47 protein-coding genes and 1 other RNA gene (1 of these 48 only partly in view) are annotated in these 51379 nt (G+C 62.9%); 19 read left to right on the top strand and 29 right to left on the bottom strand.

The features are described 5' to 3' along the window. Positions 1–1318, bottom strand: a 1318-nt coding sequence (locus tag J4D28_RS12715) for a glutamine synthetase family protein (protein ID WP_207246422.1), incomplete at its 3' end; no start/stop codon positions are given. A gap of 30 nt (positions 1319–1348) precedes the next feature. Continuing rightward, positions 1349–2146 carry a gamma-glutamyl-gamma-aminobutyrate hydrolase family protein gene (locus J4D28_RS12710; RefSeq protein WP_016705049.1) on the bottom strand — a complete coding sequence of 266 codons (798 nt, stop codon included), beginning with the start codon at positions 2144–2146 and terminating at the stop codon, positions 1349–1351. Between the two features lie 268 nt (positions 2147–2414). On the opposite strand from J4D28_RS12710, the gene J4D28_RS12705 reads away from it, so the two are divergent. Both J4D28_RS12705 and J4D28_RS12700 read left to right on the top strand, forming a co-directional pair. Next, positions 2415–3791 (top strand): glutamine synthetase family protein, encoded by a 1377-nt coding sequence (locus J4D28_RS12705; protein WP_009051380.1) that lies wholly within the window; start codon positions 2415–2417, stop codon positions 3789–3791. Between the two features lie 211 nt (positions 3792–4002). After that, positions 4003–4647, top strand: coding sequence for a TetR/AcrR family transcriptional regulator (locus J4D28_RS12700; RefSeq protein ID WP_103330872.1), 645 nt, complete (start codon positions 4003–4005; stop codon positions 4645–4647). Positions 4648–4810: 163 nt separating this feature from the next. Here the strand turns inward: J4D28_RS12700 and J4D28_RS12695 are convergent, their stop codons facing one another. From J4D28_RS12695 to argE, 10 genes are all read right to left on the bottom strand, one after another. Beyond that, entirely contained in the window at positions 4811–5026 is a 216-nt protein-coding gene (locus J4D28_RS12695; protein WP_007928303.1) for a molybdopterin-binding protein, read from the bottom strand. A gap of 106 nt (positions 5027–5132) precedes the next feature. Then, positions 5133–5939, bottom strand: a complete 807-nt coding sequence (ssuB, locus tag J4D28_RS12690) for an aliphatic sulfonates ABC transporter ATP-binding protein (protein WP_009051382.1) — start codon at positions 5937–5939, stop codon at positions 5133–5135. Continuing rightward, positions 5936–6724, bottom strand: a complete 789-nt coding sequence (ssuC, locus tag J4D28_RS12685) for an aliphatic sulfonate ABC transporter permease SsuC (protein WP_009051383.1) — start codon at positions 6722–6724, stop codon at positions 5936–5938. The genes ssuB and ssuC overlap by 4 nt, the downstream gene beginning before the upstream one ends. 9 nt (positions 6725–6733) lie before the next feature. Continuing rightward, positions 6734–7882 (bottom strand): FMNH2-dependent alkanesulfonate monooxygenase, encoded by a 1149-nt coding sequence (ssuD, locus tag J4D28_RS12680; RefSeq protein ID WP_009051384.1) that lies wholly within the window; start codon positions 7880–7882, stop codon positions 6734–6736. A 25-nt stretch (positions 7883–7907) separates the two neighbouring features. Continuing rightward, positions 7908–8876 carry a sulfonate ABC transporter substrate-binding protein gene (locus J4D28_RS12675; protein ID WP_096375736.1) on the bottom strand — a complete coding sequence of 323 codons (969 nt, stop codon included), beginning with the start codon at positions 8874–8876 and terminating at the stop codon, positions 7908–7910. Positions 8877–8965: 89 nt separating this feature from the next. Continuing rightward, positions 8966–9559 (bottom strand): NADPH-dependent FMN reductase, encoded by a 594-nt coding sequence (gene ssuE / locus J4D28_RS12670; protein WP_007928287.1) that lies wholly within the window; start codon positions 9557–9559, stop codon positions 8966–8968. A gap of 254 nt (positions 9560–9813) precedes the next feature. Beyond that, a complete protein-coding gene (locus J4D28_RS12665) occupies positions 9814–10452 on the bottom strand; it encodes a peroxiredoxin (RefSeq protein WP_009051386.1) in 639 nt (212 codons plus the stop codon). Between the two features lie 272 nt (positions 10453–10724). Next, positions 10725–12098: an OprD family porin gene (locus tag J4D28_RS12660; protein ID WP_025807108.1), complete on the bottom strand. Its 1374-nt coding sequence runs from the start codon at positions 12096–12098 to the stop codon at positions 10725–10727. A gap of 508 nt (positions 12099–12606) precedes the next feature. Further along, entirely contained in the window at positions 12607–13905 is a 1299-nt protein-coding gene (gene argA, locus J4D28_RS12655; protein WP_009051388.1) for an amino-acid N-acetyltransferase, read from the bottom strand. A 145-nt stretch (positions 13906–14050) separates the two neighbouring features. Next, positions 14051–15199 carry an acetylornithine deacetylase gene (argE, locus tag J4D28_RS12650; RefSeq protein WP_028683694.1) on the bottom strand — a complete coding sequence of 383 codons (1149 nt, stop codon included), beginning with the start codon at positions 15197–15199 and terminating at the stop codon, positions 14051–14053. Between the two features lie 158 nt (positions 15200–15357). Here argE and J4D28_RS12645 point away from each other — a divergent pair, with 158 nt between their 5' ends. Beyond that, positions 15358–16725 carry an inorganic triphosphatase gene (locus tag J4D28_RS12645; RefSeq protein ID WP_009051390.1) on the top strand — a complete coding sequence of 456 codons (1368 nt, stop codon included), beginning with the start codon at positions 15358–15360 and terminating at the stop codon, positions 16723–16725. Positions 16726–16809: 84 nt separating this feature from the next. Here the strand turns inward: J4D28_RS12645 and J4D28_RS12640 are convergent, their stop codons facing one another. Continuing rightward, positions 16810–17280: an Lrp/AsnC family transcriptional regulator gene (locus J4D28_RS12640; protein ID WP_007928270.1), complete on the bottom strand. Its 471-nt coding sequence runs from the start codon at positions 17278–17280 to the stop codon at positions 16810–16812. A gap of 124 nt (positions 17281–17404) precedes the next feature. Between J4D28_RS12640 and J4D28_RS12635 the strand changes: the two genes are divergently transcribed. Continuing rightward, entirely contained in the window at positions 17405–17725 is a 321-nt protein-coding gene (locus J4D28_RS12635; RefSeq protein WP_016703220.1) for a hypothetical protein, read from the top strand. A gap of 126 nt (positions 17726–17851) precedes the next feature. Then, entirely contained in the window at positions 17852–19630 is a 1779-nt protein-coding gene (locus tag J4D28_RS12630; RefSeq protein ID WP_103330871.1) for a GspE/PulE family protein, read from the top strand. Positions 19631–19639: 9 nt separating this feature from the next. Here the strand turns inward: J4D28_RS12630 and J4D28_RS12625 are convergent, their stop codons facing one another. Then, a complete protein-coding gene (locus J4D28_RS12625; protein ID WP_103330870.1) occupies positions 19640–20620 on the bottom strand; it encodes a hypothetical protein in 981 nt (326 codons plus the stop codon). 208 nt (positions 20621–20828) lie between these two features. On the opposite strand from J4D28_RS12625, the gene J4D28_RS12620 reads away from it, so the two are divergent. After that, positions 20829–21146: a DUF2388 domain-containing protein gene (locus tag J4D28_RS12620; RefSeq protein ID WP_009051394.1), complete on the top strand. Its 318-nt coding sequence runs from the start codon at positions 20829–20831 to the stop codon at positions 21144–21146. Positions 21147–21223: 77 nt separating this feature from the next. On the opposite strand, the gene gcvP is transcribed toward J4D28_RS12620, so the two are convergent. Further along, positions 21224–24097 (bottom strand): aminomethyl-transferring glycine dehydrogenase, encoded by a 2874-nt coding sequence (gene gcvP, locus J4D28_RS12615; protein ID WP_028683691.1) that lies wholly within the window; start codon positions 24095–24097, stop codon positions 21224–21226. Positions 24098–24271: 174 nt separating this feature from the next. Between gcvP and J4D28_RS12610 the strand changes: the two genes are divergently transcribed. The 3 genes from J4D28_RS12610 (at position 24272) to J4D28_RS12600 (ending at position 27415) form a co-directional block, all read left to right on the top strand. Then, on the top strand, positions 24272–25414 hold the full coding sequence (locus J4D28_RS12610) for a DegT/DnrJ/EryC1/StrS aminotransferase family protein (protein ID WP_103330869.1): 1143 nt from the start codon (positions 24272–24274) through the stop codon (positions 25412–25414). 390 nt (positions 25415–25804) lie between these two features. Next, positions 25805–26488 (top strand): hypothetical protein, encoded by a 684-nt coding sequence (locus J4D28_RS12605; protein WP_009051397.1) that lies wholly within the window; start codon positions 25805–25807, stop codon positions 26486–26488. Between the two features lie 219 nt (positions 26489–26707). Continuing rightward, positions 26708–27415 carry a hypothetical protein gene (locus tag J4D28_RS12600; RefSeq protein WP_028683689.1) on the top strand — a complete coding sequence of 236 codons (708 nt, stop codon included), beginning with the start codon at positions 26708–26710 and terminating at the stop codon, positions 27413–27415. Between the two features lie 93 nt (positions 27416–27508). On the opposite strand, the gene gcvH is transcribed toward J4D28_RS12600, so the two are convergent. The 8 genes from gcvH to J4D28_RS12560 form a co-directional block, all read right to left on the bottom strand. Beyond that, entirely contained in the window at positions 27509–27892 is a 384-nt protein-coding gene (gene gcvH / locus J4D28_RS12595) for a glycine cleavage system protein GcvH (RefSeq protein WP_009046109.1), read from the bottom strand. Between the two features lie 51 nt (positions 27893–27943). Continuing rightward, positions 27944–29026, bottom strand: coding sequence for a glycine cleavage system aminomethyltransferase GcvT (gcvT, locus tag J4D28_RS12590; protein ID WP_009051399.1), 1083 nt, complete (start codon positions 29024–29026; stop codon positions 27944–27946). Positions 29027–29182: 156 nt separating this feature from the next. Continuing rightward, positions 29183–30799: an iron ABC transporter permease gene (locus J4D28_RS12585; protein WP_009051400.1), complete on the bottom strand. Its 1617-nt coding sequence runs from the start codon at positions 30797–30799 to the stop codon at positions 29183–29185. A gap of 94 nt (positions 30800–30893) precedes the next feature. After that, complete coding sequence (locus J4D28_RS12580; protein ID WP_009051401.1) at positions 30894–31895, bottom strand: extracellular solute-binding protein; 1002 nt, start codon at positions 31893–31895, stop codon at positions 30894–30896. Positions 31896–32103: 208 nt separating this feature from the next. Next, positions 32104–33321, bottom strand: coding sequence for a 2-octaprenyl-3-methyl-6-methoxy-1,4-benzoquinol hydroxylase (locus J4D28_RS12575; protein WP_164485218.1), 1218 nt, complete (start codon positions 33319–33321; stop codon positions 32104–32106). A 121-nt stretch (positions 33322–33442) separates the two neighbouring features. Continuing rightward, positions 33443–34630, bottom strand: coding sequence for a 2-octaprenyl-6-methoxyphenyl hydroxylase (gene ubiH / locus J4D28_RS12570; protein WP_009051404.1), 1188 nt, complete (start codon positions 34628–34630; stop codon positions 33443–33445). Beyond that, positions 34627–35961 (bottom strand): Xaa-Pro aminopeptidase, encoded by a 1335-nt coding sequence (pepP, locus tag J4D28_RS12565; protein WP_009051405.1) that lies wholly within the window; start codon positions 35959–35961, stop codon positions 34627–34629. The genes ubiH and pepP overlap by 4 nt, the downstream gene beginning before the upstream one ends. Before the next feature lie 27 nt (positions 35962–35988). Continuing rightward, on the bottom strand, positions 35989–36546 hold the full coding sequence (locus tag J4D28_RS12560) for a YecA family protein (RefSeq protein WP_009051406.1): 558 nt from the start codon (positions 36544–36546) through the stop codon (positions 35989–35991). Positions 36547–36686: 140 nt separating this feature from the next. Between J4D28_RS12560 and J4D28_RS12555 the strand changes: the two genes are divergently transcribed. The 4 genes from J4D28_RS12555 (at position 36687) to J4D28_RS12540 (ending at position 38146) form a co-directional block, all read left to right on the top strand. Further along, a complete protein-coding gene (locus tag J4D28_RS12555) occupies positions 36687–36896 on the top strand; it encodes a TIGR02449 family protein (RefSeq protein WP_007911197.1) in 210 nt (69 codons plus the stop codon). Further along, complete coding sequence (locus J4D28_RS12550) at positions 36893–37216, top strand: cell division protein ZapA (protein WP_007926742.1); 324 nt, start codon at positions 36893–36895, stop codon at positions 37214–37216. Before J4D28_RS12555 ends, J4D28_RS12550 begins: the two co-directional genes overlap by 4 nt. Before the next feature lie 24 nt (positions 37217–37240). Beyond that, positions 37241–37419, top strand: a non-coding RNA gene (gene ssrS / locus J4D28_RS12545) — 6S RNA. Positions 37420–37540: 121 nt separating this feature from the next. Further along, positions 37541–38146, top strand: a complete 606-nt coding sequence (locus J4D28_RS12540) for a 5-formyltetrahydrofolate cyclo-ligase (protein ID WP_009051407.1) — start codon at positions 37541–37543, stop codon at positions 38144–38146. 34 nt (positions 38147–38180) lie between these two features. Here the strand turns inward: J4D28_RS12540 and J4D28_RS12535 are convergent, their stop codons facing one another. Then, a complete protein-coding gene (locus tag J4D28_RS12535; protein ID WP_007926740.1) occupies positions 38181–38327 on the bottom strand; it encodes a hypothetical protein in 147 nt (48 codons plus the stop codon). 195 nt (positions 38328–38522) lie between these two features. Here J4D28_RS12535 and J4D28_RS12530 point away from each other — a divergent pair, with 195 nt between their 5' ends. The 4 genes from J4D28_RS12530 to J4D28_RS12515 all read left to right on the top strand — a co-directional run bounded on the left by J4D28_RS12530 (position 38523) and on the right by J4D28_RS12515 (position 43904). Next, complete coding sequence (locus J4D28_RS12530; RefSeq protein ID WP_009051408.1) at positions 38523–38972, top strand: EVE domain-containing protein; 450 nt, start codon at positions 38523–38525, stop codon at positions 38970–38972. Between the two features lie 134 nt (positions 38973–39106). After that, positions 39107–40072: an HlyD family secretion protein gene (locus tag J4D28_RS12525; protein ID WP_009051409.1), complete on the top strand. Its 966-nt coding sequence runs from the start codon at positions 39107–39109 to the stop codon at positions 40070–40072. Continuing rightward, a complete protein-coding gene (rbbA, locus tag J4D28_RS12520; RefSeq protein WP_103330868.1) occupies positions 40069–42789 on the top strand; it encodes a ribosome-associated ATPase/putative transporter RbbA in 2721 nt (906 codons plus the stop codon). The genes J4D28_RS12525 and rbbA overlap by 4 nt, the downstream gene beginning before the upstream one ends. Then, the gene (locus J4D28_RS12515; RefSeq protein WP_028683684.1) at positions 42789–43904 is read left to right on the top strand and encodes an ABC transporter permease; all 1116 of its coding nucleotides are present in this window, start codon (positions 42789–42791) and stop codon (positions 43902–43904) included. The genes rbbA and J4D28_RS12515 overlap by 1 nt, the downstream gene beginning before the upstream one ends. 106 nt (positions 43905–44010) lie before the next feature. Here J4D28_RS12515 and J4D28_RS12510 read toward each other — a convergent pair whose 3' ends face one another. Then, the gene (locus J4D28_RS12510; RefSeq protein ID WP_053270160.1) at positions 44011–44418 is read right to left on the bottom strand and encodes a flagellar basal body-associated protein FliL; all 408 of its coding nucleotides are present in this window, start codon (positions 44416–44418) and stop codon (positions 44011–44013) included. A gap of 158 nt (positions 44419–44576) precedes the next feature. Between J4D28_RS12510 and J4D28_RS12505 the strand changes: the two genes are divergently transcribed. Together J4D28_RS12505 and glpT are read left to right on the top strand one after the other, a co-directional pair. After that, positions 44577–45554: an NADPH:quinone oxidoreductase family protein gene (locus J4D28_RS12505; RefSeq protein ID WP_103330867.1), complete on the top strand. Its 978-nt coding sequence runs from the start codon at positions 44577–44579 to the stop codon at positions 45552–45554. A 251-nt stretch (positions 45555–45805) separates the two neighbouring features. Then, positions 45806–47155: a glycerol-3-phosphate transporter gene (gene glpT / locus J4D28_RS12500; RefSeq protein WP_007926732.1), complete on the top strand. Its 1350-nt coding sequence runs from the start codon at positions 45806–45808 to the stop codon at positions 47153–47155. On the opposite strand, the gene J4D28_RS12495 is transcribed toward glpT, so the two are convergent. The 4 genes from J4D28_RS12495 to rho form a co-directional block, all read right to left on the bottom strand. Beyond that, positions 47152–47799 carry a gamma-glutamylcyclotransferase gene (locus J4D28_RS12495; RefSeq protein WP_009051415.1) on the bottom strand — a complete coding sequence of 216 codons (648 nt, stop codon included), beginning with the start codon at positions 47797–47799 and terminating at the stop codon, positions 47152–47154. The genes glpT and J4D28_RS12495 overlap by 4 nt on opposite strands. A gap of 221 nt (positions 47800–48020) precedes the next feature. Further along, a complete protein-coding gene (locus J4D28_RS12490) occupies positions 48021–48989 on the bottom strand; it encodes a CDP-6-deoxy-delta-3,4-glucoseen reductase (RefSeq protein ID WP_016703205.1) in 969 nt (322 codons plus the stop codon). After that, on the bottom strand, positions 48989–50455 hold the full coding sequence (gene ubiD / locus J4D28_RS12485; protein ID WP_009046125.1) for a 4-hydroxy-3-polyprenylbenzoate decarboxylase: 1467 nt from the start codon (positions 50453–50455) through the stop codon (positions 48989–48991). The genes J4D28_RS12490 and ubiD overlap by 1 nt, the downstream gene beginning before the upstream one ends. A gap of 140 nt (positions 50456–50595) precedes the next feature. Then, positions 50596–51379, bottom strand: the 3' portion of a protein-coding gene (rho, locus tag J4D28_RS12480) for a transcription termination factor Rho (RefSeq protein ID WP_007926725.1). It continues 476 nt past the right edge of the window; 784 of the gene's 1260 nt are visible here — the last part of the coding sequence; the start codon falls outside the window, past its right edge — the gene reads right to left on this strand; it ends in the stop codon at positions 50596–50598.

Below are 51379 nucleotides of genomic sequence, written 5' to 3'. Positions count from 1 at the left end.
TGACGCGCTTGAAGTTTTCATGCTCGGCCCGCTTGACCGCGACGTAGCCAGTGATGAATTTCTTGCCCAGGTATTTCTCGATGGTCTTGCTGTTTTCCATGCGCTCCAGAGCGTCCTCGATGGTCAACGGCAGGCGCAGGTTGCGGCGCTCGTAACCGCGGCCGACCACCGGTGCGCTCGGGTTGTGGCCTTCGACCATGCCAATGAAACCGCACAGCAGGCTGGCGGCGATGGCCAGGTAAGGGTTGGCGTCGGCGCCCGGCAGGCGGTTTTCCACCCGACGGTTCTGTGGCCCGGCATCCGGCACACGCAGGCCCACGGTGCGGTTCTCTTCGCCCCACTCCACGTTCACCGGTGCCGAGGTGTCCGGCAGGAAGCGGCGGAACGAGTTGACGTTGGGCGCGAACAGCGGCAGCAGCTCGGGGATGAACTTCTGCAGGCCGCCGATGTGGTTGAGGAACAGCTGGCTCATGGTCCCGTCGTCATTGGAGAAGACGTTCTTGCCGGTCTCGATGTCGATGATGCTCTGGTGCAGGTGCATGGCGCTGCCCGGCTCGCCGGTCATCGGCTTGGCCATGAAGGTGGCGGCCACCTCGTGCTTGAGCGCGGCTTCGCGCATGGTGCGCTTGAACACCAGGATCTGGTCGGCCAGGGACAGAGCGTCGCCGTGACGGAAGTTGATTTCCATCTGCGCCGTGCCGTCTTCGTGGATCAGCGTGTCGAGGTCCAGTTCCTGCAGTTCGCACCAGTCGTAGACGTCCTCGAACAGCGGGTCGAATTCGTTGGCCGCTTCGATGGAGAACGACTGGCGACCGGTTTCCGGGCGACCGGAACGGCCGACCGGTGGCTGCAACGGGTAGTCCGGGTCGTCGCTGCGCTTGGTCAGGTAGAACTCCATCTCCGGCGCCACGATCGGCTGCCAGCCGTGGTCGGCGTAGAGTTTCAGGACCTTCTTGAGCACGTTGCGCGGCGACAGCTCGATCGGGTTGCCCTGCTTGTCGTAGGTGTCGTGGATCACCTGGGCGGTCGGCTCGATAGCCCAGGGCACGAGGAATACCGCGTTCTGGTCCGGGCGGCAGACCATGTCGATGTCGGCCGGGTCCAGCAGTTCGTAATAGATGTCGTCTTCGACATAGTCGCCGGTCACCGTCTGCAGCAGCACGCTCTCGGGCAGGCGCATGCCTTTTTCGGCGATGAACTTGTTGGTTGGCGAGATCTTGCCCCGGGTGATCCCGGTCAGGTCGCCAATCATGCATTCGACTTCTGTGATCTTGTGGTCTTTCAACCAATCGGTGAGCTGGTCGAGGTTGTTACTCATAAATGCCTCTAGGCGTGAGTTTCCTGGCTCTTATAAGCCAGGTTTTTGTGACGCATTGGCGTCGCGTTGCATTACCCGCTTGCGACAGGCATCGCCAAATGCCTGGAAGATGGCGAGGTAGTGAGGGTTAGAGCTTACCTGCCATTCAGGGTGCCATTGCACCCCCAAAGCAAAAGCCTTGCCTCCCTCGATCGGCGCGCCCTCGACGGAGAAGGCTTCGATCAAGCCATCGGGTGCCAGGGCCTCTATCTTCAGGCCCGGCGCCAGACGTTCAACGCCTTGGCCATGAATCGAATTGACTTCAATCTGCGCCGGCAGGCCGAGGCCGGCCAGCACCCCGCCCGGCTGCACATGCAGCGCATGGGCGGGGCCGTATTGCACTTCCACCGGCTGGCTCTCGTCCTCACGGTGGTCCATGAACGGGCCGGCTTCGTGGACCCGCTGGTGCAGGCTGCCGCCGAAGGCCACGTTCATTTCCTGGAAGCCGCGGCAGATCCCCAGTACCGGAACCCCGGCCGCCACCGCGGCGCGGATCAGCGGCAGGGTACTGGCATCACGGGCAGGATCGTGCGCGGTTCCCGGCGCGCTGGCGGGACCTCTATAGTGAAAAGGCTCGATATTGGAGGGTGAACCGGTAAAGAGGATGCCATCCAGACCGTCCAGAATATCGGACGGGCTTAGAATATCGGCCAGGGACGGGAGGATCATGGGCACGCCCTTGGCTGCTACTGCCACTGCGCGGACGTACTTGTCGCCACTGATGTGATAAGCATGCAAACCAATCTGCCTGGAGCAGGCGGTGACGCCGATTAACGGCAGGCGAGACATGAAACACCCCGGTATTATTGCTGTTATGGGTTTAAATCGAGCTTAGCCTTGTTCATTTTTTTACACAACACCCCCGTAAAAAATACAACACGGCCCGCTCAAGGCCGCGGCGGCCAAGCCCTCCGAAGCCAGAAAAGCGCCCCAAAAATGCCCCACAGGCGCTTTTTTAGGGCAAAAAAGGCCTCGCTTGACTTCGGCATGCCGTTCGGGTTGACTGAAACCTGAAAAGATCAATGATTGATATTTTTAACAACAAAGGTGTTGCATCATGTCGGTACCCCCGCGTGCCGTTCAGCTTAACGAAGCGAACGCGTTCCTTAAGGAACATCCTGAGGTTCTGTACGTTGACCTTCTGATTGCGGATATGAATGGTGTGGTGCGCGGCAAGCGCATCGAACGCACCAGCCTCCACAAGGTTTACGAGAAAGGCATCAACCTGCCGGCCTCTTTATTTGCTCTGGATATCAATGGCTCGACGGTGGAAAGCACCGGCCTGGGCCTGGACATCGGCGACGCCGATCGAATCTGCTATCCAATCCCCGATACCCTGTGCAATGAACCCTGGCAGAAGCGCCCCACCGCGCAACTGCTGATGACCATGCACGAACTCGAAGGCGACCCTTTCTTCGCCGACCCGCGCGAAGTGCTGCGTCAAGTCGTGGCCAAGTTCGACGAGCTGGGCCTGACCATCTGCGCCGCGTTTGAACTGGAGTTCTACCTGATCGACCAGGAGAACGTGAATGGCCGGCCACAGCCGCCACGCTCGCCGATCTCCGGCAAGCGCCCGCATTCGACCCAGGTCTACCTGATCGACGACCTCGACGAATACGTCGACTGCCTGCAGGACATTCTCGAAGGCGCGAAAGAACAAGGCATCCCGGCCGACGCCATCGTCAAGGAAAGTGCTCCGGCGCAGTTCGAAGTGAACCTGCACCACGTCGCCGACCCGATCAAGGCCTGCGACTATGCGGTACTGCTCAAGCGTCTGATCAAGAACATCGCCTACGACCATGAGATGGACACCACCTTCATGGCCAAGCCTTACCCAGGCCAGGCGGGTAATGGTCTGCACGTCCACATTTCGGTCCTGGACAAGGACGGCAAGAATATTTTTGCCAGCGAGGATCCCGAGCAGAACGCCGCACTGCGTCACGCGATCGGCGGTGTGCTCGAGACCCTACCGGCGCAGATGGCTTTCCTCTGCCCGAACGTCAACTCCTACCGTCGTTTCGGTGCGCAGTTCTATGTGCCGAACTCGCCGAGCTGGGGCCTGGACAACCGCACCGTCGCCCTGCGCGTACCGACCGGCTCCGCCGACGCGGTCCGCCTGGAGCACCGTGTGGCCGGCGCCGATGCCAACCCGTACCTGCTGATGGCTTCGGTCCTGGCGGGCGTGCACCACGGCCTGGTCAACAAGATCGAACCGGGCGCGCCAACCGAAGGCAACTCCTACGAGCAGAACGAGCAAAGCCTGCCGAACAACCTGCGCGACGCACTGCGCGAGCTGGACGACAGCGAAGTCATGGCCAAGTACATCGACCCGAAATACATCGATATCTTCGTGGCCTGTAAGGAAAGCGAGCTGGAGGAGTTCGAGCACTCGATCTCCGACCTCGAGTACAACTGGTACCTGCACACCGTGTAAGCGGCTGTAGCCCAGAAAAACGCCACCGGCCGAAAGGCCCGTGGCGTTTTTTATGGCCGCCTTGCGGCGGATCGCGGGCAAGCCTCGCTCCTACAGGTTCGAGGTGTATGCCATTTCCATCTTGTAGGAGCGAGGCTTGCCCGCGAAGGCGTCCTGGCAGACAACACCCGACACGCCTCGTACAATGCCCGCTGCCCCGCAGGAGACTCCAATGACACGCGTAGCCACCCCCCGCAAACCCCGCGCACGCAGCCAGGCCCGGATCGACTCGATACTCGATGCCGCCCGCACCCTGCTTGCCGCCGAGGGCGTGGCCAGCCTGTCGATCTACAGCGTGGCCGAGCGCGCGGAGATCCCGCCCTCCTCGGTCTATCACTTCTTCGCCAGCGTTCCCGCCCTGCTTGAAGCCCTGACTGCCGACGTCCACGCCGCGTTCCGCGCCTGCCTGCAAGAGCCTATCGACCACGCGACCCTGAGCAGCTGGCACGACCTGTCGCGGCTGGTCGAACAGCGCATGCTCGCCATCTACAGCGCCGACGCTGCGGCTCGCCAGTTGATCCTGGCCCAGCATGGCCTCACCGAGGTCACCCAGGCCGACCGCCAGCACGACATCGAACTGGGCGACCTGATGCACAAGCTGTTCGACCAGCACTTCCAGCTGCCGGCACTGCCCGCGGACGTCGATGTGTTCGCCCTGGCCATGGAGCTGGGCGACCGCGTCTACGCGCGCTCGGTCCAGCAGCACGGGCAGATCACCGAGCGCATGGCCGAGGAAGGCATGCGGGTGTTCGATGCCTACCTGGGGCTGTACCTGCCGCCTTACCTGCCCAAGCGCGAGATAGCACGGTCGGGCTGATGCCCTATCGCGAGCAAGCTCGCTCCTACAAAGGTTAGCGCCGTCCTTGTAGGAGCGAGCTTGCTCGCGATGACGGCCTTGACCTCTCCACACCGCTCAAGCCCTGCTCCACAAAAAAGCCCCGAAGGGCTCACGCCGTCCGGGGCTGGTTGTCGCGCATCGATCACAACTTGGCGATCGACACCTCGGTGGATTTCACGAACGCGATCACTTCGCTGCCGATCGCCAGTTCCAGCTCCCGCACCGAACGGGTGGTAATCACCGACGTGACGATGCCGGAGGCGGTCTGCACATCGATTTCCGAGAGCACGTCGCCTTCGACGATTTCCTTGATGGTGCCTTTGAACTGGTTGCGAACGTTGATGGCCTTGATAGTCATGGTATTTCTCCTGAGGTCGAAATAAGCCACAAGCTTCAAGCGATAAGCTGCAAGCAAAAGCGCTCGGCTCTTTCTTGCCGCTTGCAGCTGGAAACTTGCTGCTGCTTTAAAGCGCCCAGCGCAATTGCGTGGGCAAGGGTGAAACGGGTTCCGGCTCGGGTGGCGACCCGGGCAGCGACAACACGCGGTTGAGTACTTCGGCTTCCAGCGCTGCCAGCCGATGGGAGCCACGCACCCGTGGGCGCGGCAGCTCCACCAGCAGATCGAGACCGACCTCGCCTTCTTCGATCAGGATCACCCGGTCGGCCACCGCCACCGCTTCGCTGACATCGTGGGTCACCAGCAGGACGGTGAAGCCATGCTGCTGCCACAGGCGCTCGATCAGTTGCTGCATCTCGATCCGGGTCAGGGCATCCAGCGCGCCCAGGGGCTCGTCCAGCAGCAACAGGCGCGGCTGGTGAATCAGCGCCCGGGCCAGGGCCACGCGCTGCTTCTGGCCACCGGACAAGGCGGCCGGCCACTCATTGGCGCGGTCGGCCAGGCCCACCGCCTCCAGGGCTTCCAGGGCCTGGGGGCGCCAGTCGCCCTTGAGGCCCAGGCCGACGTTGTCGATGACTTTCTTCCAGGGCAGCAGGCGCGCCTCCTGGAACATCAGGCGGGTGTCCTCGATGGCCTGGCTCAGCGGCGCGGCACCGGCCAGCAGTTCGCCGCCGGTGGGCTTGTCTAGGCCGGCCAGCAAGCGCAGCAAGGTGCTCTTGCCGCAGCCGCTACGGCCGACCACCGCGACGAATTGCCCGGCCGGAATATGCAGGTCGATCTCGCGCAGCACCTGGCGCGAACCGAAGGTCTTTTGCAGCTTGCGCACCACCAGCGGAATGCCGCGCAGCAGGCGTGGAGGTTGTTGAGCCGTCATTGCGCACCTCCCTTGGCCACTTGATAGGCCGGATGCCAACGCAGCCAGGCACGTTCCAGGCCGCGCGCGGCGAGGTCCGCCAGTTTGCCGAGCACGGCGTACATGACGATGGCCAGCACCACCACGTCGGTCTGCAGGAATTCCCGGGCGTTCATCGCCAGATAGCCGATGCCGGAGCTGGCGGAGATGGTTTCCGCGACGATCAGCGTCAGCCACATGAAGCCCAGGGCAAAACGCACGCCCACCAGGATCGAAGGCAAGGCGCCCGGCAGAATCACCTGGCGGAACAGGGCTCCGCCTGCCAGGCCATAACTGCGCGCCATTTCCACCAGCGCCGGGTCGACGTTGCGGATGCCGTGGTAGGTGTTCAGGTAGATCGGGAACAGGGTGCCCAGGGCCACCAGGAAAATCTTCGCCGACTCGTCGATGCCGAACCACAGGATCACCAGGGGAATCAGCGCCAGGTGCGGCACGTTGCGGATCATCTGCACCGAGCTGTCGAGCAGGCGTTCGCCCCACTTCGACAGACCGGTGATGAAGCCCAGGGCCAGGCCGATGCTGCCGCCGATCAGGAAGCCGATCGCCGCGCGCCAGCCGCTGATAGCCAGGTGGGTCCAGATTTCGCCGCTGCGCACCAGGCCGACCCCGGCTTCGATCACCGCGCTGGGGGCCGGCAGGATTCGCGTCGACAGCCAGCCGGCCGAGACCGACAACTGCCACACCGCCAGCAACAGCAGCGGCAGGGCCCAGGGTGCCAGGCGATGGAACAAGGATTGTCTGTTCATGGCCACGCCTCAGCTCTGGGACGCAGCTTTGGGAATGATGTCGTTGGCGACCATTTCGCCGAACGGGCTGACGTACCCGGCGCCCTTGGGCAGCTCGGGACGTTCGATATCCAGATGCGGGAACAGCAGCTCGGCCACCCGGTACGACTCTTCCAGGTGGGGATAACCGGAGAAGATAAAGGTGTCGATACCCAGGTCCGCGTACTCCTTCATCCGCGCCGCCACGGTCGGGCCATCGCCGACCAGCGCGGTACCCGCGCCACCCCGTACCAGGCCGACGCCGGCCCAGAGGTTGGGGCTGACTTCCAGTTTGTCGCGGCGCCCGCCGTGCAGCGCCGCCATGCGCTGCTGGCCGACCGAGTCGAAGCGCGCCAGGGAAGCCTGGGCCCGGGCGATGGTGTCGTCGTCCAGATGGGAGATCAGGCGCTCGGCCGCTTGCCAGGCTTCGGCGTTGGTTTCACGCACGATCACATGCAGGCGAATGCCGAAGCGCACACTGCGCCCCTGCTTGGCGGCCTTGGCCCGGACCTGCTCGATTTTCTCGGCCACCGCGGCCGGCGGTTCGCCCCAGGTCAGGACCATGTCCACCTGTTCGGCGGCCAGGTCCTGCGCGGCTTCCGAGGAGCCGCCGAAGTACAGCGGCGGACGCGGCTGCTGGATCGGCGGATAGAGCAGCTTGGCGCCCTTCACGCTAATGTGCTGGCCATCGTAGTCGACGGTTTCGCCTTCCAGCACCCGACGCCAGATACGGGTGAATTCCACCGAAGCCTGGTAGCGCTCTTCATGGCTGAGGAACAGGCCGTCGCCGGCCAGTTCGTCCGGATCGCCACCGGTCACCAGGTTGAACAGCGCCCGGCCGCCGGACAGGCGATCCAGGGTTGCCGCCTGGCGTGCCGCCACCGTCGGGGAAATGATCCCCGGGCGCAGGGCGACCAGGAACTTCAGGCGCTGGGTCACCGGGATCAGCGAGGCCGCCACCAGCCAGGAATCCTCGCAGGAACGCCCGGTGGGAATCAGCACGCCGCCGAAACCGAGGCGGTCGGCCGCCTGGGCGATCTGCTGCAGGTAACCGTGGTCGACGGCGCGAGCGCCTTCGGCGGTGCCAAGGTAATGGCCGTCGCCGTGGGTAGGCAGGAACCAGAAAATATTGAGGCTCATGGAGTTGTCTCCTAAGGGGATCGAGTTACGGCGCTTTGGCAACGGCGGCTGGAGGCGTCCAGATCACGTCTTTGATGCTCAGGGGCTTGGGAATCAGCTTGAGCTGGTGGAAGCTGTCGGCGATTTTCTGCTGGGCCGCCACCACGTCCGGGGTCAGGAAGTTCGCGCCATAACCCTGGCGTTTCACCGAGGTCAGGGTGATGTCCGCCGGCAAGCCGAGCAGTGGCGCCACCTGCTGGGTCACCTCGTCCGGGTTGGCCTTGGACCACTCGCCCACCGCGCGCACTTCTTCCACCAGGGCCTTGATCACCTCGGGGTGCTGCTGCGCGTAGGGTTTGGTCGCCAGGTAGAACTGGTGGTTGTCGACGATGCCGCTGCCGTCACGCAGAGTGCGGGCTTGCAGCTGCTTCTCGGCCGCCGCCTGATAGGGGTCCCAGATCACCCAGGCATCGACGCTGCCACGCTCGAAGGCGGCGCGGGCATCGGCGGGCGGCAGGAATACGGTCTGGATGTCGCTGTACTTGAGGCCGGCGTCTTCGAGGGCGCGGACCAGCAGGTAGTGCACGTTGGAGCCCTTGTTGAGGACCACCTTCTTGCCCTTGAGCTCGGCTACCGACTTGATCGGCGAATCCTTGGGCACCAGGATCGCTTCGCTGGTCGGCGCCGGTGGTTCGTAGGCCACGTACAACAGGTCGGCACCAGCGGCCTGAGCGAATACGGGCGGGGTCTCGCCGGTGACGCCGAAGTCGATGGAGCCGACGTTCAGCCCTTCCAGCAGCTGCGGGCCACCGGGGAATTCGGTCCATTGCACCTGCACGCCCTGCTCTGCCAGGCGCTTCTCCAGCGAGCCCTTGGCCTTGAGCAGCACCAGGGTGCCGTATTTCTGATAGCCGATACGCAGGGTCTCGGCCGCTTGGGCTTGAACGATGGCGCCGAAGGACACAGCCGCAGCAAACAGAGCGACCAGACCACGACGCAAAATCACAGGGCGCATGGCGCTCTCCTTTTTGCTGTTGGGTTTTGGCTGCACCTGCTAGGCCGTTGGCGGCTAAGTAAGGCCAGTACTTCAGATTCGGGTAGGACTCAAATGCTCCAGCGAGCACTCAACAAACGATCATTCAACAGATTCGGGTCCAGCGGCTTGGGACGCCGCGCCATGGCGCTGTGGAACTGTTCCAGGGCTTCGCGCAGGCGCTGTTCCAAGGCCGGCGCCAGCTGCGCCTGGGCACTGCCTTCGCCGTAGGCGATCTGGCTGTCCTCGGCGAAGATACCCTGGAGCATCTCCTGGGCCTTGAGGGCCGACAGCACCGGCTTGAGCGCGTAGTCCACCGCCAGCATGTGGGCGATGCTGCCGCCCGTGGCCATCGGCAGCACCACCTTGTGGTTCAGGGCGCGTTCCGGCAGCAGGTCGAGCACGGTTTTCAGCGCACCGGAAAACGATGCCTTGTAGACCGGGGTGGCGATCAGCAAGCCGTCGGCCTGTTCGATCTGTTGCAACAGGTCGATCACCATCGGGCTGTCGAAGCGCGCGTGGAGCAGATCCTCGGCCGGGAAATCCCGGACCTGATAGTCGACCACTTCCACACCTTGTTGCTGCAACCAGCGTTTGGCGTGTTCCAGCAGCACCCCGGAGCGGGAGCGTTGGCTGGGACTGCCACCGAGTGAGACGACCAGCATGCAGAGGTTTCCTTTAGCGGTAATGGGCGATTCGCGGTTTGCGATCTCGCTGAGCTGAGCAGACCTTAACAGTCTATTTATATATCCATAAATCTTATTTTTTCATTTGTTTATTCCTTAAATGAATATAATAAAAGCCATTCTCCAGGCAAAAAAATAGGCCGTCGAAACGGCCTTAAAACCCCTGCTTTGTGGAAGCGGTACATGACCCGCAGGCGGCGGCAATGCCGGCTCGCGCCTGCGGGCCCACGGTGTCAGCGATTCGGTTGCGGCGTCAGGCGCAGGTAGGGTTTGACCGCGCGATAACCTTTGGGGAAGCGTTTCTTGATTTCCTCTTCGTCCTTGAGCGACGGCACGATCACCACTTCATCACCGTCCTGCCAGTTGGCCGGGGTGGCCACCTTGTAGTTGTCGGTGAGCTGCAGCGAGTCGATCACCCGCAGGATCTCGTGGAAGTTGCGCCCGGTACTGGCCGGGTAGGTGATGGTCAGGCGCACCTTCTTGTTCGGGTCGATGACGAACAGCGAACGCACGGTCAGGGTGTCGTTGGCATTCGGGTGGATCAGGTCGTACAGGTCCGAGACCTTGCGATCGGCGTCGGCCAGGATCGGGAAATTGACGAGGGTGTTCTGGGTTTCGTTGATGTCCTCGATCCACTTGTGGTGCGAGTCCACCGGGTCCACCGACAGGGCAATGGCTTTCACGCCGCGCTCGGCGAACTGGTCCTTGAGCTTGGCAGTGAACCCCAGCTCGGTGGTGCACACCGGGGTGAAGTCCGCCGGGTGGGAAAACAGCACGCCCCAACTGTCGCCGAGCCACTCGTGGAAACGAATCTTGCCAGCACTGGAATCCTGTTCGAAGTCGGGGGCGATGTCGCCAAGTCTGAGGCTCATGTTGCTGCTCCTGTGAGTGCGTTATGAGCCCTACTGTGCCTGCGCCTGGGAATATTTAAAAAGAATAAATATCGATTTATTTAGACTATAAATGAATATTAAAAATCTCTTCACTGGATTCGCGCGCGCCCAGGGCACACCATCTTCGACAAGGTTCGAGAAGGCCTTGAGTAGCTGTAAAGAGGGGTTTCAGGGAGGACCTGCGGGGGTGGGTCCGACCTGGATGACAACACCTCGCCCGGCATTGCGCCGGGCGAGATTTTAACGTCGGATTACAACAGCGGGATCGAGTAGCTGACGATCAGGCGGTTTTCGTCCTGCGAGCGCTGGCCCGGAATGTCGTTACGCCACATGGCGTTTTTCCAGGTCAGGCCCAGGTTCTTCAGCGGACCTTCCGGAATCACGTAGGCCACGGTCAGGTCGCGTTCCCACTCGCTGGCGTTGGTCGCCGAAACGGTACGCTGAGGGAGAACGGAACCCTCTTTGCCGGAAGTGTCGATGTTATCGCCACGCAGATAGATCACACCAGCGGTCAGGCCAGGCACGCCTACCTTGGCGAAATCGTAGGAGTAGCGAGCTTGCCAGGTACGTTCGCCAGCACGGGCGAACTTGGCGATCTGCATGTCGGTAGTCAGGTAAGCCGACGAACCGTCACCCTGGTTCAGCCAAGGGAAGTCGCTGTCACCGTTACTCACCTGGTAGCCGCCACCGAAGGTATGGCCGGCAACCGAGTACAGGAACAGGCCGCTGATCAGGTTGTTATCAACCTTGCCCTTGGTGATGCCAGTGCCGTAGTCACCGGTGGTGTAGTAGGCCGAGTCGTGGCCGTTGGCACCGTCGTCACGGCTGTTGAAGTAGCGCAGGTCAGACTTCAATACGCCCGGGCCGATAGCCCAGTTGTGCAGCAGGCCAACGAAGTGCTGCTTGTAGAAGTCTTTCAGGTTGCCGTAGTAGTACTGAGCGGTCAGATCTTTAGTGATCTTGTAGTCACCACCACCGTAGATGAACTTGTTGCTGTCACGACCAGCAGCGGTGTGAGCGTTGGCGCCCGCAATCGACAGCTCTTCGTTGTTGCTGGAGTTACGCCCCTTGGCATGCTCGATCTGACCACCCACCAGTGTCAGGTCCTTGATGTCGTTCGAGGTGATCTGACCGCCCTGGAAGGTTTGCGGCAGCATACGACCATCGTTGGTCACGATAACCGGCAGTTTTGGCTGCAGGGTGCCGAGCTTCAGTTCGGTCTGGGAGATCTTGGCTTTGGCGGTCAGGCCCAGGCTGGAGTAGTTATCGACCGCTTTGCCGTTGGACTCGCTTGGGAAAACAGTGCCGCCATAAGAGGTAGCAGTGGCGCCGTTGGTGCCGCCGCCCGAATCCAGCTTGATGCCCAGCAAGCCGATTGCATCCAGACCGAAACCGACGGTGCCTTCGGTGTAGCCGGAAGTGAAGTTGAGCTGGAAGCCCTGGCCCCACTCTTCCCACTTGTTCTGTGCGCCGGACGCCTTGGTGTCGGCATCGCGGTTGTCAGTATTGATGTAGAAGTTACGCAGACCCAGAGTGGCCTTGCTGTCTTCGATGAAACCGGCGGCGCCTGCCTGCTGCGCCATAACCCCAACGGCCACAGCCAGGGCCAAGGTGGACTTGTTCATGTTTCGCTCCTCTCGTTTCTAATTCTTGTGTACTCAGGCCCAGGGTCTGCTGCCCCGGGTCCATCGGTGGGCGATTAGCGCCAGACCGTGACTCATAAGTCAATCGTAACCAACTGTGTCTACGACCAAGGTCTAATCGCGATGATTGGGTCCTTGCAGGGTAATGAATTTCTCATAAACCCAAAAAGAATTATTTCATTCTTTTTCATACCGTTCGGGAATATCGACAGGTACGTTCGTTTGAGCCGTGGCCCAAGGTATCGGCGTCCTGTTTAATTCCTGAATGGTATTTCCCCGCTGATCTTTAGATCGATCAGTTAAAACATAAGCCAGATACGTCAACCAGTATCGAAAAGGCGACGCAATAATGGCTAGGCGCCGATGGTCCCGTCAATTTGTTACAGTTTTTGTATCGCACGCATTTATTTTTCTGAAACATAAATCAGGCTCGGCAGACGCAACGAAAAACCCGCCCCTGTCAAGAGCGGGTTGCCGAACGGGATGAAGCTCAGAGGGCTTTTTCGAAGATCTTCGAGTTGCGCTGGTAGTTGTACAGCGAGGCCCGCGCGGAAGGCAGACGCTCGACGCTGCTAGGGGCAAAACCGCGCTCACGGAACCAGTGAGCGGTACGGGTGGTGAGGACAAACAGGGTTTTCAGGCCCTGGGCCCGGGCCCGGGTTTCGATCCTTTCCAACAGTTCGTCGCCACGACCGCCGTGGCGGTATTCCGGGTTCACCGCCAGGCAGGCCAGCTCCCCGGCGTCGGAGTCGGCGATCTGGTAGAGCGCGGCACAGGCAATGATCATCCCCTCGCGCTCGACCACGCTGAACTGCTCGATCTCACGCTCGAGCACCTCGCGGGAACGCCGCACCAGAATGCCCTGCTCCTCCAGCGGACTGATCAGATCCAGCAACCCGCCGACGTCCTCGATGGCCGCCTCGCGGACCAGTTCGAACTGCTCCTGGGCCACCAGCGTACCGCCACCGTCACGGGTGAACAGCTCGGTCAGCAGCGCGCCGTCTTCGGCGTAACTGACGATATGGCTGCGCCCTACGCCACCCCGGCAAGCTTCTGCCGCGGCATCCAGCAGCTCCGCCTGATAGTTGCTGCCCAGGCGCTGCAAATGCGCCGGCACCTGTTGCGGACGCAGTTCGCGCACCAGATTGCCGCTTTCATCCAACAGGCCACGCTCGGCGCCGAACAGCAGCAGCTTGTCGGCAGCCAGGTCGATGGCCGCGCGGGTGGCGACGTCTTCGCAGGCGAGGTTGAAGATTTCCCCGGTCGGCGAGTAGCCCAAGGGCGACAGCAGGACGATCGAGCGCTCGTCCAGCAGGCGGTTGATGCCCTTGCGGTCGACCCGGCGCACTTCGCCGGTGTGGTGATAGTCGACACCCTCGAGCACGCCGATCGGCCGGGCGGTCACCAGGTTGCCGCTGGCGACCCGCAACCGCGAGCCCTGCATGGGCGAGGACGCCATGTCCATGGACAGCCGCGCTTCGATAGCGATGCGCAACTGGCCGACGGCGTCGATCACGCATTCCAGGGTCGCCGCATCGGTGATGCGCATGCCGTGGTGGTAATGCGGGGTCAGGCCGCGCGCAGCCAGGCGGGCTTCGATCTGTGGACGCGAGCCGTGTACCAGCACCAGGCGCACGCCCATGCTGTGCAGCAGCACCAGGTCATGGACGATGTTGCCGAAGTTCGGATGTTCTACGCCGTCGCCGGGCAGCATGACCACGAAGGTGCAGTCGCGGTGGGCATTGATATAAGGCGAAGCGTGACGAAGCCAATTGACGTATTCGGGCATAACCTGAGCCTGTAAATAAGAAGCAGCCTATAAAAGGACGAAACGGGAAAACGCACAGCGGGCTGGTGGTTATCGTCGGAACAGGCTTGGCGACACGCTCGCTCTCCTTGAGGTACGGGCTTGGCCGTCGGTGATTTAGTAGAAATCAGGCCGGCGTCAGGCAGTAATGATTAATCAGTTCACGTAGTAGATGCACGGTAGGCTGCAAGCGTGACATTTCGAGGTATTCCCCCGGCTGGTGAGCACAGGCGATGTCGCCCGGGCCCAGCACCACTGTCTCGCAGCCAAGGCGCTGAAGATAAGGCGCTTCGGTGCCGAACGCTACTGCTTCGGCGCGATGACCGGTCAGGCGCTCGGCCACCCGCACCAGTTCGCAGTCTTCGGCCTGCTCGAAGGCCGGCGCTTCGGGGAACAGCGGCGCGTAGTCGATCTTCACCTGGTGCCGCTCGGCCACGGGCACCAGCTTCTGCCGGATGGCCGCGCGCAGCGCCTGCGGGTCCATGCCCGGCAGCGGCCGCAGGTCGAATTCCAGCGAGCATTGGCCGCAGATGCGGTTCGGGTTGTCGCCACCGTGGATACACCCAAGATTCAGGGTCGGCTGCGGCACGCTGAACTGCGGGTTGCGGAATTCGCGCTGCCACGCCAGGCGCAGGCCGCGCAGTTCGCCGATGGCATCGTGCATGGCTTCCAGGGCGCTATGGCCCAGGCTCGGGTCGGAAGAATGGCCGCTGCGCCCGAGAATATCGATGCGCTCCATCATCACCCCTTTGTGCATGCGGATCGGCCGCAGCCCGGTCGGCTCACCGATCACCGCGGCGCGCCCCAATGGCCGGCCGGCTTCGGCCAGGGCGCGGGCGCCGGCCATGGAGCTTTCCTCATCACAGGTGGCGAGGATCAGCAGAGGTTGCTTGAAGGGCTGCTCCAGCAGCGGCCGGACCGCCTCGATGACCAGGGCGAAAAAACCTTTCATGTCGCAACTGCCCAGGCCGACCCAGCGCCCGTCGACCTCGGTGAGCTTCAGTGGGTCGGTCTGCCATAGCGCGCCGTCGTAGGGCACGGTGTCGCTGTGCCCGGCCAGCACCAGGCCGCCGGGACCACTGCCGAAACTGGCGAGCAAGTTGAATTTGCCAGGGCTGACCTGCTGGATATCGCAGGCAAAACCCAGGTCGCCGAGCCAGCTCGCCAGCAAATCGATGACCGCACGATTGGACTGATCCAGCGCCGGCTGGGTACAGCTGACCGAAGGTGTGGCAATCAGCGCAGCGAACTGCTCTTTCATGGACGGCAATGGCATGCGCTGGCTCCCGGGTTCCAAGATGAAGTCCATCATAGAGCCATCCTGCGACAGGAATAAACCGCCACGGCACCTCGGCGCGGCGAGTCCTGTACACTGCACGACCTTGGCAGCCACACATTCCCCCGGCTGCGCTCCCGATCCTGGATTTTCCGGCCATGCAGAAAGAAACCGAAATCAAACTCCGCGTCAGCCGCGAAACCCTCGCCGCCCTGCGTGAGCACCCGCTCCTGAAAAAACGCAACAAAAGTGGCTGGGAACACCGCGAACTGATGAACCAGTACTTCGACACGCCCGAGCGCGACCTGGCCCGCGCCAAGGTCGCCCTGCGCCTGCGCCGCGACGGCGAAGAAGTGATCCAGACCCTCAAGACCCGCGGCCAGAGCGTCGCCGGCCTGTCGGAACGCAACGAGTACGACTGGCACCTGGCCAAAGCCAAGCTCGACCTGAAGAAACTCGACGGCGAATGCTGGCCCGAGCAACTGGCCGAGCTGGACAAGAAGACCCTCAAGCCGATCTTCACCACCGACTTCGTCCGCGAACGCGCGGAAATCGCCTGGGGCCGCGGCAAGGCCAAGGTGGTGATCGAGGCCGCCCTGGACCTGGGCCACGTGATCGCCGGCAAGCAGAAGGAAGAGATCTGCGAGCTGGAACTGGAACTGCGCGAAGGCGAACCGGCCGCCCTGCTGGAACTGGCCGCCGAGCTGGCCGCCACCCTGCCGCTGATGCCCTGCGACATCAGCAAGGCCGAGCGCGGCTACCGCCTGTTCGACGCCAACAGCTACTCCCTGAGCCTGCCCGCCCCGGAACTGAGTGCGGAAACGCCGCTGGACGACGCCTTCGCGGCGCTGACCTGGCACCTGCTGGGCAGCAGCCAGCGCCTGGCCGAGCAATATCGCTTCAACGGTCACTGGCGTTTGCTGCAGGACTGGGTCGAGAACCTGGCGGAACTGCGCGCCCTGGTCAGCAGCCTGGGCCAGGCCGCACCGCGCCAGGCGACCGCCGAGTTGCGTGCTTCGCTGGACGGCCTGCTGGAAGACTGGCGCCCGCTGGTGCAAGCCGGCCTGGACGACGAAGACGTGCGCAAGGCCGCGCCCGAGCAGTTCATCGAAGAGCTGCAGGACGTGCGCTGGGGCCTGTTCTCGCTGAACACCTCGCGCTGGTTGCTGGCCCGCAGCTGGACCGCCGAGCGCAATACCCGTGGCAACCGCCAGGGTGCGGCGCAACTGGGCAGCTGGTTACCGCGCCTGCTGGCCGACGAAGCCAGCTCCCTGCAACTGCCGCGCTACCAGCAACAGCCGGAAGACCTGGCCGAGCAGCTGCCACGTATCGAACGCATCCAGTCCTGGCTGCATCACGCACGCAACGTGCTGGAAATCCCGGAGCTGGACCGTCTGTACGGCGAGTTGAACAAGCTGGCGCAACTGGCCAACGAGCCGATCACCGACGAAGCCCTGGATGCCCGCAAGCAACAGGCGATCACGGTGTTCCAGAACCGCGCGTGGAAGACCTTGCTGCGCATGTGACAGCCTCATCGCGAGCAAGCTCGCTCCTACAAGACCGGCATAGTCCCTGTAGGAGCGAGCTTGCTCGCGATGGCTTCAACCGCATCAACGCAGAACGGGCAAACTCGTCGTGGACTTGATCTCCGACAGCGCCACGATCGAGTTCACTTCCTGAATCCCCGGCACCATCGACAGTTTCTCGAAGAAGAAACGCTCGTACGCCTCGATGTCCGCCGTGACGATGCGCAACAGGAAATCCACCGCCCCCATCAGCACATAACACTCCAGCACTTCCGGAAAACCGCGGATCGCCTCGGTGAACTCGGTGAAGTTGGAACGGCCGTGGGCGTTGAGTTTGACCTCGGCGAAGATCTGCGTGTTGAGGCCGATCTTCTTGCGGTCGAGCAAGGTCACCTGGCCACGGATCACCCCCTCCTCCTTGAGCCGCTGGATCCTCCGCCAGCAAGGTGACTGGGACAGCCCTACCTGTTCGGCGATCTGCGCGCTGGACAGCGAAGCGTCTTCTTGCAGCAGCGCCAGGATGCGGCGGTCGTAGGCGTCCAGTTCGCTATGCATAGATATTCCTCAATAACCCACAAATACGAATCACATGATTCGATAGTTTCGAAAACCCCTTCATCTTAGATAAGAAATACCCGCCACCGAATGTAAAAATTTCTCCATTGATCCGGAGAATCCCATGCCCTCTCTCGAAGCCGTCAGTTCCCGCGCCGATGTGTGGAATGTCGCCAACACCCATTGCCGGGTGCATTACCAACTGGTCACCGACGCCGAGGCCGATGTGCTGTGCCGGGTGCTTAATCATTTCGCCCTGCAGTCCCTGCTGCCGCAGCAGGTCCAGGTGCAACAACAGGACGGTTCGCTGCTGATGGAAGTGCTGCTCGATGGCCTGAGCTGGCACCGCGCGCAAGTCATCGCGGAAAAACTGCGCAACCTGGTCAGCGTGTGTTCGGTACAGCTGCAACTCGCCGAGCGCGAGCCGTTGCAGGCCGCCGGCTGAGAACACCTGGCAAAACCCTGCAACGCTTGGGCGACTGATGGTCGCCATCCCGGGACTATTCTTGGCATTCCGTGGTCAGAGGCGCATCTAACCCGCCCGCTGCCGGATTGTTCACAAGGAGCCCGCATGTCCGTTACTCTCGTTACCCAGGACCGCTGGCTGGATCTCAACGATCTGCTGCGCGACTTGGTCGCCCAGGGTTTCATCAGCCAGGACTCGGCCGAACACGCCCTGACCACCCGCCGCAACGCCGCCAACAGTCAGCTGCACCCGCTGGAGTTTCTCGCCAGCCAGCACCTGGACGACCTCAGCCGGCCCGGCAGGCGCCTGGACCTGGAAAGCCTGACCCTGTGGCTGGCGCAACAGGCCGGCCAGCCATACCTGCGCATCGACCCGCTGAAAATCGACGTTGCCGCCGTCACCCCGCTGATGTCCTACGCCTTCGCCCAACGCCACAAGATCCTCGCGGTATCGATCGACGCCGAAGCCGTCACGGTGGCCAGCGCCCAGCCTTATGTCAGCGCCTGGGAAGCCGACCTGACTCACGTGTTGAAGCTGCCGATCAAGCGGGTCGTAGCCAACCCGGTGGAAATCCAGCGCCTGACCGTGGAGTTCTTCCGCCTGGCCAAGTCGGTAACCGGCGCCAGCGCCGACCAGAAAAGCCACGCCCCGGGCAACTTCGAGCAACTGCTCAACCTCGGCGCCAGCGATCAGGAGCCCGACGCCAACGACGCGCACATCGTCAACATCGTCGACTGGCTGTTCCAGTACGCCTTCCAGCAGCGGGCCAGCGATATCCACATCGAGCCGCGCCGCGAACAAGGCACCGTGCGCTTTCGCATCGACGGGGTGCTGCACAACGTCTATCAGTTCCCGCCCCAGGTCACCATGGCCGTGGTCAGCCGCCTGAAAAGCCTGGGCCGGATGAACGTCGCGGAAAAACGCAAACCCCAGGACGGCCGGGTCAAGACCAAGACCCCGGAAGGCGGCGAAGTGGAATTGCGCCTGTCGACCCTGCCCACCGCCTTCGGCGAAAAAATGGTCATGCGCATCTTCGACCCCGAGGTGCTGCTCAAGGACTTCGATCAGTTGGGCTTCTCCAGCGACGACCTGCGGCGCTGGCAGGAAATGACCCGCCAGCCCAACGGCATCATCCTGGTCACCGGCCCCACCGGTTCGGGCAAGACCACCACCCTGTACACCACCCTGAAGAAGCTGGCGACGCCGGAGGTCAACCTCTGCACCATCGAGGACCCGATCGAGATGGTCGAGCCGGCGTTCAACCAGATGCAGGTCCAGCACAACATCGAGCTGACCTTCGCCAGCGGCGTGCGCGCACTGATGCGCCAGGACCCGGACATCATCATGATCGGCGAGATCCGCGACCTGGAAACCGCGGAGATGGCGATCCAGGCCGCCCTCACCGGCCACCTGGTGCTATCGACCCTGCACACCAACGATGCGCCCGGCGCCATCAGCCGCCTGCTGGAACTGGGCGTCGCGCCCTACCTGATCAAGGCCACGCTGCTCGGGGTCATGGCCCAGCGCCTGGTGCGCACCCTGTGCCCGCACTGCAAGACCCCGCTGACCCTGGACGAAGGCGACTGGCAAAACCTGACCCGGCCCTGGCAGGCGCCGCTGCCCAGCCATGCCCACGGCGCCACCGGCTGCCTGGAATGCCGCGATACCGGTTACCGGGGCCGCGCCGGGGTGTACGAAATCATGCAGTTGAGCGACAGCCTCAAGGCCCTGATCAGCGCCGACGCCGACCTGCTCGCCATACGCCGCCAGGCCTTTTTGGAAGGCATGCGCAGCCTGCGCCTGTCCGGGGCACAGAAAGTCGCGGCCGGGCTGACCACCCTCGAGGAGATATTGCGGGTAACGCCACAAAGCGAGCAGCGATGAGCCGTCCGGCTACCAGTCGAGGACACCCAACCCGGTATTGGGCTTGATCCACAGCACCGCGCCGTTCTCCCTGCGTTGCTGTATCGAGCGCCCGGCATCGAGCGTTTCCCCCGTGCGCAGGTTCTGCGCGGAGTCCGATTTGCTCGGGCTGAACATCAGGGTCCCCGGCGTGTCCTGGCGAACCCTCATGCGGCGGGGGTAGTGCCAATCGCCCAGGGTCAGGTCTTGCGCCAGTTGCCCGCTCCAACGTCCCGGTTGCCGCTGCTTGTCGAGATCCAGGCTCAGGCTCGACAGCGCTATCCCCTGGATAACCACCGCCGGTGAAGCCAGACCGATGGTGTCGATGCTGAACCTGCCGTCGTACTGCCTGACCTCGCTGGAGCTCGGCCACTTCACCCCTGCCACATCGGCCCCGGTCACCAGGGTGCATTCAGAGAAGCGCCAGCGGCTCGGCTGCAAGCGGTCCGCGTCGGCAATGTCCAGCGTTACCCAGGTGCCGCCGGCGCAGGGCCAGCCCGCGACGATCTGATCACGGCTCAGCAGCATCTTTGAGAAAGGGCCGCTGCCGTACATCTGCAACTCTGTAACCTCCACACCGTTGATGGTGTGTGGTGCAGCGAATTTGGCGTAATAGAGGCTGCGCAGTCCATGAGGTTGCGGCTGGCCTTGCGAATCCAGAGGTTCAAGTGTTTCCAGATTCAGCTTGGCACCTGCGGGCAATGGCAGGCCATCAAGCTGTACGTCCTGCTCAAGTTCTGGGTGGAGTGCCTTTCTAAGCTGGTCGTCGCTATGGATTTTCCACAGGGTGCAAACCACAAAGATTGCACAGCCCCCTGCAAGCGCACCGAAGTGCAGGGGCTGACGGCGCATCCGGCGTCGACAGGCCGGAATGAGCAAGCCAATCAGCAGCAAGGGAAGTCCGATAAAGGACAGCAACACCAGGCTCAGCAGGGTTGCGTAGATCATCGCGCCAAAAATCAAGGCCAGCATCCGTGCAGTCGAGAAAGTCGCCCATGGTGGCAAATGCCGCCCCTGCGTTCCAGCACATTGACTCAATACCGAGGTGCAGCGGTCGCTCCCGAAGAGCTCGTTCGGCCCCTGTCCACGCGGGCGAAAGCTTGTTGCAGCAGCAGGGAACTCAATTGGGCCAACACCTATCAAAGGGCTCAGTTTTCCCCCCTAGCTGGAGTCACCCACCATGCGTTTCAAAACAGCTGTCGCCACCCTGGCCCTGCTTTCCCTGCCTGTAGGTTCGGCAATGGCCGACAGCTTCTGGCGTAACATCCTTTCCACCGGCGCCACCACCGCTTCCACCTACCTGACTTCCAAGGATCACAAGCTGGTCGCCGCCGCCCAGGACGACGCCAGCAGCTTCGTCGCCAGTGAAGGCAGCATCCGCGGTCCGTACCTGGAAGCCGCGATGCAGAAAGTCCGTGCCGACAACCCGGGCCTGCAGGCCACCGACATGGAGCTGGCCAACGCCATCCTGGCGAAAAACGCCATCGCCCAGCAGTGACCGCCAGCCGGTAGCCAGGCTGACGCAACGAAAAATGCCGCTCACAAGAGCGGCATTTTTTTGCCCGCCGTTCGAGCTCAGCGGTAGGCATCCACCGGTACGCAGGCGCAGAACAGGTTGCGGTCGCCGTAGACATTGTCGACCCGGTTCACCGTCGGCCAGTACTTGTGTGCCCTGGCATGGGGGCTGGGGATCACCGCCTGCTCGATGCTGTAGGGCCGCTCCCAGACCCCGGCGATGTCCGCCAGGGTATGGGGCGAACGCTTGAGCGGGTTGTCTTCGGCCGGCCAGTTGCCTTCCTGGACCTGGGCGATCTCGGCGCGAATGCTCAGCATCGCCTCGATAAAGCGGTCCAGCTCGGCCTTGGACTCGCTTTCGGTGGGCTCCACCATCAGCGTGCCCGGCACCGGGAACGACATGGTCGGCGCGTGAAAGCCGTAGTCCATCAGGCGCTTGGCCACGTCCTCTTCGCTGATGCCGGTCTGCGCCTTGAGCGGTCGCAGGTCGAGAATGCATTCGTGGGCGACCCGGCCATTGCGCCCGCTGTAGAGCACCGGAAAGGCCCCGCTCAGGTGTTCGGCCAGGTAGTTCGCGGCGAGGATCGCCACCTCGCTGGCATCCGCCAGCTGCGGCCCCATCAGGGCGATGTACATCCAGCTGATCGGCAGGATGCTCGCGCTGCCCCAGGGCGCCGCGCTGACCGCGCCGTTCTGCGGCAGCGGCCCGTCGATGGCCACCACCGGGTGGTTGGCCACGAACGGCGCCAGGTGCGCCCGCACGCCGATCGGCCCCATGCCCGGGCCACCGCCGCCGTGGGGAATGCAGAAGGTCTTGTGCAGGTTCATGTGGGAAACGTCGGCGCCGATATCGGCCGGCCGCGTCAGCCCGACCTGGGCGTTGAGGTTGGCGCCATCCATGTACACCTGGCCGCCGTGGCTGTGGATCACCTCGCATATCTCGCCGATGCCCTCCTCGTACACCCCGTGGGTCGAAGGATAGGTGGCCATCAGGCACGCCAGGTGTTCGCCCGCGGCCAGGGCCTTGTCTTTCAGGTCTTGCAGGTCGACGTTGCCGGCGTCGTCGCAATCGACGATCACCACCTGCATCCCGGCCATCTGCGCCGAGGCCGGGTTGGTGCCGTGGGCCGAGGCGGGAATCAGGCAGATGTTGCGCTCTCCCTGCTGGCGGCTCTCGTGGTATTTGCGGATCGCCAGCAACCCGGCGTACTCGCCCTGGGCCCCGGAGTTGGGCTGCATGCAGATCGCGTCGAAGCCGGTAATGGCGCATAACCAGCGCTCCAGTTCCTCGATCATCAGCGAATAGCCGAGTGCCTGCTCCGGCGGGACAAAGGGATGCAGGTTGGCGAAACCGGGCCAGGTGATGGGGATCATCTCGCTGCTGGCATTGAGCTTCATGGTGCAGGAGCCCAGCGGGATCATCGACTGGTTCAGCGCCAGGTCCTTGTTCTCCAGCTGCTTGAGATAACGCAGCATCTCGGTTTCGCTGTGATGGCTGTTGAACACCGGATGGCTCAGGTAAGGCGTGCTGCGCAGCAGGTCCTGGGGAATGCCCGGGACCAGGCTTTCAGCGTCCAGTTGCGCGACGTCCAGGCCGTGGTCGGCGCCGAGGAACACATCGAACAGGCGGGCGACGGTATGCTCGTCGCAGGTTTCATCCAGGCTCAGGCCCAGGTGCCCGCGCCCGAGGATCCGCAGATTGATCTGCGCGGCCTTGGCGCTCTCGATGATGGCCGTCTGGCTACCGCCGACCTCCAGCGTCAGGGTGTCGAAGAACTGCCGGTTCAGCCGCTCGATGCCCTTGCGCTCAAGGCCGGTGGCGAGGATGCAGGTCAGCCGGTGGACACGCTGGGCGATGCGCCGCAGACCTTCCGGACCGTGATAGACCGCGTAGAAACTGGCGATATTGGCCAGCAGCACCTGGGCCGTGCAGATGTTCGAGTTGGCCTTCTCGCGGCGGATATGTTGCTCGCGGGTTTGCAGGGCCATGCGCAGCGCCACATTGCCCCGGGCATCCCTGGACACGCCGATGATCCGCCCCGGAATCGCCCGCTTGTACTCCTCGCGACTGGCAAAGAACGCCGCATGGGGCCCGCCGTAGCCCATGGGCACGCCAAAGCGCTGGGACGAACCGAACACCACGTCGGCCCCCAGCTCGCCCGGCGGCGTCAGCAGCAACAGGCTCAACAGGTCGGCCGCCACGCAGGCCAGCGCCTGCTGCGCATGCAGGTGATCGATCAGCGGCCGCAGGTCGCGAATCTCGCCGTGGGTGTCCGGGTACTGCAACAAGGCGCCGAACACCTGGTGCTGCTTGAGGTTGTCCAGAGTGTCGACCACCAGTTCGAAGCCGAACCCTTCGGCGCGGGTCTGCACCACCGAGAGAGTCTGCGGATGGCAGTTCTGGTCGACGAAGAACAGATTGCTTTTCGACTTGGCCACGCGCTTGGCCAGGGCCATGGCTTCGGCGGCGGCGGTCGCTTCGTCCAGCAGCGAGGCGTTGGCCAGCTCCAGGCCGGTGAGGTCGATGGTCAGTTGCTGGAAATTGAGCAGGGCTTCGAGCCGGCCCTGGGCGATTTCCGGTTGGTAGGGTGTGTAGGCGGTGTACCAACCGGGGTTTTCCAACACGTTGCGCAGGATCACCGTGGGGGTCAGGGTGCCGTGATAACCCATGCCGATCAGGCTGGTCCAGACCTGGTTCTGCTCGGCATAACCGCGCAGCTTGGCCAGGGCGGCCTGCTCGTCCAGCGCCGGCGGCAGGTCCAGCGGACGGTTGAAACGGATGCCCGGCGGCACCGTCTGTTCGATCAGCTCGACCCGGCTGCCCAGGCCCAGGCTGTCGAGCATCGCTTGCTGCTCGGCGGCGTCGGGCCCGAGGTGACGCCGCAGAAAGGCATTGGGATCGCGTAACTGGCTCAAGGACGGCAACTGGGACATGACGGGCTCTCTCTCAGGCGGCGCTCGGCGTCGATGGAACACGGTCAAAGCAGCATAGCAGCCGATCCCGGACGCCGACGGTGTGGCACCCCGGGCCAACCGGTAGCATGATGCTCGACTCCGGCGCGGCCCGCCGCCCTGCCTCGACCTCTGCTTATCGGGTACCCCATCGTCATGAGCCAGCTGCCTTTCCTGCCGTTCTCCAAACCCACCATCGATGAAGCCACCATCGCCAGCGTCGGCGAAGTCCTGCGTTCGGGCTGGATCACCAGCGGGCCCAAGGTCCAGGCCTTCGAAGCGCAACTCTCGCAGTATTGCGGCGGGCGCCCGGTGCGCACCTTCAATTCCGGCACCTGCACCATGGAGATCGCCCTGCGGATCGCCGGCATCGGCCCTGGCGACGAAGTCATCACCACGCCGATTTCCTGGGTGGCCACGGCCAACGTGATTCTCGAAGTCGGCGCCACCCCGGTGTTCGCCGACATCGACCCGGTTACCCGCAACATCGACCTGGCCCAGGTGGAAGCGGCCATCACGCCACGGACCAAAGCCATCATCCCGGTGTTTCTCGCCGGCCTGCCGCTGGACATGCCGCGCCTGTATGCCCTGGCGCGTAAACACGGCCTGCGGGTCGTGGAAGACGCCGCCCAAGCGCTGGGTTCGAGCTGGAACGGCGAGCGCATCGGTGCCGGCGGCGACCTGGTGTCTTTCAGCTTCCAGGCCAACAAGAACGTCACCTGCAGCGAGGGCGGCGCCCTGGTGCTGAACACCGCCGAAGAGGCCCGCCTGGCGGAGAAGTACCGCCTGCAAGGCGTGACTCGCCACGGCTTCGATGGCCTGGACGTGGACGTGCTGGGCGGCAAATTCAACATGACCGACGTCGCGGCCGCCATCGGCCTGGGCCAGTTCGCCCATCTCGAAACCCTCACCGCGCACCGCCGCGAACTGGCCCGGCATTACTTCGAATGCTTCGGCAGCGGCTTCGAAGCCCGCTACGGCGCCCAGCTGCCACCAGCAGATTTCAGCAACAGCAACTGGCACCTGTTCCAGCTGGTACTGCCGCAGCGGCATGACGGCAAACCGGCGCGGGCGACCTTCATGGAGCAGATGCAGGAACGCGGGATCGGCATCGGCTATCACTACCCGCCGATTCACTTGCTGAGCCTGTACCGCGAGCGCGGTTTCAAGGAGGGGATGTTCCCGGTGGCGGAACGGGTAGGACGACTGATCGTCTCGTTGCCGATGTTCACAGCCATGAACAAGGGCGATGTTGAGCGCTCGGTAGCGACGGTGAAGGCTGTCTTGCAAGATGCATAAATAAATAGATACCCAGCCCTTGAACGGCTGGCTTGTGCAATATTCAAGACGCTCAATGCCCAGGCATTGGGCGTTTTTATTTCAGCAATAAATACAGTTGCCAATAGTTATATAAGTGTCCACTTGTCCGATCCTTTGCGCCAAAAACCAGACTCCCGGCAGGACTCACTTTAATTGCACACATAAACACATGATAAATCAGCACGAACCAATGCATTAAATTTCCGAAATACAGACGACTTTCACAACAATAGCCAATCATTCTATAGGTCAACTTTCCGCCTGCTATGTTTACTTATGACTGCGCCTTGGAAACAAAAGGCCATTACGCAGCTGAAAAGACCGTTACAAAATCCATGTTTCAATTTACTCGAAATGGAGTTCACAGAAATGAGCAGCCAACAAATAGTTGTATACATCGAAGAAGAACAGTTGATTGCGCAAAAGAACAACAACTACAGTCTCTATCTGGCCAAGAAAGTAAATAATGACTTTACTGTCATCTGGCAATCAAAAGGCCCCGTTGCGACAGTCAACAACCCTAGTTACCAATATAGAAACACCTTTGATATCGCCACCCCGTCGTTCATGGTCAACTTCACCAATGACCCGGTCAGCAGCGGCGATGTCACCTTCACCTCCGGCGGGAAAAACCTGCCCATCAGCACCGGCCAGACCACGACGCTCGATGCGAACGGCGTGTTCACACCGGCCAAGAATGGCGGCGTCCCCTCGGATGTTCTCATCAAAAATGAGCTGCAAGGCAATCCGCATGCAATCCTCCTGGATTCCAACGGCAACAACATCTGGGTGAACCGTCAGAGCGGCATGAACATCGGCCCTGCGACGCTGACACCAAAGAGCCAATATCAACTCTGGTTCGGCAACATTCAGGAAACCGGTTCGTTGATCGCCATCAACCTGTCCAACCCCTATGTAGCGACCCTGCAGGATGGCGGCAGCGTCACCATTACCTACACCGACAGTGGCACCTGGGTGACCGGCGAACCGGCCAGAGTCCTGAGCGCCTCCGAAGTCAGGGCGCTGCACGCCAGGCTCGGGATCGCGGCCTAGTCCGCCAGGCGGATCGAGCATCGGTTGCGCGAAGGACATAGAGCACTGCGCGATGCCATTGGCAGTCTTCCGTTCGCAAGTTCCGCTCATGCAAGAAAACCCTGTATATCGTAGATCTACAGGGTTTTTTATTGATGGTGTCGAAGCCATAGTCGAACGGGCCAGGTGGAGTCGAGACTCTGTGCCTGAATCATCCACAGGATGAGCGTGAGATTAGCCATGAGTAAGCAAACCATAATTGTCTATATTGAAGAAGAGCAACTTGTTGCACAAAAGATAAACAATTACAGCCTCTACCTGGCCAAGAAAGTAAACAGTTCCTTCACTGTCATCTGGCTTTCAAAACCACCATTCGCCGCCCCCAACCAACCGACGTATCAATACAAGAACATCTTCAATATCACCAATGATTCCTACATGGTGAATTTCACCAATACACCGCTGCAAGAAGGAGACGTCAATTTTACTTCAGGCGGAAAGAACCTACCCATCAACACAGGCCAGATAACCACCCTGGATCAATATGGTGTATTCAGCCCTGCAAAGAATGCTGGAACGCCAGGAGATGTTTCAATAAATAACGAACTTCTGGCCAACCCCAGCAATATATTGTTGGACTCCACCGGACTCAGTCTCTGGGTGAACCGCTCAGGTGGCATGAATATAGGCATAACCACCATGACCCCCAAAAACGAGTTTCAACTATGGTTCGGTCCGGCCCAAGCGGCGGGTTCGCTGATCCCCAGCAACCTGTCCAGCCCTTACAACATCAGCGTGAACGACGGAGAAACCAAAACCGTCACCTACACCAATCAGGGCGCCTGGGTTAGCGGCGAACCCGCGGCGAGTTTGACAGCAGAAGAAGTGGCAGCGCTTCACATCAGGGTGAACAAAGCCGTACTGCGGGCCAGATCGCTCCGCCGCTAGGCCAGCCCCCAGGTGTCGCCTGCAAACGAAAAACGCCGCGTACCCGATAAGGGCAACACGGCGCTCTTGTAGCGGATTCGCTTCTGGCAGGGGTTATTCGCCGATAGCGGCCTTATAACCGGCTGCGTCGAGCAGCTTCTCAAGATCGGCAGCGTTGGCCGGCTTGAGCTTGAAGATCCAGGCGCCGTACGGGTCGCTGTTGAGCAGCTCGGGGCTGCCGCTCAGGTCTTCGTTGACCGCGATCACTTCGCCGGCCACTGGCGCGTAGATATCGGAAGCGGCCTTCACCGATTCCACCACACCGGCCTGGTCGCCAGCGCCGAAGACATTGCCGACTTCGGTCAGCTCGACGAACACCACGTCGCCCAGGGCTTCCTGAGCGTGGTCGCTGATGCCCACGGTCACGGTGCCATCGGCTTCCAGACGGGCCCATTCGTGACTTTCGGCAAAACGCAGGTCAGCAGGGATATCGCTCATGTTCTGTGTCCTCAAGAAGAAATGTCAGCGGTCGATCCCGCCGGAAATAAGTTAGATCAAGGTCTTGCCATGACGCACGAAGGTCGGTTTTACCACCCGGACCGGGTACCACTTGCCACGGATTTCCACTTCTGCACGGTCGGCGGTAGCCATGGGCACCCGTGCCAGGGCGATCGATTTGCTAAGCGTAGGAGAGAAACTACCACTGGTGATCTCTCCTTCGCCAACATCGGCGATGCGCACCACTTGATGGGCACGCAGCACGCCGCGTTCTTCCAGCACCAGGCCGACCAGTTTGTGCTTCACCCCACCCGCGCGCTCGGCCTCCAGCGCGGTGCGCCCGATGAACTTACGCGACGCCGGTTCCCAGGCGATGCTCCAGGCCATGTTGGCCACCAGCGGTGAAACCTCCTGGTGAATGTCCTGGCCGTACAGGTTCATGCCGGCCTCCAGGCGCAGGGTGTCCCGGGCGCCGAGGCCGATCGGCGAGATGCCCGCGCCGACCAGATCGTTGAAGAACGCCGGGGCCTGGTCGGCCGGCAGGACGATTTCCAGGCCATCTTCACCGGTGTAGCCGGTGCGCGCGATGAACCAGTCGCCATCGGCCTGGCCTTCGAAGGGCTTGAGTTGCTGGATCAGCGTGCCGCGCGACTGGGTCACCAGCTCGGCGATCTTGTGGCGGGCGTGGGGCCCCTGGATCGCCAGCATCGCCAGCTCGGAGCGTTCGTGCAGTTGCACCTGGAAATCGCCCAGTTGCGCGTGCATCCAGGCCATGTCCTGGTCACGGGTGGCGGCGTTGACCACCAGCCGGTAACCGGCGTCGGTGCGGTAGACGATCATGTCGTCGACGATACCGCCGTGCTCGTTGAGCATGGCGCTGTACAAGGCCCTGCCGGGGCTTTGCAGGCGTTCGACGTCGTTGGCCAGCAGGTGCTGGAGCCAGGCCTTGGCCTGGGGTCCGTCGACATCGATCACGGTCATGTGGGATACATCGAAAACCCCGCAATCGCGTCGCACCTGATGGTGCTCCTCGACCTGCGAGCCGTAATGCAGAGGCATATCCCAACCGCCAAAATCGACCATCTTCGCGCCCAGGGCGAGATGAAGGTCATACAGAGGCGTGCGCTGTCCCATGGGTTTCTCCTTCCGGGCGTGGCGAAGGTGCGGGCGGTCGCCGTATGAGCTGAAAGCCTTGAAATAGATGGCTCTCAGACAATTCAAGAGACCCGATCAGAAAGATCGACCGCACCGAATGCCGCGCATTGTAGCCGCAAGGTGTGACACTGGCACCTAACCGATTCGATGAGCGGAGCGTCGGATCAGTCCGATTACCGGCAGCAATCCCACCAGGACCAGGGTCAGGGCCGGCAACGCGGCACGCGCCCATTCGCCCTCGCTGGTCATCTCGAAGATCCGCACCGCCAGCGTGTCCCAGCCGAACGGGCGCATCAGCAGGGTGGCGGGCATTTCCTTGAGCACATCGACGAACACCAGCAACGCCGCGCTCAGGGTGCCGGGCAGCAAAAGCGGCAGATACACTTTGAAAAACAGTCGTGGTCCGCTGACCCCCAGGCTGCGCGCCGCTTCCGGCAACGACGGGCGGATCCGCGCCAGGCTGCTTTCCAGCGGCCCGTAGGCCACCGCGATAAACCGCACCAGATAGGCCAGCAGCAACGCCGCCAGACTGCCCAGCAGCAAGGGTTTGCCCGCCCCGCCGAGCCAGCCCGACAGCGGGATCACCAGCTCGCGGTCCAGATAACTGAAAGCCAGCATGATCGACACCGCCAGCACCGAACCCGGCAAGGCGTAACCCAGGTTGGCCAGGCTGACGCCGGAACGGATCGCCCGGGTCGGTGCCAACCGTCGGGCGAACGCCAGCAGCAGGGCCACGCTGACCGTGATCAGGGCCGCCATGGCGCCCAGGTACAGGGTGTGCAGGATCAGCCCGGCATAACGCTCGTCGAGATCGAAGCGGCCACGCTGCCAGAACCACACCAGCAGTTGCAGCACCGGGATGACGAAGGCACAGGCGAACACCAGCGCGCACCAGCTTGTGGCCACCAGGGCCTTGATGCCATGCAGGTGGTACAGCGCCTTGCCCCGTGGCCGCTCGTTGCCGGAGCGACTGGCGCCGCGGGCGCGACGCTCGCCGTACAGCACCAGCATCACCGCCAGCAGCAACAGGCTGGCCAGCTGCGCGGCGCTGGACAGGCTGAAGAAGCCGTACCAGGTCTTGTAGATGGCGGTGGTGAAGGTGTCGAAGTTGAACACCGCCACCGCGCCGAAGTCCGCCAGGGTTTCCATCAGCGCCAGGGCCACACCGGCGCCGATGGCTGGCCGCGCCATGGGCAGGGCCACGCGCCAGAACGCTTGCCAGGGCGTCTGCCCCAGCACCCGCGCGGCCTCCATCAGGCCTTTGCCCTGGGCCAGGAACGCGGTGCGCGCCAGCAGATACACATAGGGATAGAACACCAGCACCAGGACCAGGATCACCCCGCCGGTGGAACGCACCCGCGGCAGGCGCAGGCCCGTGCCGAACCATTCGCGCAACAGGGTCTGCACCGGGCCGGAAAAGTCCAGCAGGCCGACGAAGACAAAGGCCAGCACGTAGGCCGGAATCGCAAAGGGCAGCATCAGCGCCCAGTCCAGCCAGCGCCTTCCGGGAAACTCGCAGAGGCTGGTCAGCCAGGCCAGGCTCACCCCCAGCAGCGTCACGCCCACACCGACGCCCAGCACCAGGGTCAGGGTGTTGCCCAACAGGCGCGGCATCTGGGTCTCCCACAGGTGCGACCAGATCTGCTGGTCGACCACCTGCCACGACAGCAGCAGCACGCTCAGCGGCAGCAGCACCAGGGCGGCGACGGCAAAAACCAGCGGGTACCAGCGACGTTGGGCGGGATGGGCCACGAAAGACTCTCGAGCGGGATGGATCAATAAAAGGCAATGGCGAACCGGCTAAACAAAACGCCCCGCAAAGGCGGGGCGCAGTATAACCAGCGGATCAGTTCCAGCCAGCACGGTCCATCAGGCGAATGGCCTCGGCCTGACGCTTGCCGGCGACTTCCACCGGCAGGGTGTCAGCCACGAACTTGCCCCAGGCGGCCACTTCAGCGGACGGCGGCACGCTCGGGTTGGCCGGGAACTCCTGGTTCACGTCGGCGAAGATCTTCTGCGCTTCCTCGGTAGTCATCCACTCCACCAGGGCCTTGGCGGCTGCCGGATGCGGAGCGTGCTTGGTCAGGCCGATGCCCGACAGGTTGACGTGCACGCCGCGATCGCCCTGGTTCGGCCAGAACAGTTTGACCGGCAGATCCGGCTTCTGCTTGTGCAGGCGGCCGTAGTAGTAGGTGTTGACGATGCCCACGTCGCACTGGCCGGCGTTGATCGCCTCGAGCACCGCGACATCGTCGGAGAACACGTCGGTGGACAGGTTGTTGACCCAGCCCTTGACGATTTCTTCGGTTTTCGCCGCGCCATGGGTTTCGATCAGGGTCGCGGTCAGCGACTGGTTGTAGACCTTCTTCGCCGTGCGCAGGCACAGGCGGCCTTCCCACTGCTTGTCAGCCAGGGCTTCGTAGGTGGTCAGTTTGGACGGTTTCACCCGCGCGGTGGAGTAGGCGATGGTCCGCGCCCGCAGGCTCAGGCCGGTCCAGGCGTGCGAGGCGGCGCGGTATTGCAGGGGGATGTTGGCGTCGATCACCTTGGAGGTGAACGGCTGCAGGATGCCCATCTGCTCGGCTTGCCACAGGTTGCCGGCATCGACGGTGAGCAGCAGGTCGGCGGTCGCGTTCTCGCCCTCGGCCTTGATCCGCTGCATCAGCGGCGCTTCCTTGTCGGTGATGAACTTCACCTGGACCCCGGTTTTCTGGGTGTAGAGATCGAAGACCGGCTTGATCAGCTCGTCGATACGCGAGGAGTAGACCACCACTTCGTCGGCTGCCTGGACAGTACCGCCAATGAGGGTGAGGGCCAGGGCGGTCAGTAGACGCTTCGGTGCCAACATGGGAGCGGTCTCTCGAAATCAAAGGGGAGTAAATGATAAGGACTACTATTTAGCTTCTCAAACTGAACCGGCGGCCGAGGCGTTACGAGATGTTGCATAACCCGTCGAGGGAACATTGGCCGGGCGATCCGATCGCGAGCAAGCTCGCTCCTACAGGGGGAGCGCCGATACTGTAGGAGCGAGCTTGCTCGCGATGAGGCCATTGGGATCAGGCCTTGGCCAGTTCCGGCAGATCCCCGGTGAGGCCCAGTGCCTGGCGCACGAACAGCGCCTTGGCCTCGGGCATCTGGTCGACCATTTTCAGCCCGGTGTTACGCAACCAGCGCAACGGCAGCGGATCGGCCTGGAACAGCCGCTCGAAGCCCTCCATCGCCGCCATCAGCGCCAGGTTGTGCGGCATGCGCCGCCGCTCGTAACGGCTGAGCACCTTGGTGTCGGCCAGGCGTTCGCCGCGGCTGGCCGCCTGCAGCAGCACCTCGGCCAGCACCGCGGCATCGAGGAAGCCCAGGTTGACCCCCTGCCCGGCCAGCGGATGGATGGTATGAGCCGCGTCGCCGATCAGCGCCAGGCCTTCCGCCACGTAACGCTTGGCATGACGCTGGCGCAACGGCACACAGAGCCTCGGATCGGCGCTCAACACCGCGCCCAGGCGGCCTTCGAAGGCGCGCTCCAGTTCTCGGCAGAAATCGCTGTCGTCCAGCGCCATCAGGCGTTCGGCCTCGCTGGGCGTGGTCGACCAGACAATCGAGCACCAGTCATGCTGACCGTCGCGCTCCAGCGGCAGGAAGGCCAGCGGGCCGTTGTCGGTGAAACGCTGCCAGGCGGTCCTCTGGTGTGGCTCGGCGCAGCACACGCTGGTCACGATGGCGTGATGCAGGTAATCCCATTCGCGGGTGGCGCAGCCGGTCAGGCGCCGCACCGCCGAGTTGGCGCCGTCGGCGGCAATCACCAGCGGCGCGCGCAGGCTGCGGCCATCGGCCAGGGTCAGCAGCCAGTCGTCGCCGGAACGGCGCATCTGCTCCAGGCGGGCATTGGCCAGCAGGCCGATGTCGCAGTTGTGCAGGCGCTCCAGGAGCGCGTCCTGGACCACCCGGTTTTCAACGATGTGGCCCAGCGCCTCGGCATGCACGCTGGCGGCCGAGAAGTGAATCTGCCCGGTGCCGCTGCCATCCCAGACCTGCATCTCGGCATACGGGCTGCTGCGCCGCCGGGTTACCCCTTCCCAGACACCCAGGCGCTCGAGAATCCGCTGGCTGGCCGCCGACAACGCGCTCACCCGCGGCTCGAACGGCGCTTCGCTGTCGAAGGGCTTGACCTTCAGCGGGCTGCCATCGAGCAGCAGCACTTCCAGGCCGCTGTCCTGCAACGCCAGCGCCAGGGCGCTCCCGACCATTCCGGCCCCGACAATCAGCAGATCTGCACGCATTTCCATGCTTTAAGCCTGTCTCGCTTGCGGCTTGAGCCGCACGTAAAGGGTTTTGTCGAGCCGCGCTGCCTGGCTGCCGACACTGTGCTGGATTTCCATGCCCGGTCGCGGGCTCAGCCACTCACGCATCGGGACGGGTACCCAGGCCCATGGCTTGCCGGGCGAACCAGCGCTTGGCCGGCGGCAGCAGGTCCAGGCCCAGCAGCCCGATATTGCGCCCCAGGGACACCAGCGGCAGCTTGCTGCCGAACAAGCGGGTGACCTGGTCGGAGAAGCCCACGGTCAGGTCCTGGTCCAGACGCTGCCGCTCGCGGTAGGCCTGCAAGATGCTGAAATCGCCCGGCGGCGTCGGGCTGACCAGCAAGGCATCGGCCAGCGCCTGGGCGTCGCGCAACGACAGGTTGAAACCCTGCCCGGCAATCGGATGCAGGCTGTGGGCAGCGTTGCCCAGCACCACCAGATGAGGACGCACCTGCTCCTCGGCCTCCACCAGCGACAGCGGATAAAGATGCCGCGCGCCGACCTGTTTCAGGGTGCCCAGGCGATAACCGAATACCCCCTGCAATTCGCTGAGGAAGCTGCGTTCATCCAGCGCGGCCAGGCGCTGCGCGTCCATGCCCAGACGGGTCCAGACCAGCGCGCAGCGGTTCTCCGGCAGCGGCAGCAGGGCCATCGGGCCGTCGTCGGTGAAGCGCTCGAAGGCCATGCCGTTATGGGCTTCGCTCGGGGTGATATTGGCGATCAGCGCGCTCTGGTTGTAGGGGCGCTTTTTCACCCCGATACCCAGTTGCTCGCGCAGCCCGGAGCGACCGCCGTCGGCCAGCACCGCCAGCTCGCAATCCAGGCTGGTTTCATCGTTGAGGGTCAGGCGATAGCCGTCTTCCAGCGGCTCCATGCGCGTGACTTCGGCCGGGCAGCGCCAGCTCACCACGTCCTTGTCCAGCCCCTGCCAGAGGCATTGGCCGAGCCAGGCGTTTTCCACCACATAACCCAGGGCGGGAACGCCCTCCTCCATGGCCGACAGCCGCGCGGTGGAAAACCGCCCACGGTCGGAGACATGGATCTGTTTGATCGGCTCGGCGCGACGGGAGATTTCCTGCCACACACCCAGCCGTTGATAGATCTGCCGCGCGCCGAACGACAGCGCCGAAGAACGCGCGTCGTAGCTGGGCTGATAGGTATCGCCCGGAGCGAACGGCTCGATCAGCACGATTTTCCAGCCGCGCTCCTTGGCGCCGGCCTGCAAGGCCAGGGCCAGGCTGGCACCGACCAGGCCACCGCCGATGATCGCCAGATTGACCCGGTTCATGCTGCATGGCTCCGTGCGGCGGCCATCAGGGCCTCGATCTCGGCCACGGTCTTTGGCACGCCACCGGTGAGAATTTCACAGCCTTGCTTGGTTACCACCACGTCATCCTCGATGCGCACGCCAATGCCGCGCCATTTCTTCGCCACGTTCTGATTGTCCGGCGCGATGTAGATACCCGGCTCGACCGTCAGGGCCATGCCGACTTCCAGCACCCGCCATTCGCCGCCGACCTTGTACTCGCCGACATCATGCACATCCATGCCCAGCCAGTGGCCGGCGCGGTGCATGTAAAACGCCTTGTAGGCTTCGCTGGCGATCAACTCGTCCACCTCGCCTTCGAGCAGCCCCAGCTTGACCAGCCCGGCGGTGATCACCTTGACGGTCGCCTCGTGAGCCTGGTTCCAGTGCTTGTTCGGCGCGATCTCGGCAAAGGCGGCTTCCTGGGAGGCCAGCACCAGCTCGTAGATCGCCTTCTGCTCGGCGGAAAACTTGCCGTTCACCGGCCAGGTGCGGGTGATATCGCTGGCATAACAATCGATCTCGCAACCGGCGTCGATCAGCACCAGATCGCCGTCCTTGAGCAACGCGTCGTTCTGCTGGTAATGCAGGATGCAGCTGTTGCGCCCGGCGGCGACGATCGAGCCGTAGGCCGGCATCTTCGCCCCGCCCCGGCGGAACTCGTAGTCCAGCTCGGCTTCCAGGCTGAACTCGTACAAGCCGGCGCGGCTGGCCTGCATGGCCCGAATATGGGCCTGGGCGGAAATCCGCGCGGCCTCGCGCATCACCTTCACTTCCGCCGCCGATTTATACAGGCGCATGTCGTGCAGCAGATGATCCAGGGCAACGAATTCGTTCGGCGGCTGGGCGCCCAGGTGCGCCTTGGAGCGGATCACATTGATCCATTCCATCAGGTGGCGATCGAACTCGGGGTTGCTGCCCATGGCCGAATACACCCGGTCGCGGCCTTCGATAAGGCCCGGCAGGATGTCGTCGATATCGGTGATGGGAAAGGCATCGTCGGCGCCGTAATCGCGAATCGCGCCTTCCTGGCCAGCCCGCAGGCCGTCCCAGAGTTCACGCTCGGCATTGCGCTCGCGGCAGAACAGGATGTACTCGCCATGCTCGCGACCGGGCATCAGCACGATCACCGCCTGGGGTTCGGGGAAACCGCTGAGGTACTGGAAATCGCTGTCCTGGCGGTAGACATGCTCGACGTCGCGGTTGCGGATCGCCACCGCGGCAGCCGGCAGGATCGCGATGCTGTTGGGTTCCATCTGCGCCATGAGCGCCTTGCGGCGGCGGGTGTATTCCGATTTCGGGATATGGATCATGGGCAGACGGATTTCCCTATCGAACGATCAGTGCAGAGAAGGCTTGGCGGCCGGTTCAACCGTCTTGTTGGTCTCGGTAAACAGCAGCAGCGGGGCGACCCGCAGGTATTCCATCACTTCCATGTAGTCGCTTTCGCCGTCGTCGGACTCTTCCAGTGCGTCCTGGACCTGGGCGATCGCCGCAAGGTCCTGCAACACTTCCGTGGCCTCGGCGCTCAGGGCGCTGCTGTCACGGGAGTTCAGGCCAAAGCCGGTGAGGAAACCCTGGCACCATTGACCCAGGGCCGCGGCGCGCTCGGCCAGCGGAGCGTCGTCGGTGGGCAGCAGCAGAACGACGGTCATGTCGTCGCTGGTCAGCTCGCCCTTGACCATTTCCTGCAGGCCGATCAAGGCGTTGCGAACATTGTCCTGCGGCTCGCCTTCGAGCAGTTCGGCGGCGTCGATCAGCCAGCCGTCGACCTCGAAGCCGGCGCCGGCGCAGCTGCGACCCAGCAACAGGCCATGCAATTCGGCAGGCGAGACAGGGTGACCGCTGCTGCTGAGCAGGGTGGCGAAAGCGTTGTACGGGGAATTCTGAATGGGCATGGGTAGCTAGGCGCCAAGCGGCGCAATGTCTAGAATGGAGGCCTTGTATCCTAGCATCGGCAGACGCGCCAAGACCATCGAGGCCGTCAACTCGTTTGCCCGGGCAGTTGCCACTCATCAGACAAATCCAGTGGGATCCAATGGAAGACACCGATCTGCAAGCGCTGATGGCTAGACTCGAACTGCTAATTGGCCGGGTCGAGCAACTAAAGAGTCAAAACGCACTCTTATTAGCTCAGGAAAAGACTTGGCGCGAGGAACGCGCGCACCTCATTGAAAAAAACGAAATCGCCCGGCGTAAGGTCGAATCGATGATTTCGCGCCTCAAGGCCCTGGAGCAAGACTCATGAGTTCAAGCAATAGCGTTACCGTGCAGATCCTCGACAAAGAGTATTCGATCATCTGCCCCCAGGAAGAACGTAGCAATCTGGTGAGCGCCGCCCGGTACCTGGATGGCAAGATGCGTGAGATCCGCAGCAGCGGCAAAGTCATTGGCGCCGATCGTATCGCCGTGATGGCCGCCCTCAACATTACCCACGATCTGCTGCACAAGCAGGACCGCCCTGACGTGCAAGCCAGCGGTTCGACCCGCGAACAGGTGCGCGATCTGCTCGAGCGCGTGGATCTGGTGCTTGCCACCGACACCGATACAACCAAGGCTGATTCCTGAGGGTGGTTGCGGTATAATCCCCACCACTCCCTGGGGTGCTTGCCAGTTGGCGATGTCCCTGAGCCGATTCGCACTACCCTGGAAGTTGCACGTTGGGCCGGTGTGCATGTCCGCTAGACGGAAAGCCTTAACGCCTACTGCATCTTCCGCCTTGAACTTTCGGGTTCAAGGGCTAAGTCGACAGCGGTTCATCCGGGGAGCCTGAATTCAATACCAATGCCAGCTATGCAAATAGCTGGCATTGTTTTTTTCGGCTCCGTTTTTTTTCAGTTCAGGGTTATTTGATACGCTGTCCTGCCGTACCCCACCCGGACCCGAGCGACCATGACCGAACCGGCGCCGCTTTCCCGCCCGCAACTTCGACGCATACTGCGCAAAGCCCGCCGCGCCCTCACCGCCAGCGAACAACGCCAGGCCTCTCGTGGGCTGTATCGGCAACTGGCGCAGCATCCGCTGTTCCGCCGCGCCAGGCACATCTCCCTTTACCTGCCCATGGACGGTGAAATCGATCCGCGCCCGCTGCTGCTGGCCGCGCAACGCCGGGGCAAGGCGACCTATCTGCCGGTGCTCAGCGCCTGGCCCCAGACCAAGATGGTGTTTCAGCGCGTTCGCCCCGGGGAAAAACTGCGCCCCAACCGCTTCCGCATTCCCGAGCCACGGAGAAGCCTGGCCCGGCAACGCAAGGTCTGGGCGCTGGACCTGGTGCTGTTGCCGCTGGTCGGCTTCGATGAGGCGGGTGGACGCCTGGGAATGGGCGGTGGTTTCTATGATCGCAGCCTGGCCTATCTGGCACGGCGCAAAAGCTGGCGCAAGCCGACGCTGCTGGGGTTGGCCCATGAATGTCAGAAAGTCGCGAAACTGGATCAGGCGAGCTGGGATGTACCGCTGCAAGGAACGGTGACGGACAAGAAATGGTATTTCGCGAAATAGGCGCCACCACAAGAGAGCGGCGCCCTGGAAGGGATCAACGTTTGTAAGGCTGCTGCTGTTGCGCGAGTTCGACCGGAGCGTCGGTCTTGTTGGCCCACAAGCTCTGCGCATAACCGGTTGTCACCACGCCCAAACCGAACAAAATAACCAAAATCCATAGTAAATCCGGTTTGCGTTGCATCGATTGCCCCCCTCAGGCAAATCACACACGATGACAGCAACGGTTTCCATAACAGGCCGTGCAGCAGCGTCAAGCTTAAAATCCCGGCATTCTGCGATAACGTGAACCGACACGCAAATGCTGACGTCAACCGACTGTCGGTTTGTCATAAAATTGCCCGACAACTTGCCCACGTCCCTCTGGAGAGCAAAGAAAATGGCCTATTGGCTGATGAAATCCGAACCGGAAGAACTCTCGATCGAGGGCCTGGCACTCAAGAAACAGGCGCGCTGGGACGGCGTGCGCAACTACCAGGCGCGAAACTTCCTGCGCAACATGGCGCTGGGTGACCAGTTCTTCTTTTATCACTCCAGCTGCCCCGAGCCGGGCATTGCCGGGATCGGCCAGATCATCGAGGCCGCCTACCCGGATCCGACCGCCCTGGAACCGGAAAACCCACACTTCGATCCCAAGGCCAGCGCCGAGAAAAACGCCTGGAGCGCCGTCGACGTCGCCCATGTCGAAACCTTCCCCAAGGTGCTGCGCCTGGATTATCTGAAGCAGCAAAGCGCCCTCGCCGAGCTGCCCCTGGTGCAGAAAGGCAGCCGGCTGTCCGTGATGCCGGTGACCGCCGAACAGTGGGCGGCAGTACTCGCGTTGCGCTGAACAGGCCGCCAGCGCTACTCAGGCAGGCATCCCGCGCACAACGTACTAGGCTTGCCCGTTCATTTGACGGACATCAAGTCGCCTAACGGCTTGAGCCGCCAGACTAGAATGCTATAGCCGCAGGGATACACCCAATGCCGACGAATCACCGCTCCTCCCGTCTTTTTGCCTTCGCCTTGCTGGCATTGCTGCTGATCGCGGGCGGTTTTGGTTATTGGAAATCCACCCTGGACCGCCTGCCCGAAGGCCTGAGCATGGGCAACGGCCGGCTTGAAGCCACCGAAGTGCAGATCGCCAGCAAGACGCCCGGACGCCTGGCCGAAGTGCTGGTCGACGAAGGCGACAAAGTATCCAAGGACCAGCTGCTGGCCCGCATGGACACCCGCACCCTGGAAGCCCAGCGCGCCCAGGCCGAGGCCGATGTGGTGCGCACCCGGGAAAACCTCGCGGCGGCCGAAGCCAACGTGCAGCTGCGCCAGAGCGAACTGCTGCTGGCCAACCAGGAACTCAAGCGCTCCCGGGAACTGTTCAAGCGTGGTTTCGCCAGCCAGCAGATCATCGACCAGCAGCAGGCGCGCCTGAACACTGGCAACGCCGCCGTCCAGGCAGCCCAGGCCCAGGTCGCCGCGGTGCGCGCCGCCATTGGCTCGGCCAAGGCGCTGGTCGCCCAGCTGACCAGCGAGATCGACGACAGCAGCCTGCGCGCGCCCATCGACGGCATCATCCAGCTGCGCCTGGCCGAACCGGGCGAGGTGCTGGGCGCCGGCGGCCGGGTGTTGCTGCTGATCGACCCGAGCGACCAGTACATGAACCTCTACCTGTCCGCTTCGGTGACCGGCCGCCTGGCCGTCGGCAGCGAGGCGCGGATCCTGCTCGACGCCCTGCCCGATCAACCGCTGCCGGCGAAAATCAGCTTTGTCGCGGCCAAGTCCCAGTTCACCCCCAAGGAAGTGGAAACCCGCGATGAGCGCCAAAAACTGGTGTTCCGCGTCAAGCTGCGGCTGACCGAACCCAGCGCCGTTCCGCAGGCCAAGCCGGGCATGCCCGGCGCCGGCTACGTGCGCACCGCGACCGTGGACTGGCCGGCCAACCTGCAATGAACGAGCTGGCGCTGCAGGCCACCGGCATAAATCACCGTTATGGCTCGCAACAGGCCCTGGCCGACCTCACCTTCAGCCTGCCCGCCGGCACCCGCTGTGGGCTGATCGGCCCGGATGGCGCCGGCAAGTCGAGCCTGCTGGGCTTGATCGCCGGGGTGAAGAAGCTGCAGCAGGGCCAACTGCAAGTGCTCGGCGGCTCCATCGAGCAACGTCGCCATCGCAACAGCCTGTACGCACGGATCGCCTTCATGCCCCAGGGCCTGGGCGGCAACCTGTATCCCGAGCTGTCGATCCAGGAAAACATCCGCTTCTTCGCCACCCTGTTCGGCCTGTCGAAAAGCCAATGCGAACAGCGCATGCACAACCTGTTGCTGGCCACCGACCTGCTGCGCTTCGCCGAACGACCCGCGGGCAAGCTGTCCGGTGGGATGAAGCAGAAGCTCGGGCTGTGCTGCGCGCTGATCCATGAGCCAGACCTGCTGATCCTCGACGAGCCCACCACCGGTGTCGACCCGCTGTCGCGGCGGCGCTTCTGGGAACTGGTGGACGAGGTTCGCCGCCAGCGCCCGCAACTGACGCTGCTGGTGGCCACCGCCTATATGGAGGAAGCCGAACAGTTCGAACACTGCCTGATGCTCGACCGCGGCCGGCTGATTGCCCAGGGCTTGAGCCGGGAACTGGCCATCGTCACGCCCAGTGGCAAGCTCGACGACGCCTTCACCCACTTTCAGGGCGACAGCGGGCATGACAACCAGCCGCTGGTGATTCCGCCCAGAACCGCAGGCGATCAGCAAATCGCCATCGAAGCCCATGAGCTGACCTTGCGTTTCGGCGATTTCACCGCCGTGAACAAGGTCAGCTTCGCCATTGGCCGGGGCGAGATTTTCGGCTTCCTCGGTTCCAACGGCTGCGGCAAGACCACCACCATGAAGGTCCTGACCGGGCTGATGCCGGCCACCGAGGGCAGCGCCAAACTGCTGGGCAACCCGGTGGACGCCAAGGACCTGGCCACCCGCAAGCGCGTGGGCTTCATGTCCCAGAGCTTTTCGCTGTACGGCGAACTCAGCGTGCGCCAGAATCTGGTGCTGCACGCCCGGCTGTTCGACCTGCACAAGGCCGAGAGCGGCCCGCGGATCGAAGAGCTGATCCGCCGTTTCGCCCTCCAGGAGATTGCCGAACAACCCTCCGGCGCCCTGCCCCTGGGCTTGCGCCAGCGCCTGTCCCTGGCGGTGGCGGTGCTGCACCGTCCGGAAGTGTTGATCCTCGACGAGCCGACCTCGGGCGTCGACCCGGCGGCCCGCGATGACTTCTGGCGCCTGTTGATCGAGCTGTCGCGGGAACAGGGGGTGACGATCTTTCTGTCCACCCACTTCATGAACGAAGCCCAGCGCTGCGACCGCATCTCGCTGATGCACGCCGGCCAGGTGCTGGCTTGCGATACGCCGGCCGCCCTGCAGCAACAGTTCGCCGGCGAAACCCTGGAAGCCGCTTTTGTCCGCTGCCTGGAAGACGCCCAGGGCACGTCGGAACCACCGCCCCCAGCCACGCCACAGTCCGAGGTCGCCAGCGCCATGCACAGTGACGGTCGGCGCTTCAGCCTGTCGCGCCTGATCGCCGTGGCCACCCGCGAAGGCAAGGAGCTGATGCGCGACCGGGTGCGCCTGAGCTTCGCCTTGCTCGGGGCGCTGTTCATGATGGTGATCTTTGGCTACGGCATTTCCCTGGACGTGGAAAACCTCGCCTTCGCCGTCTACGACCAGGACCAGACGCCGCAAAGCCGCGCCTACCTGGAAGCCTTCCGCAGCTCCCGCTACTTCAAGGAGCAGAAGCCGATCCGTGACGCCGCCGAGCTGCACCGGCGCCTGCAACGCTCGGAGATCAAGCTGGCCCTGGAGATTCCTCCCGGCTTCGGCCGCGACCTGTACGCCGGGCGCCAGCCCGCGGTGGCCGCCTGGCTCGACGGCGGCATGCCGTTTCGCGCCGAGACCAGTCGCAACTATGTCGAGGCGGTGCATCAGGCCAATATCGAATTGCTCGCCGAACACAGCAGCCCGGCCCTGGGGCGACCGCCCGCGGCCCGCCTGGAAACGCGCTTTCGCTACAACCAGGACGTGGTCAGCGTGAATGCCATCGGCCCCGGGGTGATGGCGCTGATCCTGGCGTTCATCCCGGCGATGCTCACGGCGCTGGGCATCGTGCGCGAGAAGGAGCTGGGCTCGATCACCAACTTCTACGCCACGCCGCTCAAGCGCCTGGAGTTTCTCCTGGGCAAACAGGCGCCTTACCTGGGCCTGAGCCTGATCAACCTGGCATTGCTGGTGGCCATGAACCGCTGGCTGTTCGGCGTACCCTTCAAGGGCAGCGGCCTGACCCTGGCCTTCGGCGGCCTGCTTTATGTGTTGGCCACCACCAGCCTGGGCCTGTTGATTTCCGCCTTCACCCGCACCCAGATCGCGGCGATCCTCGGCACCATGATCATCACCAGCCTGCCGACCATCCAGTTCTCCGGGCTGATCGTGCCGCGCTCGTCGCTGGACGGCGCCGCGGCGCTGATGGGGCAACTGTTCCCCGCCGGTTACTTCCTCGACATTGCCGTCGGCACCTTCACCAAGGCCCTGGACCTGCGCCAGCTGTGGCCACAGTGTCTGGCGCTGTTCGGGTTCTTCCTCGGGTTCACCGGGCTGAGCCTGGCGATGCTGAAAAAGCAGGAGGCTTGATGCACCGGTTCAACCACATCCTGCGCCTGGGCCTCAAGGAGCTCACCAGCCTGCGACATGACAGCGTGTTGCTGCTGTTCCTGCTGTACGCCTTCACCGTGGCCATCTACATGCCCGCGGCCGGGTCGGTGATTGGCGTGCACAACGCCAGCGTCGCGCTGGTGGACGAAGACCACAGCCATCTCTCGCGCCAGCTGGCCGAGGCCCTGCAACCCCCGGAATTCCAGAACCCGGAGCCGTTGCCCTACGACCAGCTGGACCAGGTCATGGACAGCGGCCAGTTCACCTTCGTCATCAATGTGCCGGCCAACTTCCAGAACGACCTGCTGGCCGGGCGCCAACCCAGCGTGCAAGTGAATGTCGACGCCACCGCCATGAGCCAGGCCTTCATGGGCGCCGGTTATATCGGGCGGATTTTCCAGCGTGAACTGTCGAACTACAGCCAGGCCGACCCCGCAAGCCGGATGCCGGCCCAACTGACCAGTCGCGCGCTGTTCAACACCAATCTGCAGGGCGGCTGGTTTCTGGCGGTGATCCAGATCGTCAACAACATCACCATCCTTGCCATTATCCTGACCGGTACGGCGCTGCTGCGCGAGCGCGAGCACGGCACCCTAGACCATCTGCTGGTGCTGCCGCTGACCGCCCTGGAAATCATGCTGGCGAAGATCTGGAGCAACATGCTGGTGGTGGTGCTCTGCACCTGGGTGTCGCTGGAGGTGATCGTCAAAGGCGTGCTGGGCGTGCCGCTGGCCGGTTCGCTGGGGCTGTTCCTCGCGGTGACCGCGCTTTACCTGTTCGCCAGCACCGCGCTGGGGATCTTTCTCGCCACGCTGGCGCGTTCGACCCCGCAATTCGGCTTGCTGGCGATTCCGGTGATCATCCCGATGTTGCTGCTGTCGGGCGGTAGCACCCCGTTGGACAGCATGCCTCAGTGGCTGCAATGGGTGATGCAGGGCTCGCCGTCGACGCACTTCGTCAGCCTCAGCGCCGCGATCCTGTTTCGCGATGCCGGCATCAGGGTGGTCTGGCCAGACCTGCTGGCCCTGGCGGTGATCGGCCTGCTGTTCTTTGGCATTGCCCTGGCGAGGTTTCGCAGGAGCCTGGCGTCCTGAGCGACTGGTAGGAGCGAAGCTTGCTCGCGATCAGCCGTCAGGCTGGAATTTGGCGGGGTCCGCGATATCGCTATCGCGGGCAAGCCTCGCTCCTACGGATCCAGCGTTACTGGATGATCAGGTTGTTGAACAGCAGGTCTTCCACCACCGGCTTGCCGGTTTCGTCGTTCATCACCTGCTGGGTCTGCTTCAGGGCTTCCTGGCGCAGCTTTTCCTTGGCTTCGACGTTGTTCATGGTTTCCGTGGTCTGCTGGGCGAACAGCGCCACCAACTGGTTGCGGATCAACGGCTCGTTGGCCCTCACCGCCTGGGCGGCGGCATCGCCGGTCACCCGCAGGGCGACGTCAGCCTTGTAGACCTTGAGCTTCGGGCCGCCATCCAGCCCGTAGTTGCCCACGAACGGCGGGGTCAGGCTGATGTAACTGACTTTCGGTGCTTCGCCCTCTTTGGCTTCCTCGGCCATGGCTGCCATGGGCAGAGACAGGGCCAGCATCAACATGATCCACGCTTTCACAATTCGCTCCTTATCCGGTAGGCGGTCTAGCATAAAGGCCCCTCTGCCTGAGCCCAAGCACAAAGCTTATGGCTGGTTATCAGGCCGGGGCATGCTCGTTGACCGCGTTATTCACCCACCTACACTTATCGGCCATCACTCCCAAAGGAATAGCCCTGATGAAAGCCGTGCTGTGCAAAGCCTTCGGCCCCGCCGAAACGCTGGTGCTGGAAGACGTCGCGAGTCCTGTACCGAAGAAGAACGAAATCCTGCTGCAGGTGCACGCAGCCGGGGTGAACTTCCCGGACACGCTGATCATCGAGGGCAAATACCAGTTCAAGCCACCCTTCCCGTTCTCGCCCGGTGGCGAGGCCGCGGGAGTGGTCGGCGCTGTCGGCGAGAAGGTGAGCCACCTCAAGGTCGGCGACCGGGTCATGGCGCTGACCGGCTGGGGCAGCTTTGCCGAGGAAGTGGCGGTGCCGGGCTACAACGTCCTGCCGATTCCAGCGTCGATGGACTTCAATACCGCTGCCGCCTTCAGCATGACCTACGGCACCTCGATGCATGCCCTCAAGCAACGCGGCAACCTGCAACCGGGTGAAACCCTGCTGGTACTCGGCGCTTCTGGCGGTGTCGGCCTGGCGGCGGTGGAAATCGGCAAGGCCATGGGCGCCCGGGTCATCGCCGCCGCCAGCAGCGCCGAGAAACTCGCGGTGGCCAAGGCCGCCGGCGCCGATGAGTTGATCAACTACAGCGAAACCAGCCTGAAGGACGAGGTCAAGCGCCTGACCGACGGCCAGGGCGCCGACGTGATCTACGACCCGGTCGGCGGCGACCTGTTCGACCAGGCCATCCGCTCCATCGCCTGGAACGGCCGGCTGCTGGTGGTGGGTTTTGCCAGCGGACGCATTCCCGAGCTGCCGGTCAACCTGACGCTGCTCAAGGGCGCCGCGGTGGTGGGTGTGTTCTGGGGTTCGTTCGCCCAGCGCCAGCCCCAGGACAACGCGGCGAACTTCCAGCAGTTGTTCGGCTGGTTCGCCGAAGGCAAGTTGAAACCGCTGGTCTCGCAGGTCTATCCGCTGAGCAATGCCGCCAGCGCCATCAACGATCTTGGCCAGCGCAAGGCGGTGGGCAAGGTGGTGGTCCAGGTTCGCTGAAGCCCCTGCGCTCTATCGGAGCCTGCTCGCAATAACCGGATGAACCTGTTTATCGTGAGCAAGCTCTTCTCCCACCCGCCGCAGCCGCCGGCACCAGAAACGCCCCCTGCTTATCTTTAAGCGACATGTTCGTAAAAGAACATGCAAATGCTCCTGTGTTGCGTGCTCCCAGATAAGATGCAGTGCTATTTTCGGTAACGAAACTGTAACATTCGCATCCGCAGTCAAAACAAGAAATTTGGAGCTCTTGAATGTTTGCTTTCTTTCGACCTGCCGCACACCAGGCGCCCCTGCCTGACGAAAAAATAGACAGCACCTACCGCCGCCTGCGCTGGCAGATCTTCGCCGGGATCTTCATCGGCTACGCCGGCTACTACCTGCTGCGCAAGAACTTCTCCCTGGCCATGCCGTACCTGATCGAAGAGGGTTACACCCGCGGTCAGCTGGGCCTGGCCATGTCGGCGATCGCCATCGCCTACGGCCTGTCCAAGTTCCTCATGGGCTTGGTGTCCGACCGCTCCAACCCGCGCTACTTCCTGCCCTTCGGCCTGCTGGTGTCGGCCGGGGTGATGTTCATTTTCGGTTTCGCACCCTGGGCCACGTCCAGCGTGACCATGATGTTCATCCTGCTGTTCATCAACGGTTGGGCCCAGGGCATGGGCTGGCCGCCAAGCGGGCGGACCATGGTGCACTGGTGGTCGCAGAAGGAACGCGGCGGCGTGGTTTCGGTATGGAACGTTGCGCACAACGTCGGCGGCGGCCTGATCGGCCCGCTGTTCCTGCTCGGCATGGGCTGGTTCAACGACTGGCACGCGGCGTTCTACGTCCCGGCCGCCGTGGCCTTGATGGTGGCGCTGTTCGCCTTCGTCACCATGCGCGACACCCCGCAATCGGTCGGCCTGCCGCCAATCGAGAAATACAAGAACGACTACCCGGAAGGCTACGACGCCAGCCACGAAGAAGAATTCAGCGCCAAGGAAATCTTCGTCAAATACGTGCTGCGCAACAAAATGCTCTGGTACATCGCCATGGCCAACGTCTTCGTCTACCTGCTGCGCTACGGTGTACTGGACTGGGCGCCGACCTACCTCAAGGAAGCCAAGCACTTCACCGTGGATAAAACCTCATGGGCGTACTTCTTCTACGAGTGGGCGGGGATTCCGGGCACCCTGCTATGCGGCTGGATGTCGGACAAGATCTTCCGTGGCAACCGTGGCCTGACCGGCATGGTGTTCATGGCGCTGGTGACCGTGGCGACCCTGGTGTACTGGCTGAACCCGGCCGGCAACCCGACCATCGACATGATCGCGCTGTTCTCCATCGGCTTCCTGATCTACGGCCCGGTGATGCTGATCGGCCTGCAGGCCCTGGAACTGGCGCCGAAGAAAGCCGCCGGCACCGCCGCGGGCTTTACCGGGCTGTTCGGCTACCTGGGTGGCTCGGTCGCGGCCAGCGCGGCGATGGGCTACACCGTGGACCACTTCGGCTGGGACGGCGGTTTTGTCCTGCTGGTAGGCGCCTGCCTGCTGTCGATGGCCTTCCTGGCCCCGACCCTGTGGCACAAACAGGTCGCCAGCCAGAGCCGCGAAGCCATTGCCTAGTGTGTTGCTGACTTACAGCGCTTGAGCCGCGCCTCCAGATTACGGTCTGGCATGGCGTGGCTACGCAGGGCGTGCACGGTCTGCTCGACATAATCGCGAGTGGTGCCGTAGCGCCCGCAGGCGCTTTCAAATACCTGGCTCAGCACATGGTCCGGCAGGTTGCCGGCATAGCTGGGCAGGTGTCGCTCCAGAACGAACCCCAGGGCCTGAACCCGGCTACCGTCTTCAAGACGGCAGTTGAGCCAGTGCGGGCGATAGGACGGGTATGGCATCTCGCGCTGCCACAGCGCATACAGCGAAGTTTCCAGCTGTTCTTCCGGCAAGCGATAGGCGAAGCCGCTGCAGGAACCGCCACGATCCAGGCCAAAGACCAGCCCCGGCTTCTCCGGCGTGCCACGGTGTTCATGGGACCACAGGTACAAGCCGCGATGGTAGCCATGCACTCGCCCGCGCATGCGCTCGACCGCCGAACATTCGGGGCGCCAGATCAGCGAACCGTAGGCAAACAACCAGACCGGCCCGCCCTTGTGGCGTGCCATGGTGGACTGCATCGAGCTGAGGAGCTGTTCGTGGGTGAGCTGCGGCCCCAGGTCGAGCCGCGGAGGGTAAGCCAGATTCAAAAAACTGGATTCAATGGCTGTCATGGCGAATAGCGTTCGGCTCCCCGCGTATAAAGAATTACTTAATAGAACGCACGGCTGTAACTCCAAGACACATATGTTTCAAGTGTTTCAAGGCAAGTTAAGTGCCATCGAAGAGTTTTAACTTTCAATAATGCGTGGCATATAACCTACCGGCATTTATCTAATTAAATAAATACCGATGGGCTATATAGGAAGTTATAACGAGGGACAGTCCCGAGAACTCAGGACCGAGGAGCGTAGGCAAATACATCGGCGCGCATCTGGTGCGCATCCATGCCCGCTTCGACCAGCGCGTCCAGGGTCGCGTAGATCATCGCTGGCGAGCCGCTGGCGTAGACATGCACCGCCGACAGGTCGGCAATGTCCTCGCTCACCGCCTCGTGCAGCATGCCGCAGCGCCCTTCCCAGCCACAGAGGTCGCTGACCACCTTGTGCAGGAACAGGTTGGGCAGCTTCTTCCATTCGTCCCAGTGTTCGATCTGGTAGAAGTCGTCCGGCCGGCGCACACCCCAGTACAGGTGCACCGGGTATTTGAAGCCCTTGGCCCGGCAATGCTCGATCAGGCTGTGCATCTGCGCCATGCCGGTGCCGGCGGCGATCAGCACCAGCGGCCCGTCCGGCAGCTCAGCCAGGTGGGTATCGCCAAACGGCAGCTCGATGCGCACGTTGCCATTGCGCTGCAGCTGTTCGATCAGGTTTTGTGCACTGCTTTCACGCACCAGTACGTGCAGCTCCAGCTCGCGCCCGGCGTGCGGTGCCGAGGCCAGGGAGAACGCCGATTTCTCGCCATTCTCCCGTTCGAGCATCAGGTACTGGCCGGCGTGATAACGCGGTGGCTTGCCGGCCGGCGCCCGCAGGCGGACCCGCCAGACATCGCCGCCGACTTCCAGACACTCGGTGACCTGACACGACAGACTGCGCACCGGCAGCTCTCCCAGCGCAAGGACGCCATCCCACAGCACGATGCAGTCTTCCAGCGGCTCTGCAATGCAAGTGTAGAACTCGCCGTGATCGCGCACATCGCCGGCCTGCAGGACCCTGCCCTCCACCAGCAAGGCACAGCACACATGACAGTTGCCATTGCGGCAGCTTTGCGGGCATTCATAGCCCAGGCGCCGCGCCGCATCGAGAATCCGCTCGCCGGGCAGCGTCTCAAGCACCGCTCCGGAGGGCTGCAAGGTTACACGCATCAATCTATTCCTAACTGATTCCAGATGGCATCGATCCGGCGAGTCACCGCCTCATCCTTGACGATCACCCGGCCCCACTCGCGAGTGGTTTCACCGGGCCACTTATGCGTGGCATCGAGCCCCATCTTCGAACCCAGGCCGGAGACCGGCGAGGCGAAGTCGAGGTAGTCGATCGGCGTGTTATCGATCATCACCGTGTCGCGCTTGGGGTCCATGCGCGTGGTGATGGCCCAGATCACGTCGTTCCAGTCGCGCGCGTTGATATCGTCGTCAGTGACGATAACGAACTTGGTGTACATGAACTGTCGCAAAAACGACCAGACACCGAGCATTACCCGCTTGGCGTGGCCGGGGTACTGCTTCTTCATGGTCACCACCGCCATGCGGTACGAGCAGCCTTCGGGCGGCAGGTAGAAGTCGGTGATTTCCGGGAACTGCTTCTGCAGGATAGGCACGAATACTTCGTTCAGCGCCACGCCGAGAATCGCCGGCTCATCCGGCGGACGACCGGTGTAGGTGCTGTGGTAGATCGGCTTGATCCGGTGGGTGATGCGCTCGACGGTGAACACCGGGAAGCTGTCGACTTCGTTGTAGTAGCCGGTGTGGTCGCCATACGGGCCTTCATCGGCCATCTCGCCCGGATGAATCACCCCTTCCAGGATGATTTCCGCGGTGGCCGGCACTTGCAGGTCGTTGCCACGGCATTTCACCAGCTCGGTGCGGTTGCCCCGCAGCAGGCCGGCGAAGGCGTATTCGGAGAGGCTGTCCGGCACCGGCGTCACGGCGCCGAGGATGGTCGCCGGGTCGGCTCCCAGGGCCACGGATACCGGGAACGGCTGGCCCGGGTGCTTCTCGCACCACTCGCGGTAATCCAGCGCGCCGCCACGGTGGCTCAACCAGCGCATGATCACCTTGTTGCGACCGATCACCTGCTGGCGATAGATCCCGAGGTTCTGCCGGTCCTTGTTCGGGCCCTTGGTGACGGTCAGGCCCCAGGTGATCAGCGGGCCGACATCGCCCGGCCAGCAGGTCTGCACCGGCAGCATCGCCAGGTCGACGTCATCGCCTTCGATGACCACTTCCTGGCAGATCGCGTCCTTGACGACTTTTGGCGCCATGGAAATGATCTTGCGGAAGATCGGCAGCTTGGACCAGGCATCCTTCAGTCCCTTGGGCGGCTCGGGCTCCTTGAGGAAGGCCAGCAGCTTGCCGATTTCCCGCAGTTCGCTGACCGCTTCGGCGCCCATGCCCAGCGCCACGCGCTCCGGGGTGCCGAACAGGTTGCCCAGCACCGGAATGTCGTAGCCGGTGGGCTTTTCAAACAGCAGGGCCGGACCTTTGGCACGCAAGGTGCGATCGCAGACCTCGGTCATTTCCAGCACTGGGGACACCGGAACCTGGATGCGCTTGAGTTCGCCGCGCTGTTCCAGACCGCTGATAAAGTCGCGCAAGTCGCGATACTGCATGCGTGAGCCTCGTTTTGGCCGTGGCGTTCGGGGCTGGCAGTTTAGCGCCGAACCCGACTGTTCAGAACAGTGAACTGCCGTTCATCAATAATCAGATAGCAAAAAGCCGGGTTTCCCCGGCTTTTGCGGTCCCGCTCGACTTACTTGCGTTTCATCGACAGGAAGAACTCATCGTTGGTCTTGGTCTGTTTCAGCTTGTCGACCAGGAACTCGATGGCGGCGACTTCATCCATAGGATGCAGCAGCTTGCGCAGGATCCACATGCGCTGCAGCTCGTCGTCGGCGGTCAGCAACTCTTCGCGGCGGGTGCCGGAACGGTTGATGTTGATGGCCGGGAATACACGCTTCTCGGCGATCTTGCGGTCCAGAGGCAGCTCCATATTGCCGGTGCCCTTGAACTCTTCGTAGATCACTTCGTCCATCTTCGAGCCGGTTTCAACCAGCGCGGTGGCAATGATGGTCAGCGAGCCGCCTTCTTCGATGTTCCGCGCGGCGCCGAAGAAACGCTTCGGTTTTTCCAGGGCGTGGGCATCGACACCACCGGTCAGCACCTTGCCGGAGCTCGGGATCACGGTGTTGTAGGCACGAGCCAGGCGGGTGATGGAGTCGAGCAGGATCACCACGTCCTTCTTGTGTTCGACCAGGCGCTTGGCCTTCTCGATCACCATCTCGGCAACCTGCACGTGGCGGGTTGGCGGTTCGTCGAAGGTGGAGGCGACCACTTCGCCGCGCACGGTGCGCTGCATCTCGGTCACTTCTTCCGGACGTTCGTCGATCAGCAGCACGATCAGATGAACTTCTGGGTTGTTGCGGGTGATGTTCGACGCGATGTTCTGCAGCATGATGGTCTTGCCCGCTTTCGGCGGAGCAACGATCAGACCGCGCTGGCCTTTACCGATCGGGGCGCACAGGTCGATGACACGA

The sequence above is a fragment of the Pseudomonas sp. GW531-T4 genome, assembly GCF_017349615.1.
Classification (GTDB): domain Bacteria; phylum Pseudomonadota; class Gammaproteobacteria; order Pseudomonadales; family Pseudomonadaceae; genus Aquipseudomonas; species Aquipseudomonas chlororaphis_I.
Note: the sequence above shows the minus strand (reverse complement) of the source record. Positions and strands in the feature narration are given on the sequence as shown.

Coding starts and splice junctions, on each gene's coding strand:
- J4D28_RS12710 (WP_016705049.1), bottom strand. CDS start 2,146: ATGTCTCGCCTGCCGTTAATCGGCGTCACCGCCTGCTCCAGGCAGATT.
- J4D28_RS12705 (WP_009051380.1), top strand. CDS start 2,415: ATGTCGGTACCCCCGCGTGCCGTTCAGCTTAACGAAGCGAACGCGTTC.
- J4D28_RS12700 (WP_103330872.1), top strand. CDS start 4,003: ATGACACGCGTAGCCACCCCCCGCAAACCCCGCGCACGCAGCCAGGCC.
- J4D28_RS12695 (WP_007928303.1), bottom strand. CDS start 5,026: ATGACTATCAAGGCCATCAACGTTCGCAACCAGTTCAAAGGCACCATC.
- ssuB (WP_009051382.1), bottom strand. CDS start 5,939: ATGACGGCTCAACAACCTCCACGCCTGCTGCGCGGCATTCCGCTGGTG.
- ssuC (WP_009051383.1), bottom strand. CDS start 6,724: ATGAACAGACAATCCTTGTTCCATCGCCTGGCACCCTGGGCCCTGCCG.
- ssuD (WP_009051384.1), bottom strand. CDS start 7,882: ATGAGCCTCAATATTTTCTGGTTCCTGCCTACCCACGGCGACGGCCAT.
- J4D28_RS12675 (WP_096375736.1), bottom strand. CDS start 8,876: ATGCGCCCTGTGATTTTGCGTCGTGGTCTGGTCGCTCTGTTTGCTGCG.
- ssuE (WP_007928287.1), bottom strand. CDS start 9,559: ATGCTGGTCGTCTCACTCGGTGGCAGTCCCAGCCAACGCTCCCGCTCC.
- J4D28_RS12665 (WP_009051386.1), bottom strand. CDS start 10,452: ATGAGCCTCAGACTTGGCGACATCGCCCCCGACTTCGAACAGGATTCC.
- J4D28_RS12660 (WP_025807108.1), bottom strand. CDS start 12,098: ATGAACAAGTCCACCTTGGCCCTGGCTGTGGCCGTTGGGGTTATGGCG.
- argA (WP_009051388.1), bottom strand. CDS start 13,905: ATGCCCGAATACGTCAATTGGCTTCGTCACGCTTCGCCTTATATCAAT.
- argE (WP_028683694.1), bottom strand. CDS start 15,199: ATGCCATTGCCGTCCATGAAAGAGCAGTTCGCTGCGCTGATTGCCACA.
- J4D28_RS12645 (WP_009051390.1), top strand. CDS start 15,358: ATGCAGAAAGAAACCGAAATCAAACTCCGCGTCAGCCGCGAAACCCTC.
- J4D28_RS12640 (WP_007928270.1), bottom strand. CDS start 17,280: ATGCATAGCGAACTGGACGCCTACGACCGCCGCATCCTGGCGCTGCTG.
- J4D28_RS12635 (WP_016703220.1), top strand. CDS start 17,405: ATGCCCTCTCTCGAAGCCGTCAGTTCCCGCGCCGATGTGTGGAATGTC.
- J4D28_RS12630 (WP_103330871.1), top strand. CDS start 17,852: ATGTCCGTTACTCTCGTTACCCAGGACCGCTGGCTGGATCTCAACGAT.
- J4D28_RS12625 (WP_103330870.1), bottom strand. CDS start 20,620: ATGCTGGCCTTGATTTTTGGCGCGATGATCTACGCAACCCTGCTGAGC.
- J4D28_RS12620 (WP_009051394.1), top strand. CDS start 20,829: ATGCGTTTCAAAACAGCTGTCGCCACCCTGGCCCTGCTTTCCCTGCCT.
- gcvP (WP_028683691.1), bottom strand. CDS start 24,097: ATGTCCCAGTTGCCGTCCTTGAGCCAGTTACGCGATCCCAATGCCTTT.
- J4D28_RS12610 (WP_103330869.1), top strand. CDS start 24,272: ATGAGCCAGCTGCCTTTCCTGCCGTTCTCCAAACCCACCATCGATGAA.
- J4D28_RS12605 (WP_009051397.1), top strand. CDS start 25,805: ATGAGCAGCCAACAAATAGTTGTATACATCGAAGAAGAACAGTTGATT.
- J4D28_RS12600 (WP_028683689.1), top strand. CDS start 26,708: ATGAGTAAGCAAACCATAATTGTCTATATTGAAGAAGAGCAACTTGTT.
- gcvH (WP_009046109.1), bottom strand. CDS start 27,892: ATGAGCGATATCCCTGCTGACCTGCGTTTTGCCGAAAGTCACGAATGG.
- gcvT (WP_009051399.1), bottom strand. CDS start 29,026: ATGGGACAGCGCACGCCTCTGTATGACCTTCATCTCGCCCTGGGCGCG.
- J4D28_RS12580 (WP_009051401.1), bottom strand. CDS start 31,895: ATGTTGGCACCGAAGCGTCTACTGACCGCCCTGGCCCTCACCCTCATT.
- J4D28_RS12575 (WP_164485218.1), bottom strand. CDS start 33,321: ATGCGTGCAGATCTGCTGATTGTCGGGGCCGGAATGGTCGGGAGCGCC.
- ubiH (WP_009051404.1), bottom strand. CDS start 34,630: ATGAACCGGGTCAATCTGGCGATCATCGGCGGTGGCCTGGTCGGTGCC.
- pepP (WP_009051405.1), bottom strand. CDS start 35,961: ATGATCCATATCCCGAAATCGGAATACACCCGCCGCCGCAAGGCGCTC.
- J4D28_RS12560 (WP_009051406.1), bottom strand. CDS start 36,546: ATGCCCATTCAGAATTCCCCGTACAACGCTTTCGCCACCCTGCTCAGC.
- J4D28_RS12555 (WP_007911197.1), top strand. CDS start 36,687: ATGGAAGACACCGATCTGCAAGCGCTGATGGCTAGACTCGAACTGCTA.
- J4D28_RS12550 (WP_007926742.1), top strand. CDS start 36,893: ATGAGTTCAAGCAATAGCGTTACCGTGCAGATCCTCGACAAAGAGTAT.
- J4D28_RS12540 (WP_009051407.1), top strand. CDS start 37,541: ATGACCGAACCGGCGCCGCTTTCCCGCCCGCAACTTCGACGCATACTG.
- J4D28_RS12535 (WP_007926740.1), bottom strand. CDS start 38,327: ATGCAACGCAAACCGGATTTACTATGGATTTTGGTTATTTTGTTCGGT.
- J4D28_RS12530 (WP_009051408.1), top strand. CDS start 38,523: ATGGCCTATTGGCTGATGAAATCCGAACCGGAAGAACTCTCGATCGAG.
- J4D28_RS12525 (WP_009051409.1), top strand. CDS start 39,107: ATGCCGACGAATCACCGCTCCTCCCGTCTTTTTGCCTTCGCCTTGCTG.
- rbbA (WP_103330868.1), top strand. CDS start 40,069: ATGAACGAGCTGGCGCTGCAGGCCACCGGCATAAATCACCGTTATGGC.
- J4D28_RS12515 (WP_028683684.1), top strand. CDS start 42,789: ATGCACCGGTTCAACCACATCCTGCGCCTGGGCCTCAAGGAGCTCACC.
- J4D28_RS12505 (WP_103330867.1), top strand. CDS start 44,577: ATGAAAGCCGTGCTGTGCAAAGCCTTCGGCCCCGCCGAAACGCTGGTG.
- glpT (WP_007926732.1), top strand. CDS start 45,806: ATGTTTGCTTTCTTTCGACCTGCCGCACACCAGGCGCCCCTGCCTGAC.
- J4D28_RS12495 (WP_009051415.1), bottom strand. CDS start 47,799: ATGACAGCCATTGAATCCAGTTTTTTGAATCTGGCTTACCCTCCGCGG.
- J4D28_RS12490 (WP_016703205.1), bottom strand. CDS start 48,989: ATGCGTGTAACCTTGCAGCCCTCCGGAGCGGTGCTTGAGACGCTGCCC.
- ubiD (WP_009046125.1), bottom strand. CDS start 50,455: ATGCAGTATCGCGACTTGCGCGACTTTATCAGCGGTCTGGAACAGCGC.